Source organism: Bradyrhizobium sp. USDA 336 (assembly GCF_044908355.1).
Classification (GTDB): Bacteria; Pseudomonadota; Alphaproteobacteria; order Rhizobiales; family Xanthobacteraceae; genus Bradyrhizobium; species Bradyrhizobium yuanmingense.
Genome location: NZ_JBIYDC010000002.1, coordinates 7,480,539 through 7,538,209, shown reverse-complemented (window position 1 = coordinate 7,538,209; position 57,671 = coordinate 7,480,539). Strand labels below are relative to the sequence as shown.

General features: G+C 59.6%; 42 protein-coding genes and 15 pseudogenes (2 of these 57 cut by a window edge). 32 read left to right on the top strand and 25 right to left on the bottom strand.

Annotated features, from left to right (window positions below; translation table 11 throughout):
• On the top strand, positions 1-514 hold the 3' portion of the coding sequence (gene rfbF, locus ABIA45_RS36165; protein WP_404655215.1) for a glucose-1-phosphate cytidylyltransferase. The gene continues 266 nt to the left of window position 1, outside the view; 514 of the gene's 780 nt are visible here — the last part of the coding sequence; its start codon lies off the left edge, out of view; its stop codon occupies positions 512-514.
• Positions 515-2,638: 2,124 nt separating this feature from the next.
• Here the strand turns inward: rfbF and ABIA45_RS36160 are convergent.
• From ABIA45_RS36160 to ABIA45_RS36145, 4 genes are all read right to left on the bottom strand, one after another.
• Complete coding sequence (locus ABIA45_RS36160; RefSeq protein ID WP_404655214.1) at positions 2,639-2,842, bottom strand: hypothetical protein; 204 nt, start codon at positions 2,840-2,842, stop codon at positions 2,639-2,641.
• An 832-nt stretch (positions 2,843-3,674) separates the two neighbouring features.
• Positions 3,675-4,517, bottom strand: a complete 843-nt coding sequence (locus ABIA45_RS36155) for a phosphogluconate dehydrogenase C-terminal domain-containing protein (protein WP_404655212.1) — start codon at positions 4,515-4,517, stop codon at positions 3,675-3,677.
• Positions 4,518-4,532: 15 nt separating this feature from the next.
• A complete protein-coding gene (locus ABIA45_RS36150; RefSeq protein ID WP_404655211.1) occupies positions 4,533-5,924 on the bottom strand; it encodes a four-carbon acid sugar kinase family protein in 1,392 nt (463 codons plus the stop codon).
• Positions 5,921-7,228, bottom strand: coding sequence for a ribulose-bisphosphate carboxylase large subunit family protein (locus ABIA45_RS36145; RefSeq protein WP_404655832.1), 1,308 nt, complete (start codon positions 7,226-7,228; stop codon positions 5,921-5,923). The genes ABIA45_RS36150 and ABIA45_RS36145 overlap by 4 nt, the downstream gene beginning before the upstream one ends.
• A gap of 722 nt (positions 7,229-7,950) precedes the next feature.
• Between ABIA45_RS36145 and ABIA45_RS36140 the strand changes: the two genes are divergently transcribed.
• Positions 7,951-8,781 carry a transcriptional regulator NanR gene (locus ABIA45_RS36140; RefSeq protein WP_404655210.1) on the top strand — a complete coding sequence of 277 codons (831 nt, stop codon included), beginning with the start codon at positions 7,951-7,953 and terminating at the stop codon, positions 8,779-8,781.
• A gap of 20 nt (positions 8,782-8,801) precedes the next feature.
• Here ABIA45_RS36140 and ABIA45_RS36135 read toward each other — a convergent pair whose 3' ends face one another.
• The 4 genes and pseudogenes from ABIA45_RS36135 to ABIA45_RS36120 form a co-directional block, all read right to left on the bottom strand.
• Positions 8,802-10,733 (bottom strand): hypothetical protein, encoded by a 1,932-nt coding sequence (locus ABIA45_RS36135; protein ID WP_404655209.1) that lies wholly within the window; start codon positions 10,731-10,733, stop codon positions 8,802-8,804.
• A gap of 7 nt (positions 10,734-10,740) precedes the next feature.
• Positions 10,741-11,769 (bottom strand): Gfo/Idh/MocA family protein, encoded by a 1,029-nt coding sequence (locus tag ABIA45_RS36130; protein WP_404655830.1) that lies wholly within the window; start codon positions 11,767-11,769, stop codon positions 10,741-10,743.
• Positions 11,769-11,891 (bottom strand): annotated as a pseudogene (locus ABIA45_RS36125) (ABC transporter permease); the annotation flags it as partial. The gene ABIA45_RS36130 and the pseudogene ABIA45_RS36125, both read right to left, overlap by 1 nt.
• A gap of 278 nt (positions 11,892-12,169) precedes the next feature.
• Entirely contained in the window at positions 12,170-12,676 is a 507-nt protein-coding gene (locus ABIA45_RS36120; RefSeq protein ID WP_404655208.1) for an ADP-ribosylglycohydrolase family protein, read from the bottom strand.
• Positions 12,677-13,105: 429 nt separating this feature from the next.
• Between ABIA45_RS36120 and ABIA45_RS36115 the strand changes: the two genes are divergently transcribed.
• The 7 genes from ABIA45_RS36115 (at position 13,106) to ABIA45_RS36085 (ending at position 16,139) form a co-directional block, all read left to right on the top strand.
• Positions 13,106-13,780, top strand: coding sequence for a GntR family transcriptional regulator (locus ABIA45_RS36115; protein ID WP_404655207.1), 675 nt, complete (start codon positions 13,106-13,108; stop codon positions 13,778-13,780).
• A gap of 30 nt (positions 13,781-13,810) precedes the next feature.
• Entirely contained in the window at positions 13,811-14,074 is a 264-nt protein-coding gene (locus ABIA45_RS36110) for an isocitrate/isopropylmalate family dehydrogenase (protein WP_404655205.1), read from the top strand.
• 174 nt (positions 14,075-14,248) lie between these two features.
• A complete protein-coding gene (locus ABIA45_RS36105) occupies positions 14,249-14,476 on the top strand; it encodes a putative quinol monooxygenase (RefSeq protein WP_404655204.1) in 228 nt (75 codons plus the stop codon).
• Complete coding sequence (locus tag ABIA45_RS36100; protein ID WP_404655202.1) at positions 14,473-14,997, top strand: Gfo/Idh/MocA family protein; 525 nt, start codon at positions 14,473-14,475, stop codon at positions 14,995-14,997. The genes ABIA45_RS36105 and ABIA45_RS36100 overlap by 4 nt, the downstream gene beginning before the upstream one ends.
• Positions 14,982-15,275, top strand: coding sequence for a Gfo/Idh/MocA family oxidoreductase (locus ABIA45_RS36095; protein ID WP_404655201.1), 294 nt, complete (start codon positions 14,982-14,984; stop codon positions 15,273-15,275). The genes ABIA45_RS36100 and ABIA45_RS36095 overlap by 16 nt, the downstream gene beginning before the upstream one ends.
• A gap of 219 nt (positions 15,276-15,494) precedes the next feature.
• Positions 15,495-15,740 carry a hypothetical protein gene (locus ABIA45_RS36090; protein WP_404655199.1) on the top strand — a complete coding sequence of 82 codons (246 nt, stop codon included), beginning with the start codon at positions 15,495-15,497 and terminating at the stop codon, positions 15,738-15,740.
• Positions 15,741-15,764: 24 nt separating this feature from the next.
• On the top strand, positions 15,765-16,139 hold the full coding sequence (locus ABIA45_RS36085; RefSeq protein WP_404655829.1) for an MBL fold metallo-hydrolase: 375 nt from the start codon (positions 15,765-15,767) through the stop codon (positions 16,137-16,139).
• Positions 16,140-16,373: 234 nt separating this feature from the next.
• Here the strand turns inward: ABIA45_RS36085 and ABIA45_RS36080 are convergent.
• Positions 16,374-16,593, bottom strand: a pseudogene (locus tag ABIA45_RS36080) (GTP-binding protein); the annotation flags it as partial.
• On the opposite strand from ABIA45_RS36080, the pseudogene ABIA45_RS36075 reads away from it, so the two are divergent.
• Positions 16,592-16,915: pseudogene (locus tag ABIA45_RS36075) on the top strand (IS3 family transposase); the annotation flags it as partial. The pseudogenes ABIA45_RS36080 and ABIA45_RS36075 overlap by 2 nt on opposite strands.
• Before the next feature lie 423 nt (positions 16,916-17,338).
• On the opposite strand, the gene ABIA45_RS36070 reads toward ABIA45_RS36075, so the two are convergent.
• On the bottom strand, positions 17,339-19,204 hold the full coding sequence (locus ABIA45_RS36070; protein ID WP_404655198.1) for a glycoside hydrolase family 36 protein: 1,866 nt from the start codon (positions 19,202-19,204) through the stop codon (positions 17,339-17,341).
• A 1,239-nt stretch (positions 19,205-20,443) separates the two neighbouring features.
• Here ABIA45_RS36070 and ABIA45_RS36065 point away from each other — a divergent pair.
• The 3 genes from ABIA45_RS36065 to ABIA45_RS36055 all read left to right on the top strand — a co-directional run bounded on the left by ABIA45_RS36065 (position 20,444) and on the right by ABIA45_RS36055 (position 22,738).
• Positions 20,444-20,683, top strand: a complete 240-nt coding sequence (locus ABIA45_RS36065) for a hypothetical protein (RefSeq protein WP_404655197.1) — start codon at positions 20,444-20,446, stop codon at positions 20,681-20,683.
• Positions 20,684-20,894: 211 nt separating this feature from the next.
• On the top strand, positions 20,895-21,335 hold the full coding sequence (locus ABIA45_RS36060; RefSeq protein ID WP_404655195.1) for a recombinase family protein: 441 nt from the start codon (positions 20,895-20,897) through the stop codon (positions 21,333-21,335).
• Positions 21,254-22,738, top strand: coding sequence for a recombinase family protein (locus tag ABIA45_RS36055; RefSeq protein WP_404655194.1), 1,485 nt, complete (start codon positions 21,254-21,256; stop codon positions 22,736-22,738). Before ABIA45_RS36060 ends, ABIA45_RS36055 begins: the two co-directional genes overlap by 82 nt.
• Positions 22,739-23,618: 880 nt before the next feature.
• Here the strand turns inward: ABIA45_RS36055 and ABIA45_RS36050 are convergent.
• From ABIA45_RS36050 to ABIA45_RS36035, 4 genes are all read right to left on the bottom strand, one after another.
• On the bottom strand, positions 23,619-24,854 hold the full coding sequence (locus ABIA45_RS36050) for an NAD(P)/FAD-dependent oxidoreductase (RefSeq protein ID WP_404655193.1): 1,236 nt from the start codon (positions 24,852-24,854) through the stop codon (positions 23,619-23,621).
• Positions 24,851-25,672, bottom strand: a complete 822-nt coding sequence (locus ABIA45_RS36045) for a sugar phosphate isomerase/epimerase family protein (protein WP_404655827.1) — start codon at positions 25,670-25,672, stop codon at positions 24,851-24,853. The genes ABIA45_RS36050 and ABIA45_RS36045 overlap by 4 nt, the downstream gene beginning before the upstream one ends.
• A gap of 65 nt (positions 25,673-25,737) precedes the next feature.
• Positions 25,738-26,073 carry a Rieske 2Fe-2S domain-containing protein gene (locus tag ABIA45_RS36040; protein WP_404655191.1) on the bottom strand — a complete coding sequence of 112 codons (336 nt, stop codon included), beginning with the start codon at positions 26,071-26,073 and terminating at the stop codon, positions 25,738-25,740.
• A 146-nt stretch (positions 26,074-26,219) separates the two neighbouring features.
• Positions 26,220-27,212, bottom strand: coding sequence for a sterol desaturase family protein (locus ABIA45_RS36035; RefSeq protein ID WP_404655190.1), 993 nt, complete (start codon positions 27,210-27,212; stop codon positions 26,220-26,222).
• A 1,518-nt stretch (positions 27,213-28,730) separates the two neighbouring features.
• Here ABIA45_RS36035 and ABIA45_RS36030 point away from each other — a divergent pair.
• The 9 genes and pseudogenes from ABIA45_RS36030 (at position 28,731) to ABIA45_RS35990 (ending at position 36,126) form a co-directional block, all read left to right on the top strand.
• The gene (locus tag ABIA45_RS36030) at positions 28,731-29,882 is read left to right on the top strand and encodes an ABC transporter substrate-binding protein (protein ID WP_404655189.1); all 1,152 of its coding nucleotides are present in this window, start codon (positions 28,731-28,733) and stop codon (positions 29,880-29,882) included.
• Positions 29,867-30,061 (top strand): hypothetical protein, encoded by a 195-nt coding sequence (locus ABIA45_RS36025; RefSeq protein WP_404655188.1) that lies wholly within the window; start codon positions 29,867-29,869, stop codon positions 30,059-30,061. The genes ABIA45_RS36030 and ABIA45_RS36025 overlap by 16 nt, the downstream gene beginning before the upstream one ends.
• A 90-nt stretch (positions 30,062-30,151) precedes the next feature.
• Positions 30,152-31,627, top strand: a pseudogene (locus ABIA45_RS36020) (DUF4038 domain-containing protein); the annotation flags it as partial.
• Positions 31,628-31,718: 91 nt separating this feature from the next.
• Positions 31,719-32,790: pseudogene (gene ribB, locus ABIA45_RS36015) on the top strand (3,4-dihydroxy-2-butanone-4-phosphate synthase).
• Between the two features lie 103 nt (positions 32,791-32,893).
• Positions 32,894-33,271, top strand: a complete 378-nt coding sequence (locus tag ABIA45_RS36010) for a hypothetical protein (protein ID WP_404655186.1) — start codon at positions 32,894-32,896, stop codon at positions 33,269-33,271.
• Between the two features lie 130 nt (positions 33,272-33,401).
• A complete protein-coding gene (tnpA, locus tag ABIA45_RS36005; protein WP_404655184.1) occupies positions 33,402-33,827 on the top strand; it encodes an IS66-like element accessory protein TnpA in 426 nt (141 codons plus the stop codon).
• Positions 33,828-33,921: 94 nt separating this feature from the next.
• Positions 33,922-34,170, top strand: a complete 249-nt coding sequence (tnpB, locus tag ABIA45_RS36000) for an IS66 family insertion sequence element accessory protein TnpB (protein WP_404655182.1) — start codon at positions 33,922-33,924, stop codon at positions 34,168-34,170.
• Positions 34,171-34,239: 69 nt separating this feature from the next.
• Positions 34,240-35,878, top strand: a pseudogene (gene tnpC / locus ABIA45_RS35995) (IS66 family transposase).
• Positions 35,875-36,126, top strand: a complete 252-nt coding sequence (locus tag ABIA45_RS35990) for a hypothetical protein (protein WP_404655181.1) — start codon at positions 35,875-35,877, stop codon at positions 36,124-36,126. The pseudogene tnpC and the gene ABIA45_RS35990 overlap by 4 nt, the downstream one beginning before the upstream one ends.
• A gap of 340 nt (positions 36,127-36,466) precedes the next feature.
• On the opposite strand, the gene ABIA45_RS35985 is transcribed toward ABIA45_RS35990, so the two are convergent.
• Positions 36,467-36,985, bottom strand: coding sequence for a transposase (locus tag ABIA45_RS35985; protein WP_404655826.1), 519 nt, complete (start codon positions 36,983-36,985; stop codon positions 36,467-36,469).
• A 478-nt stretch (positions 36,986-37,463) separates the two neighbouring features.
• Between ABIA45_RS35985 and ABIA45_RS35980 the strand changes: the two genes are divergently transcribed.
• The 4 genes and pseudogenes from ABIA45_RS35980 to ABIA45_RS35965 form a co-directional block, all read left to right on the top strand.
• The gene (locus tag ABIA45_RS35980; protein ID WP_404655179.1) at positions 37,464-37,724 is read left to right on the top strand and encodes a hypothetical protein; all 261 of its coding nucleotides are present in this window, start codon (positions 37,464-37,466) and stop codon (positions 37,722-37,724) included.
• A gap of 14 nt (positions 37,725-37,738) precedes the next feature.
• Positions 37,739-38,231 (top strand): annotated as a pseudogene (locus ABIA45_RS35975) (tyrosine-type recombinase/integrase).
• A pseudogene (locus tag ABIA45_RS35970) lies at positions 38,231-39,295 on the top strand (IS91 family transposase); the annotation flags it as partial. The pseudogenes ABIA45_RS35975 and ABIA45_RS35970, both read left to right, overlap by 1 nt.
• A gap of 526 nt (positions 39,296-39,821) precedes the next feature.
• A pseudogene (locus ABIA45_RS35965) lies at positions 39,822-40,309 on the top strand (helix-turn-helix domain-containing protein); the annotation flags it as partial.
• An 18-nt stretch (positions 40,310-40,327) separates the two neighbouring features.
• Here ABIA45_RS35965 and ABIA45_RS35960 read toward each other — a convergent pair.
• Positions 40,328-41,514, bottom strand: a pseudogene (locus ABIA45_RS35960) (IS3 family transposase).
• Positions 41,515-41,578: 64 nt separating this feature from the next.
• Between ABIA45_RS35960 and ABIA45_RS35955 the strand changes: the two are divergent.
• Positions 41,579-41,788 (top strand): annotated as a pseudogene (locus ABIA45_RS35955) (transposase); the annotation flags it as partial.
• A 236-nt stretch (positions 41,789-42,024) separates the two neighbouring features.
• Here ABIA45_RS35955 and ABIA45_RS35950 read toward each other — a convergent pair.
• Positions 42,025-43,015, bottom strand: a pseudogene (locus tag ABIA45_RS35950) (IS110 family transposase); the annotation flags it as partial.
• Positions 43,016-43,078: 63 nt separating this feature from the next.
• Here ABIA45_RS35950 and ABIA45_RS35945 point away from each other — a divergent pair.
• The 5 genes and pseudogenes from ABIA45_RS35945 to ABIA45_RS35925 all read left to right on the top strand — a co-directional run.
• Positions 43,079-43,398, top strand: a pseudogene (locus ABIA45_RS35945) (IS630 family transposase); the annotation flags it as partial.
• 886 nt (positions 43,399-44,284) lie between these two features.
• Positions 44,285-45,252, top strand: a pseudogene (locus ABIA45_RS35940) (lysylphosphatidylglycerol synthase transmembrane domain-containing protein).
• Positions 45,253-45,484: 232 nt separating this feature from the next.
• A complete protein-coding gene (locus ABIA45_RS35935; RefSeq protein ID WP_404655177.1) occupies positions 45,485-45,661 on the top strand; it encodes a transposase DNA-binding-containing protein in 177 nt (58 codons plus the stop codon).
• A 287-nt stretch (positions 45,662-45,948) separates the two neighbouring features.
• Positions 45,949-46,599 (top strand): hypothetical protein, encoded by a 651-nt coding sequence (locus ABIA45_RS35930; RefSeq protein WP_404655176.1) that lies wholly within the window; start codon positions 45,949-45,951, stop codon positions 46,597-46,599.
• 12 nt (positions 46,600-46,611) lie between these two features.
• Positions 46,612-47,106 carry a transposase gene (locus ABIA45_RS35925; RefSeq protein WP_404655175.1) on the top strand — a complete coding sequence of 165 codons (495 nt, stop codon included), beginning with the start codon at positions 46,612-46,614 and terminating at the stop codon, positions 47,104-47,106.
• Positions 47,107-47,606: 500 nt separating this feature from the next.
• Here the strand turns inward: ABIA45_RS35925 and ABIA45_RS35920 are convergent.
• The 8 genes and pseudogenes from ABIA45_RS35920 to ABIA45_RS35885 all read right to left on the bottom strand — a co-directional run.
• Positions 47,607-48,597: pseudogene (locus ABIA45_RS35920) on the bottom strand (IS5 family transposase); the annotation flags it as partial.
• Between the two features lie 533 nt (positions 48,598-49,130).
• A complete protein-coding gene (locus ABIA45_RS35915) occupies positions 49,131-49,706 on the bottom strand; it encodes a hypothetical protein (protein WP_404655174.1) in 576 nt (191 codons plus the stop codon).
• 64 nt (positions 49,707-49,770) lie between these two features.
• On the bottom strand, positions 49,771-50,091 hold the full coding sequence (locus tag ABIA45_RS35910; RefSeq protein WP_404655173.1) for a hypothetical protein: 321 nt from the start codon (positions 50,089-50,091) through the stop codon (positions 49,771-49,773).
• Positions 50,088-50,498: an NAD-dependent epimerase/dehydratase family protein gene (locus ABIA45_RS35905; RefSeq protein WP_404655172.1), complete on the bottom strand. Its 411-nt coding sequence runs from the start codon at positions 50,496-50,498 to the stop codon at positions 50,088-50,090. Before ABIA45_RS35905 ends, ABIA45_RS35910 begins: the two co-directional genes overlap by 4 nt.
• A gap of 1,580 nt (positions 50,499-52,078) precedes the next feature.
• Positions 52,079-53,293, bottom strand: a complete 1,215-nt coding sequence (locus ABIA45_RS35900; RefSeq protein ID WP_404655170.1) for an alpha-hydroxy acid oxidase — start codon at positions 53,291-53,293, stop codon at positions 52,079-52,081.
• Between the two features lie 513 nt (positions 53,294-53,806).
• Positions 53,807-54,664, bottom strand: coding sequence for a MaoC/PaaZ C-terminal domain-containing protein (locus ABIA45_RS35895; protein WP_404655168.1), 858 nt, complete (start codon positions 54,662-54,664; stop codon positions 53,807-53,809).
• Between the two features lie 214 nt (positions 54,665-54,878).
• Positions 54,879-57,089 carry an acetate--CoA ligase family protein gene (locus ABIA45_RS35890; RefSeq protein ID WP_404655166.1) on the bottom strand — a complete coding sequence of 737 codons (2,211 nt, stop codon included), beginning with the start codon at positions 57,087-57,089 and terminating at the stop codon, positions 54,879-54,881.
• Between the two features lie 62 nt (positions 57,090-57,151).
• Positions 57,152-57,671, bottom strand: partial view of an acyl-CoA dehydrogenase family protein gene (locus ABIA45_RS35885; RefSeq protein ID WP_404655164.1) — the final stretch only. The gene runs 647 nt beyond the window's last position; the window shows 520 of its 1,167 coding nt (coding positions 648-1,167); the start codon falls outside the window, past its right edge; it ends in the stop codon at positions 57,152-57,154.

Genomic DNA, 57,671 nt, shown 5'->3' with positions numbered 1-57,671 from the left:
TGCCGAACCTTGGAAGGTGACGCTGGTCGATACCGGCGAGAAGACCATGACCGGTGGTCGGCTCAAGCGAGTTGCTAATTACCTGGCCGATGACAAGGCCTTCTGTTTTACCTATGGCGATGGTGTGGGAGACATCGACATAAGCGCGTTGATTGCCTTCCACCATCGCCAAGGGACGCTCGCCACTCTGACTGCTACCTATCCGCCGGGACGTTATGGTGCCCTAGAAATTCGTGCTGATCACCGTGTCGCCACCTTCAAGGAAAAACCCCGGGGTGACGGCGGGATGATCAATGGTGGCTTCTTCGTACTCTCGCCCAAAGTAATTGACCTGCTGGTGGATGACACCACTGTTTGGGAGCGCGAGCCGCTCGAGGCCTTGGCTGAGCAGCAACAGCTTTCGGCCTACCAGCACCACGGCTTCTGGCAGCCCATGGATACCCTGCGCGACAAGACGTTCCTCGAAGCGCTCTGGGTTGAGGGCAACGCTCCTTGGAAGGTGTGGGACAAATGAGCGCCTCGTGGCAGGCAAGCGCTTGTTTCGGGGGAACACGGCTTTCACGGGCACCTAGCTCGCGGTCTGGCTACAACATCTCGGCGCCAAGGTGACCGCCTACGCGCTGCCCTGCCGCCACCAGCGCCCAAGTCGTTGAAGCCGCCCGCGTCAGGGCCGAGCCGATTCTGGACGACGTGAGAAACTATCATCCTTGTCGTACCGCCGCGCCAGACATCGCTCTCCACATGAATGCACTATCGTGGTGCGCTATTCCTTTCCCAATTCAGTTGGGACCTACCGTAGTAATTCGCCTCCATATCGAAAACGAAATGCTTGGGTCACTAGAAAACCGACTGCCATTGTTACTGGTGCAAGCCCTGGGATCGGACGAGCAACCGCGGCTATGCTCGCAAAGTAGGAGGCCAGGGTTGCTCTTGTGGGAAGTGGGCGGGATACTTTGAAGAGTTGGGCTCCGATAGTTTGGGGCGACAGCATATCCCTACGAGCTGACGATTGATCATCAGGTCGATAGTCCAGTTGACAAATCAAAGTCAGCGGTGACGCAAATCGACATTCTCGTCCACTCCTCGGGGATCATTAAAATGGGCCGACCTGCGAGCTCTCCTATCATGGACTGTGACGAGTAAATCGGCTCTAGTTAGTCTGATGAAAACCTCTCGTTTTCGCGATGATTTCGCAACTCAAGGATTTGTCGCGAATCTCGGGGATCGGATGCGGGGCAAGTTCGAGGGAATCAGGCGGTCTGTTTTCCTGCCGAGAGACCACCCACTTCGCAAAGATCCGCGAACTGGCGCATGATGTTCTTGGCGACCAGAACCGCACACTTGGCCGGCCTTATTCGAACGAAGGACGCCCGTCGATAACCCCTGAACAGTTGCTGACTTCCAGCATTTTGCCAAGAGTGTTTGATGCCATCCGAGCCGGTTAGTTCATCTAAATTGGCGAGCAACTCGAATAGCTGAAGATCCTTGGTGCTGTCGACACATAATCTTACTCCTCTACCATCCGGCGATGGACATAGGGGCTTACTGCGCGGGTCATGAAAATGCGTTCGAGTACGATGCCGGCCGGAGGGCTTTGCAGCTGTTCTGGGTGTCATGCCTCCGGCACCGCGAGACTCGGGGGTGGTCACGTGCCGCGCTGTGGCTTCGATGGGCGTCGGCGTCGGAGTGATCGCCGGTGCCGGGGAAGGCTGGAAGCGCCGCGTGCGATCGTCGCTGTCGTCGGTCACCCGGAGGTTATCGGCGACCGTTCTCTACTTTTCTTGCTCAAAGATCCTCTGCGCCTGAAGCATAGCGTTCTCATACAACCTTGCCCCCATCGTGGTAGTTCTTGACGCTCGGCGCGATCTCGATTGCCCAATTGATCGCCTCTGCCAGCAGATAGTCCTTCGGGATCTCCTGCAGGCCATGCGAACGGCCCCGACCGGATCATCGACGACGAAGGCGGCGGAAATGGCGGCGGCAAAGAACATCGAGCCATAGACGCCGTTCCGGCGGTGGTTGCCGAGGCATCCTTATAGGCGAGCTCCGCCGCCTTTTCGGGCCAGCCCAGCGAGCGTAGGCCCAGGCGTCGGCCCGAGTCCAGGCCGCAATCGACTGCACGTTCGGGTTGTCCTTGTAGCCGGCCTCGAGCGCCGGCACACCGGCGTCAAGATTCTGCAGGAACTTCCGTTCTCCTCAATAGGCGCCGAAGCTGCCGTTGCTCGGCGAGAAATTGTGCTTCCAGAGCTCCGCCTGCTGCTCTTTGGTGAAGCCTTCGCCATAGTTCTCCAGCACCAGCAGGCCGACCATGGTGTAGGCGATAATCGTCGTCGGCGGGCACGAAGGACAACTTGTCCCTCGTCACGTCATCGATCTTGCCTACGATGTAGCGGGGGCGGCCGGGCTCCTTGATCCGCTGCCAGTAGTCGACGGGCGGCCATACATCGCCGAAATATTCGGCCCACGCCTTCATCTGTGCGACAGACTGGAATTCCAGCCCCGCCCCGAGCGTGCAGCCGCCGCTGCGCCCGAGCAGCGAGCCGCGAAAAAGTGCTTGGCTTTATCCGCCGGCACGTTGTCGCTCAGCTTTCGCATCCCGTCGGGCGGAAGCCTGCGGATCTCTTCCAGGGTTTCGGGCTCATCCGGATCGGCCAACGGATTCTGGGCGAGCTAGTTCGAATGTCGTCCTCGCGATGGCGGCTTGGAAATCCTCCAGCACTTTTCGCGCCGGATCAGCATGCCCAAACTCGGCGGCTAGACGGGAAAGCCGCATCACATCGTCGGCGGCCTGCCGAATGTCGTTGATCGGGTTGGGGGTGTACGAAATATCGAAAACCTTCATGCGGGCTTCTCCTGAGTTTGCGTGAGTTGATCCAGCCGGCGAGCGGGCCGGACCGTCGAGTTGATGGCGAGCGGCGAGGCTGCAGCGGCTAGCGTGGTGACGGCATGGGGCTCGGCTTACGGGCTCATTTTTGAAGCCCTCCGTCGCACACGGTGTCTCAGTCCACTTTACATTTAAGGCCTTGAGTGCGTCGTGAGTCTCCGCTCCGCATTTGGTCTCGAGCAGTGCATTCATCAGGCGCATGACGTGCCAGTTCACACTGCCGCCAAGTGATCACTGGAATGCCAGCCTTCCTCAACTTGTCGGCTGCGGCGATGAGTTTTTTTAGCTATGTGGTAGCTCCTCAAATCCGGCGTTCTGCAAGTGCCTTGTTGTAGTAGAGCGCCTCGCCCTTGAGCTGGTACGGGACGCTATGCCGGTTCGGAGGGTAAAGCTTCGTTTAGGACTGGGCGAGCGGACGGAGCCTGTCCGACAATTCCTACTACTTGTAGTAGTTTTCAGAGCTGGCCCTGAGGCCGGCTTTGACATACTCGCCCCAGCCCACATATTGTAGAGATCCGGACCCGGGTTGGACGTAGCCTCGATGCGCAGAGCGGACTTATCCTCGTTGACCAGCCGGGCTCAAGCCGCACTCTGTTGCCCGGGTTTTGCCGCTTGGAACTCGGCGATGTTCTGTTTCAGCGCCTTGTCTTCGGCCGGCTGATTGGTCCGCATCCAAATGGCTCCTCGGCCGATGCCGGCAAGCTCGCCAAGGTGAGCGCGCCGGCCGCAGCTTCGAATGTATTCTTGATACGTTTCATCTCCCTCCCTCTGGTGCTACGGTTGCCGCCGCTTAGGCGGCATTGCAGATCTCTTTCACCGATTGCAGGACGGCCTTCTGAGCGAAGACGCGATCCATCCATCCTTCGCGGAAGATTTGCGGTTTGGCCTGCTCAATGGCGTGCAAGGCACCGTCCGAGAACCGCCCCTCCGGGAAGACCTCGAAGGCGATGGACAGCCCGATGCTGATGTGTCCTAGCATGAACTCGACCGCAGCCTGGCGGGGTACACCGCGCCGGATCACTTCTTCTGTGGCTTCGCGAAGGGCGATGCACATGGTGATGGCGACCGTTTCGGAAAGGGCAGGCTCAAGGATCGCCATCTGCTCGACCGTGCAGCGATGGGCCGCGATAACGGGCTTAAAGATCGTGCGGGCAATCTCCTCGCAGAGGGCGTAGTGCTCCTCCGGGCCCCGCATCAGGGCACAGACGATGTGCTGTTTGGCCTTGACGCCGCCAAAGAAGTCCTTTTTGGCCTCAGGATCAGTTTCGTCGTTGAAGATCGACGGATGGCACGGATGAGTGACAAAGTAGGTCACATCCGACCGATCAGGCATTTCGCCGGCGTGCGGTGCGGCGGCGTCGAGCACGATGAACGCTGTGCCCGGCCGAACCTTGTCAACGATGTCGTGCGCAATCTTGCCGATCAGCCGGTCGGGCACGGCCATGACGACGACGTCGGCTCCCGCGAGAGCCTGGTGTTGGTCGACGCAGTCGACACCGACAGCAGATTTGAGACGCTGACGTCCCTCCTCCGAAACCTCCACGTGGTCAACCGCGAAGCGCGATCCTATAAGATTGGTGGCAAGACGGACACCCATTTTGCCGCCGGCACCGAGCAATGCGATTTTGGTCATGTCTTCTCTCCTCTTTCAGAGTTGTGGGGAAGTTCCGCCGTGTTTTACGGCGCAGAAGAAGTCAGGCGCTCCGATCTGCCCACCCTTGAGCGCGATTTCAAGCTGGGCATGGGCAGGGTCGTTCAAGTGCGCCCGGCACAATGGTGAGCCGGGTGCCGTCGGCGCGACGGCCGTGAGCGCATAAATGCCGAGCTCCAAGGCGGCATGGCCGGACGTATCGCCGCCCGCGATGACGGCACGCCCAAGCCGGGCGTCCCGCAACACGCGATCCAGGATCCGCCCGAGGCCGGCTCCGATCCGATCATTGATCTCACCCGCAGGAAGCCCACTCGCGTCGACCGCGGACCGCATGCAGTCGACGGCAGGATCGTCTGGGCCGGCAGCCGTGAAGACGAGTGGATCCCGGCCCTGGCCGATGGCCGCGAGCGCCTGAGCCCTAGTCCGTTCCAGCTCCCGCTCCCATTCGGCCGTGTCAACGGCACGAGACGCATCGAGCCGGATCCCGGCAAAGCCGTTTCTCTTCGCGAAGGCGATCTGCCCGGCGGTGATCGGCGAGCAGGAGCCGGAGACGCAGACAATCCGCTCGGTCGGAGTTGTCCGGAACTCTTGGCGTGGCTTCTCGAGCAGGCCCGTGGCCTTCCAATGTGCAATCAGAGCATTCTCGAGGCCTTGCGAGCCAACGGCAAAGAGACGCTTCCCGCGGTTCTCCCAAACCAATCGACCGGCTGCGGCTAGCGTCTCGCCGTCGGCGACATCAATCGCTACGATCTCGCCCCCCCGGGCGCATTCTTCCTTCAGCCTTGTGACGGCATCGCCACGTTTGAGGGCGAGATAATCGATCAGGCCGATGCCTTTATCAGTCTGCCGCTGGAGGTGGCGGCGGACATCCGCTTCACTCATGGGAGTGACCGGGTGGCAGGACATGGTCGGATGCCGGTCCAGCCGGTGACCAACCCCGCCAGCGACGGCGAACAGGTTCCCAAAGAGCTGGTAACGCCCGATCGCAGGATCCGCGACGATGAGCGGGTGCCATTCGCCGCCGAGCACAGGCGTCGCAAGATCGATTGCCCGCCCAATCGATCCGACGTGCGGTGCCGAGTCGAAGGTCGAGCAGACTTTGTACTGTGCAATAGGAGCGTTTAGCGCTGCCATGGTGTCAAAGACCTGGGGCAGATGTGTCGCCATCCAGTCGGGTGACTGCGATCGGGCGATACCCGCAATCCCAATGCCTCGGTATCCTGCGAACCCGGCAAGCTGCTCCGCCGTTGGCATAACAAGAAAGAGAACCGCGGGGAGGCCGGCGAAGGTCAGCACCTCCATGACTGAGGTCGAGCCGGTGAAATCGTCACCATAGAAGCTGACAAGAGGACCGTCCGGCAGGACATTCGAGACAGCCATGTCGCTCATGCTGCGCGGGCCTCCAGGGCCTTTGCAAGGGCGGGATGCTCAAGGGCGTAGTCGCCGAGCGGGATGCTGGCCAGCGTCGCCTCCCAGGCCTCGCGCAGACCCGACACTCCAGCAGCGGGACCATCTGGATGAGCCATGATGCCCCCTCCGGCCGTGACGATCAGGTTCGCCGATTTGAGCCCCGCGTACGTGCCTGGTGCCTGCCTGGCCGATTGACCCGAGGAGAAGACCGGCATCGTGATGCAAGGCTTGTCCGCAAACATCGGCGTGAGGCAAGCCCGAGCCGAGGTGATCACGCTATCGTCTGGCTCCGAAAATTTGCTCTGCAGGCCGTTCACGTGCATGTGGTCGGCGCCCGCAAGCCGCCAGATCTTCTGCCAGGCGACGTAAGACCAACCCAACACGGGTGAGCGGGAGAGATAGCCCCAGCCGTTGCGGTGAGCATGAATGGGCAGTTGCGAGAAGCGGCCGAGTTCGACCATGCCGACGAGGCCCACGGAATTCAGGCTGGCCATGATGCAGGTCCCGCCGAGCTCAAGGACGAGGTCATGACGGTGGCGCATCTGATCGAGCTCGCCGGTGAGATTGAAGGCATACATCACCTTCTTGCCGGTGCGGTCCGCGTGATCGTTGATGACCCGCAGCACGGCAGGGACCCGCTCGTCGAAGGGACAATGCGGTCCGTCGGATTGCAGCTCGTCGTCTTTGATGAAGTCGACGCCGGCTTCGCACAGGATCTGGGTCAGCGCAGCGGTTTCCTCAGGCCCAAAACCAACGCTTGGCTTGATGATTGTCCCAATTAGCGGAAGATCCGCGACGCCAGCGAGGCGGCGCGTCCCTGTAATGCCGAACTTCGGGCCTGGATAAGCCTGCGCGAAGGCGGCGGGCAGACGCATGTCGAGAAGGCGCAGGCCTGAGAACTGGCGCAGCTCGAATAGGTTGCCTGCAACGGTGGCGACCAGATTGGGCAGCGACGGGCCGATGTTGTCGAGGGGCCAGGAGAGTGTCACCCGGGCCTGTCGCCGGATCGGATCGGTCATCCCCTTGGGCGCTGTCGATCCGGGAAGCGATGGTTGCGGCACCTCGGTGTCGAGAACTTCCAACGCTTCAATGCGAGCGGCTGATCTGGCCTTCAGCTCTGGGGTCTCGCCAGGAACCGGCACAAAGGTACCGCTCGACTGCTCGCCCGCCATGGCCTCGGCTGCCTCACGGGGCCCAAAGGCGGTCTCGATAAGATAATCGGCTTCAATGCGAACCGGATCTTTCACGGCGGGGCCCCCTGGGTGTTTATGTCTTTGCGTCATCAGGGGACCGGCCGCCGTTGTGGCGGCAGAACTCGGCCGGACATTCTCAGGGTTCGGGCGGATCGATCGCACTTCGAACGCTCTCGGGTCATGGAAGCCGCTGTTAGAAGCTTTGACTTGATCTGTTCCGGCATAGCGCTCCTCCATACTTTTTGGTTTTGGCACAAACGTTCCGACCTTGTGGGGCCCCTGGCGCAAGAGGACTTAGCCGTGCCGCATCTCGGGCTATTGGAGGCTTATCTCTTTGCGAAGATCGCTGGGAACCGCTGGAGGATGCTGATCATCATATGTCATACTCATTATACCAGTTTGGCAGGGGTATCAAGGGGAGGCAAGTCAATTGTGCGACAGACCAGCTCTCCTCCGAGGCCACGTGGGTTATCGGAGCAAGGATGACCAGATGGAAGGTGAGATGACGCTAAGCCGTAGCTTGGCTGCCGGATGCGAATTCGACTGTGCTCTCCGCAATCCATGTCTGCGCCAAATTGCGAAATGCCTTAGCGGGGCAGTGACAGCCTTCTGCGCTGACCTTCTGGGCTGACAGCGTCTGTGGGCGGAGTAGCCACACGACGTTCGTTAAGAGCGACCCCAAACTAGTTGAGATATAATCATTATACCAGTACTCTGACGTGAGGTGCGCGCTCAACTATGAGCCGAGCAAGCCCTGCATTCTTCAACTGATTAGCTTTATCGAAGCGGACTTACACCATGTTGGGCGACCAATGGATGTCAAAAAAAACAGAGGTGTTGTGACGACGCCGACCGACGCGATCGTGCGCCGGAAGCTGTCCGACGAGGTCTTCGACCGGTTGCGGTTGATAATAACATCCGGTGAGCTCACCCCGGGCGACATGATGCCGTCGGAGCGCGAGCTCATGGAACGGTTCCAAGTGGGACGCCCTGCCATTCGCGAAGCGATGCAGGCGCTCAGTAACATGGGGCTGATCACGATTACGCACGGCGAAAGGGCACGGGTTCGCCAGCTGACAGCGCGATCCCTCTTCGAGCAAGTCGACGTGACAGCCCAACTCCTGCTTTCTACATCTCCGACGTCTCTGGATCACTTGAAGAGCGCGCGACGGTTTTTCGAACGCGGCATGGTGAGGGAGGCTGCCCTTAAAGCGAGTAAGGAGGATGTGGCTCGTCTGCGGCAAACTTTGAAATGGCAACATCAAAACCTGGGCAATGCGGCTTGCTTCATCAATGAGGACATGAAGTTTCATACGCAAATTGCCGCGATTTCGAAGAACCCCATCTTCGAGGCTGTCAGCGAGGCAATGCTGAGTTGGTTGAAGGAGTATCATACCGAGCTGTTGATTTGGTCTGGCAAGGAGAGGTTCACGCTCTCAGAGCACGAGGAAATAATCGACCGGATTGATGCTCAAGACCCTGACGGTGCCGAGGCGGCAATGCTGAAGCATCTCGATCGGTCCGCTGTCATGTACGAACATCAGTCTAACGTCGGTGAGGACGTCAAGGCTGACTCCCAACCTAAACGGAAGCCGAGCCCCAGCAAAGCTCGCGTAGCAAGTGCTAGAGCCAAACGCAGCTGACGTTTGCCAGAGCCGAAGTATCAGCTGGCAGCCTCAAGACGAGCGATGGAGAATGGTCCCAACGTGACGACGGAGCCATCGATACGTACGCTATCCTCGAGCCGGCCACGAGCAGCGACTTCAACCGACCGCTCATCGAGTATGGAGCTCAACCATTGCTTCCGCTCCGCCACAATGCGAACGCACTGATTCTTGTCAGTAAGATTGGCGATCCAAACCGTCGGATGCCCGCGCTCATCGATTACGCCAGTCGCGATGACGTCTGCCGGGCGGCTTGAAGGGCATCCGACACGGTTCTTCCGCGCAAGCGACGCCAAGCCAGAAGCGGCATGAAAGGCAGGCCTTACTCTTCCCGCGGCGGGACCCTCAGAGAGGAGACCAAAAGGCCCCGTCAGAGCTCCGACTGTGAGAACCTCAAGGTTCGCATCCGCAGTGCGTGCCGCATATCCGATCGTCCACGCCGCCGCGAATAGACCATCCTGACGCGGATCCCACGACGCCATGGCAATCCGCTTGCTGCTGGGGTTCTCTATCGTACGGGAGCCGTACGGATTCTGGCGCATCCCAATCGTCGATGGTCCAATCCAATATGGCCTATCCCCGATAAAGGCACGAGCCGAGCGCGTGATGAACGGGAGTGCTTCGAGCGATTGCATCACGCTCAGGTCATCGGCCGCATGCACGATCGGGCAGGTACAATGGGTGACGAAGCCAAGTTTCTCGACCGGCACACGCTTGCGATTCAGTTCTGTGAAATAGCTGAACATGCCACCGCCGAGCCGGAGACTCGGAAAGGCTTTCTGCGCCGACGCATAGACGTCCTCGAGCGGGGGGCACTCGGGCCACGTGCTGCCAGGTGGCGTCGATTGCCGGTCCACAGAGGGAGACACTGCGATGGCCGAGAGCGACAATCCTGCCGCGCGCACCAATCCTGCAATCTCCGACAGTTCAACCTCATGGGGCTCCCAGCACGGGACTACACACTCAAGCACCATCTCAGCGGGACAGGCAGCCGCAATCGCTGCGAACCCCTTTATCGCCACAAGTCCATGCCCTGCAGTCGGGTCAAAATGACAAAGAAGGACCTGAGGACTCACCTCCCGCAGGCGCTCGATATTGGCAAGGGTCGCTCCGATCTCCTCCGGAGCGATCACAAGCCCGATCTTAGGTGCCACCCCACTGCGGGGCTCAAGGGAGATCGTAACGGGCTCTTGCCTGGGAGCGTTGCTGACTGCAGGCCGGTATTGCCTTTGATCCTCAATGCTGAGGGTAATCGTTTGCCGATCGGCAACGCCCTGCGGCATAGTATAAGGCCAAGGCAGAGCCAAGGGCCGCACGTACGTCTTGTAAGAGGCATCGGACCAGTTGCGCTGATCCTCCATCTCCCACACGCCGCCTTCCATCCGGCATGTCGCGATCAGTCCAGGGCCAACTTGGTGGGAAATCGCACACATGTCCTTGAACGGCTGCCACGATTCAATCAGGTCCGGGAGAGCTGACTGCTCCCTCTCACCGTTCGTGTGTTTGACGGTGACAGGCGTTCCTGCCAGATTCGCAATGGGATGGAGAATGCAAAAGCCACATCGGTTTGTGAGGAAATCCGTCTCAGGCTCGGCAACAACATCGAATGTGACCCCAGCCTCGGTGCCGTGGATTGCGGCACGGTAGGTCAAATTCTGATCGTCCGAACCCCGGCAGGACGCACGGTAGGTGACGGTGAACTCGTTGTCGCCTTCGCTCACGACCAACGCGTCAATGACGGGGGAATACGTTCCCCAATCTTTGTCACGGACGACATAGGAGATGGCGCGCAGCACCTCGAGACCATCGTAGGCGATGGTTCGCAAATCGCCTTCGACCAACTCTGCCGTCAGTCGCCCTGCCGTCAGCCGGCGCACCGCCACGGGACTTTGATCGGTGCCAAAGTATGTACGAAGTAAATTCCGGTCCATGACGAGCCTAGCCGTTGGTCAGATCAACGGTTTGGCCAGTTGCGGCGCTCCGATAGGCGGCCTCCACCAGCGCGAACGTCTTGAGATTGTCCCGTCCAGACGTTGCAGGCTCGTTGCGTTGCCGCAGGCACTCAACCCAGTGGTTTTGGATCGCGAGCACGCTCTCCTGGATGTTGTGCCACGGTCTGGTTGCCCATGGCAGAAGGGTCGGAGCGACATCTCTGGTTTCCACGCCCCCCGGGCTGGTCACGATCATCTGATAGCCTTGGCCGAGCCTGATGGAGCCGTCACTCCCGTCGACCTCGACGAGGGTTTCAGGAAACGGCTCCGTTCCAAGGCGGGTGGCATAGCTGCAGTCGACCACAGAGGTGGCGCCATTCGTATGGTCCAGCAGCATGGTCGCAACATCTTCGCCCCGGATCGCTGGATTAACCCGCTGTGTTCTCGCCGCGATCCGTGATGCGTCACCGAGCAGAAAGCGTGCAATGTCGAGAATGTGGATTCCCAAGTCTTCGATGATGAACCGTTCACCCTCGGCCAAGTAGGGTTGACCGGAGAAGACATCGTAGGCGGAGCGGAACGAGATTCGCGCAAAGAACGGTTGCCCGATCCGACCTGATGTGATCACGTCCGCGACCGTTTGGATGGGCGTCTGCCACCGGAAGTTCTCGTGGACCATCAGCGGAATGCCCGCCACTTCGCAGGCGCGAACCATGTCTCGCGCATCTTCGATGGAGGGGGCGAAAGGCTTTTGACAAATCGCTGGAACCCGGTGCTGTGCCGCCATCTCGACCAGCAGCCGGTGGGTTCCCACCGTCGTCGCAATGTCAACGAAGTCAAGCTCTTCGCGCACGAAGAGGTCGACCGAATCCATGTACCGGGACTGAATTCCGAATTTGTCGCCATAGTCGGCCAAGCGGGCCGGGTCACGGTCGCAGATCGCTACGATGGTGGCTCCGGGAATATCCTGCCAAGCATGAAGATGATTGGCGGCAAAAAAACCGCAGCCGATGAGAGCGCCACGCAATTCCATGATTACACCGTTCGAGCCAGTTGAAGGGAGGCAACGCGCTGCTGGAATCGATACTGGGCCTGGTCAACGACTACCGCCGCCACGATCACCAGACCTTTGATCACGGTCTGCCAGAAGGAGCTGACACGTGACGGGGCGATAGTTGCGTTCAGCATCAATCTCGGAACTTGCATTCGTTTCCTCCTGCTGGTTTCAAGGCGCCTTCCTTCGAGCGGAGGGCGTCCGTACGATCTTGCGTTTGATCTTCCCTTAAAAAAGTGGACAGGGTTAAGCTGCTTTTAGCTCCATCTCGATCGGAGCGATGTAGCCGATGGCGGAATCGAGTGTTGTTCTCTTGTAGAAATCCTCGATGAAGGCGAAGATATCGCGCCGTGCCTCGGCTCTGGTGTTGTATTGGCGATGATCAACGAGCTCGGTCTTCGGGGCGAGCGCTGTCAGCGTTGCGCTGAGCAGGTCCTGTTCCTCCGCGCTTCCAGATACGACTGAGGTTGGGAACCTCAGCCTCCGCGCCCGCAGGATTTCCGGCATTAAGGATGCCGACCGGTGTCCACCAACCATTCCCGCCGCCCTGCGTGAAGGTTCGTCCTGCGGTATCAGGGTCAGCTTCGCCTCGCGCAACGCGATGGACCTGCTCTGCGACAGGATGCCACCAGAAGGAGAAGTCTTCGTTCGCCTCCATCCAGTTGGTCAGGAGCCGCGGAGTTCGCGGCGCCTTGGTTGCAAGATAGAACCTTGCAAATGCAGAGCGGATGAACGTGTCATCAGTCACGGCGCCCGCATCGTCTGACTTCATGTACTCGCGCCGATGGGGAATGGGACAGTAGCTAGGATCGTACGTCTGTAGGCCCGTGATCTCACCAACCTTTTCCTGGATAAAACGGAAGTGTGCGAATTCTACCGGACCGCCCATCGCGTCTCCAATGGTCGCGCCCCACCACGCCCCCATCTGCCTACTATTTAACGTCATATTTCTATCTTCCTTGGAATTGTAGCTATCGCCTTAATTACTTGATCGCCCCGCTCGCGATGGTGCGCACGAAGTATGTCGCAGCCTGAGATAGAGCAGGATGACAGGAAGACTGCTTAGGAGGACAGGCCAGCCCGCGATCGGTTGCAGCACTCCTAAAAGAACATCAGCCCCAGAGTCACACACGTTGGACCCGTCACTACGAGCGCGCCGATGCGCGCATTAATGCATTCATTGCGACGCTGGGTCAAGTTGTGTTACCGGCCCTCGAAGGTGTTTTGATTACAAGAAAAAACGGTTTTACGTCACAAGCCAGCTCACCCCTTACTTATGCATTCAACATAATATACGTAAATGCATGGAGTGATTTGAATGAATCTGGTTGGTGAAGAGGTGACGCAGAAAACCCGGGTTCAGGACGCTTACGAGCGCCTGAAGCGGGATATCCTCGACAATAGGATGCCCATTAATTTCCAGGCTACCGAGTCGGAAATTGCTGAGCGTCTGGGCATGAGTCGGACACCGGTCCGCGAAGCCCTCATTCGGCTTGAAGCGGAGGGCCTGGTTTCCCTCACCTCGCGCCGCGGGGCACGCGTCTTGCCGATATCGGCCAGCGATATGCGGGACATCTATCAAATCTTGACCGCTCTCGAAGCTGAGGCCGTGGCGGCGATCGCTCGCAAGCGTCCGGAAAGGGAAACGCTGACGCCCATGATCGTTGCAGTCGCTGACATGCAGCGGGCGCTGGAGATCGGAAGCCTGGATGACTGGAGCGATGCGGATGATCGATTTCATCGGCACTTGCTGGAGATCAACGGCAACCAGCGCATGACTAACACGGTGAACGCGCTGGTTAATCAGTTCCATCGCGCACGGCGCATAACGCTGAAGATTCGCAAGCTGCCCTTGCGTTCCACCGAGGAGCATCGGCTCGTTGTCGAATTGATGCTGGCCGGTGATGCCGAAAAGGCACGTGAGGTAATGCGTGCACACCGTATCCGAGCGGCCGAAGAGTTGCTCCCGATCCTCGAAGACCTCGGCCTTTAAGTCCTTGGCATCGCGACACCGGAGGGTTTCTTGTCCGCGACACATCTCGTAGCCGTCATTCATGGAGACGGAATCGGCATCGATGTAACCGATGCTGCTGTGGCGATCGTGGAGGCCGCGCAGAAAGTGGTTGGCGGCTTCTCAATTGCGTACGACGACATCGATGCCGGCGCGATATATTATCGCGAGACGGGGCGTGATATAACGCCAGGCGGTGAGGAACGCGCCGGAGAGGCGGATGCGATCTTGCTTGGCGCCATCGGTCATCCGGCCATCCGGGGCCGATGGCACTGAGATTTCACCCCACCTGCGTCTGCGGGAGAGGTATCAGCTCTATGCCGGCGTAAGGCCAGTGAAGGTCTATCCCAATACCGGAAACCGGTTGTCCGATCCTCGCGGTCAGTTTATTGACTTCATCATCGTAAGGGAGAGCACCGACCCGAGCACAGGGAGAATTTCAGGAAGCGGGTGTCCGAGCAGGCACGAGCATCATTGGAGCGTGGACGGGGCTGTTCCGTCTTCGACATTTGCGTGGACTCCGCACGGGCTGATGTCTTCGTGCTTTATGGGGCTTACGACGACGCGAAGGCCTTCAAGGCACATCTCGCCTCAGACCACTACAAGAGCTTCGCCGCGGAAGCTGCCAGCTGGATGGCGGCAAAGAACGTGTCGGAACTCGAGCGAATGGCTCCATGACTCTAAAGATCGCCGTCATCGGGCTTGGCTACTTCAGCCAATTTCACCTTCGAGGTTGGCTAGGCATCGAGAACACGGAAATCGTCGGCGTCGTGGATCTGGTGCAGGAGCGCCGTCGCACTGCCGAGGAGCTTTACGGCGTCCGCGGCTTCCTGACTCGAAAACTTCTCGCGACTGTCGATCAGGACATCGTCGATATCGTGCCCCCTCCACCCACGCACGCCGCTCTGACCCGGGCGGCGTTCAGGCGTGGTCGATTAATCGTAGGCCAGAAGCCCTTCTGCGGAGACCTTGAGACGGCCTCGACCGTCGCCGCCGAGGCTGCTGCGACAGGCACAACCGTAGTTGGACACGAGAACTTTCGCTTTCAGCCGTGGCATCGCGAAATCAAGCGGCTGCTTGATCGGGGGGATATGGGGACGCCTTGGCAGTGTACCTTCCTTCTTCGTCCTGGCGATGGTCGGGGCGCCAAGCTTACCTGGCGCGCCAACCGACCTTTCGCAGCATGCCTCGCTTTTTGATATATGAGACGGCGGTTCACTTTCTTGATCTCTTTCGATTTTTGTTCGGAAAAATTTCAAGTGTGTACGCCGACGCCCGACGTCTCAACCCGACAATCGTCGGCGAAGTCGCCGCATTTGTTCTGCTCGAGCACGAGAGCGGAACGCGATCGGTTTTCGACGGCAACCGCTTGCTTGACCATGTGAGTGACAATCCCCGCCGTACGATGGGCGAGATGCTCACCGAGGGAGAAAAGGCCACCTTGCGGCTCGATGGCTACGGCAGACTCTTTATGTGACTGTTTGGGCAAACCGAGGAAGCGCGGGTCTTGAGCGAGAACAGATCCAGAATTCGGTGGCGGTTGTGTGGCACTACTGAACCGTCACATTGCTGACCATATCCGCCTTGGCCCTGAGATCGCGAACGAGTTGGGGGATTATCTTCCCGTGTTGCGGGCTAGTGAGGCAGCCTACGCGTCGGCGCAACAGAAGCGGCAGATCAGCTTGCGAGAGGCAGAATGACCCAGACCGATCAGTACGAAGTATATGCCATTCGGTATGCGGAGAGGACCGGACGCACGCGGCAGGACCCCTTCTTGCTGGATCCTCACCACTCGGCACCTCATCCGATGGACTATTTCGTTTGGCTTATCCGCAATGCCGAGCGCACCATACTGGTAGACACCGGATATGATCAGGCGGAGGCGAATGACCGCAACCGGGCCATCCTGATTGATCCCCGCAACGCCCTAGCGCAGATCTGAGTCGATCCAGATTTGCTCGACACCGTGATCATCACGCACCTGCACTACGATCATGCCGGCGGCCTGGCCATGTTCCGCAAGGCCCGCCTCCATATTCAAGAACGGGAGATGAGCTACGCCACTGGGCCTTGCATGTGTAGCGACTTTCTTCGTGCTCCGTACACGGCTCAACACGTCTGCGAGATAGTTCGAGAGTTTACAAGGGACAGGTACAGTTTCACAACGACGACGCGGAGATTGCGCCCGGGCTCACCGTCCATTGGGTGGGCGGTGATACTGGCGGACTGCAGTGCGTGCGCGTTCAAACAGCGAACGGACCCGTTGTGCTTGCGTCAGATGCGAGCCACTACTACGAAAACTATCTTGAGAAACGACCTTTCCCCCTGGTGGCCAGTGTGACGGAAAGGATCCGCGGGTTTGATCGACTGCGGATGCTCGCTGGCGAGTGCGGGCTGATTATTCCAGGTCACGATCCGCTGGTACGCGAGGGATTTCCAAGAGCCTTCGAGGGCTCTAGTGCTGATATCCGGCGTCTCGACGTCGGCCAAAAAGCTGGCATTTCCTGAAGTCTTCCAATCAGCCGAAGGTATGCGAGGTGTTCCATTCTCCGCGAAGATCCTGGCGGCTATTGAACAGCAGGTCGACCAATGCGCGTTCGTCGCCCGGTTCCCTGGTCTCGCCGCGGTCGCGGAGCAAGTCGTGCGAGGCATAATCCTTGAGGAGGTTGGCGGCGTCGACGACCGTGACCATCATCGAGACGCGTCAGGTCCGACAGGCTGTCGCCGTTCTCGTCGTGGAAATCGAGGGTGGTGGCGATCGGTAGCGGCTCAGCAATCCCTTCGATCAGCAGGTATCTGATCAACCACGAGAAACTTTCACGGCTCTACCGAAAAGAGAAGCTTGCGGTACGCCGCCACGGCGGGCGCGAGCGGCAACTGGGACCAGAGCACCGATGATGGTGCCGATGGCGCACAACGAGCGCTGGTCGCTCGACTTCGCTTAGGATCAGCTCAGGGATGGCCGCCGCTTCCGTATCCTAGCCGTGGTCGATGGCTACACCGGCGCCGGTGGCTGACAGCTCGCTCTCCGGCACTCGGGTGCCACCGGAATTGACCGGCAAGGGGAATATGGTGGTCAGCGACAACGGCAGCGAATTCACCATCAACAGGGTCCTTGGCAGTGCCGCCAGTCCTCCGCCGCCATCTCAAGGGGAACCGCGACGCCAGCATTGTTTATGAGCACATTGGGCGGGCCTTGCAGTGAGTCGGCCGCGCAACCGTAGCGTCAACGGCTTTGGAGTCCGCGACATCTACCCGCATGAAGCATACCTGCGCCCCCTTCGATGCCAGGGCACTCGTCGCCTCTCTGCCGCGCCGCTCATTAAAGTCCACGAGCGCGCTGCGCCCCCGTCCGTCTATGAACGCTGTTGCGATCGCCCGATGCCTTGCGCTGCGCCGGACACGATCGCGGTCTTATTCCTCAGCCGGTTCATTATAGTTTCATCCATGACCCGCCCGGCGGTCAGAAGACGCAGCAATGTCGCTCGAATTCCAGCGGATTGCTGCGCAGCCCGGAATTATGTCAAACTGTCGACAGCGTCAGTCGGTGACGATCGCTCTTGCGGTGCGGGGACCGCTAGCGCCGTTCACTTCGATGACCAGCTGTTGGCCGCCATCGGTCCAGGTGTGCATCTCGCGGGCTGTTGGATCTTCGGGATCGGCAATTTCGAACCGATAGTCACCCAGCAGCAGGTGGCGGAATCCCTTGTAGCTTTTGAGCGCTTCGGCGTAACCGCGCAGCTGCGCATCGGTCGCCTCCCAGAGGCGGCCGCTATACCCGAACGGGCCGCAGCTGTGCGAGAGGTAGTCGTAGGCGGTGAAGTCGTGTCGCGGCTGGCACAAGTTGGTGCTCGCATAGTTGCCGGGCAAGACCTGATTGAGCCGCGTCTGCAGTCGCCGCACCATGTCGGTGTCGACCGTGTGGTCGTTCATCCACAGGGTGTGGCCGCGCCGCACGGTGCCGAGGTCGATCCGGTTTCCGCCGCCGGCGCACTGATCGATCACCAGGTCGGGGAGGGTTTCGATCAGGTGATCCAAGACGGTGTACAGACCCTTGATGTGGTTGATCTGGGCCCAGCCCGGTTCGGGAGTCGAGGCCCAGTAGCTCATGGGCTTATGGTTGAAGTCCCAACGAATCCAGCGCACGCCCCAATCTGCATATGCCGCGCTGACCCGATCCACCCAGTATTGCTGCACCTCCGGGAGGCCGAAGTCGAGCATCCGGTAGTTGCCGGGCTCCCAAACCGGCGGCCACGTCCGCCCGCCCATCCAACTCTGGTACGTCAGCGGCCGCGTGAGCGATCCCAGGGGCAGGAACCACTCAGGGCGCCTGCGGTAAAGTGCACTCTCCACATGGGCGAACTCTGGCTCGAACCAAGTACCGTACCGCATGCCGTTGCTGCGCACGTACTTCGAGAATTCCGCAATACCGTCTGGGAAGCGCCGGGGGTCGGCTTCGTCCCAGTTGCCTATGCCCTCAGGGAAGCCGCCGGGGAACCAGCCGGCGTCGACGAGGAAATACTCCAGACCGATCCCGGCCGCCGCCTTAACTGCGGGTCGCAACAGCGCGTCGTTGAAGTCGTTCATGAAAGCGAAGTAATGGTTGAATGAGGTCAGCGGCACCGCCTCCTCGCCATTGAGGCGCGGCATCACATGCCGGCGGATGTGCCGCCGTAGTGCGTTCCCCCCGTCTGCCGAGTCCCCGATGTATGGAGCTAGCAGCACGGTCGGTAGCGGCAGAGTCTGCCCGGGGCGCAGGTCGAGCCTGATGCCCCATAGGCCGGCCTCCAGCCGCACTGGACAGCCACGCCCCTCGTCCGGCTGCAGGTCATAGCGCAAGTCGACGTACCAAGTTCCGGACCACTCGACGCCGATTGCGACGCCGCCGGCGACGCCGGCCAGAAGGGCGAAAGGGAGATCCTTTGACGAACTGCGCCCGTCGTCACCCCCATGGACGGAGAGCGCCGACCGGTCTAGGTGGTGCCCTCCCTGGTGCAATCGCCGACCGGTGCTTTCGAAGTCGACCGGAGGGAAAGCGGTGGCCATGGGGCCGCCGCGCCACGTCCGAAGCTGCGGCGCACCCGAGCCCGGGTCGGTGCGCAAGAACAGCCGCAGCGTTGCGCATCCGAGGACGCTGGCGACGGTCTCCGAGCCAGCGTTGCGGATCGAGCCGGAGACTTCGACCGCACGTGAGTGGCCGAAAGTCCGGGCGCGCAGCTCGGCTCGCAACCCGCTGGCGTGCGCGAATTCGGCTGAGAATCCGTCGCTTTGCTCGGTCAGGCTGGTCTCCGTCCATTTGAGGTCGCTGTTGTCGGACAGCAGCAGCGCGAACGGGGCGCGGCCGGTGGAGTTGTCGGCGATCTCGGTTAGGCCGAGGTAGCCGACGAGCCGATGGGCGAATGTCATGGAAGCCTCAGGGGGTGTGGCGGGATGAAGATGATGCGCTGAGGCCGGGGACGCTCCATGCCCAGACCGGGATTCTGATATAGATATTAGCGATCTCCGGAGGAGAAGTTCTCTGATTTTAAACGCCGACAGTCCGAAATTGTGCGCCGAACGGCAGATTGCGCACCTTTTTCACGTAAGCGAGCGATCTTTAGTTCAGGATGCGAGCGGGCAAAGCGCTAGCAAAAAGCTCGCGCCGGCGTGCCTGCGGATCTGCAGCGCGCGATTTTTAGCGTATTCATCAGACGCGAAGACGCCAGCAAGTCTCGAAGCCCGTTGAGGTCACAACGAAACTAGGGCTTTGGCCTCGCTCATTCCCCGCGATACCGAACGCAGAATTGATTCTGGGATACTCTTCGATCACCAGCTTGACGTCGGGCTCCGGCGACGCGCAGCCGCCTCGATCAGAAAGGTCCGTTCCATGTTCGGGACGGACATCGTGCGCCGTCTCGTCGATATCCATCCAGGTCGAGGTGACAAGCAGACGTGACAGATCTTCCCTACGAACGCCGAGCAACTCGCCTGCTGGGCCGGAACCCGCAGAGCACGAAGATGCACCCGTGTGGACTATGGGCGTCAATGCAGCCGCCACCTCAGCCTGTGCAGCTCGTGATCGTGCCGAATGATACCGATCTCCTCGCACATTTGTCCCATCGGCAGCTCGGAATGTGAACTCGCTCGGAGCGTAAGCCAACGATTCGATACCGCCGTCATGTGTCGCTATCCACATTTTCTCCGCGGCCAACCATACATGCATTTATGAGCTGTTGCTGGTTCTCCCTTCTGCTCGAACTCAGCTGGACTGAGGTATCCGATCGCCGAATGACGCCCGGTTGCCTTGTACAACAAGGCTCAACAATGCCCACAGGATCGTTCTTCGCGAGGTTCTTTATCGACATCATCCCTCCTTTGGTCGCCGAGTTTGCGTTCATGGAAGGGTCGAGAAGGCTGATGATGTCGCTTTCCGCTGCTCTCTTGATGGATCGAAAATAGATCGTTGCTTGGAAGTTCCAGCGTGGATGTTCGACCGGACGGCATGCCCTGACGCGGAGCCTTTGACAGCTCAGCCGCTTGTCAGCATTGACGCACTTGCTGCGCTTTCTACGCTTCTCGATCTGGCGTTGAAGGATCGAACGCCATCAGCTGCCCTGCTTTCTGGCGCATCCAGAGCCTCTCACGACCAGAATCAGGGAGAGACTCATGTCACGGCAGACGGCAGTGCCAGCGAGCGGATACCGACACAATCTACAACCGCGGCCGCACCAGCAGATGGATCTGTTCGGGAGTGGCCTGTCGAACGGCGCCATCGGCGCACCCACATGGCTGGATCTGTCCGCAGAAGCGCGGGCAGCGCTCACGAGTCTGATGATGCAGTTGATCCTCGACCATGCAGCGATGGCAGCGACGGCGCCCGCGAAGGAGGTCGATCATGATCTCTGACAAGGTCAGGCCTCATCATCTGGAGCGAAAGGCGATTCCTTTACGTGCGTCAGTCTTCGGCCCCATCAGGTGTTGCACAATCGCGAGAGCAGCGCGCTGCAATACGCCATGCGAGACCGGCTGACGGCACTCGGGTGGTCAGAGATTGAAGTGATCGGATGATCTCGGTCGTTCAGCTGCCGGCGGCATACAACGCGCCGGATTCGAGCGAATGGTGGCGGAGGTCTGCCTCGGCAAGGTTGGTGCGGTTTGCGCGCGCGAGGTCTCGCGCTTCGCCCGCAACAGCCGGGATTGGCAGCAACTCATCGAGATGTGCCGCGTGGTCGATACCGTTCTGGTCGATCAAGAGACCATCTATGCGCCAAGGCACGGCAACGACCGCCTGCTGCTCGGACTCAAGGGCAGCCTCAACGAGTACGAATTGGATCTGTTGCGCCAGCGCTCGCTCTCGGCCCGCTACGAGAAGGCGCGCCGGGACGAGTTGGTTGTGACAGCGCCGGTCGGCTTCGTGAAGGCCGGCGACCGTTATGAGAAAGACCGGATCGGCGCATCCAGGAAGCGATCAAGCTGGTGTTCGACAAGGTCGAGGAACTGGGCAGCGCGCGACAGGCGCTCTGCTGGCTCCACGAGTACAATCTCGATCTGCCGGTGAAGCAGACCAACGGCGACACGGCCTGGCGGCGACCTAACTACTCTGTCATCCACCGGATCATTGAGAACCCGGTCTACGGCGGCGCCTATTCCTATGGTAAGGCAGCTGTGGCGGCGGGATACAGCACGACGGGCGTGAGCGTGAAGATCCGCCGCAAGGCGCGGAACGAATGGCTGACGCTGAAGCCCAACACTCACGAAGGGTATGTGAGCTGGGAGAAGTTCGAGGCGATTCGCACCATGATCAGCAGCAATGTTCCCGCCAGTCGGCATCACGGCGCGCCCAAGCATGGTGACGCGCTGCTGGCCCGTCTGATCCGCTGCAAGCGCTGCGGTCGCAAGCTCACACTTCGGTACTCCGGCATGGAAAACCATATCCCGCGCTACTGCTGCAGCAGCGCCTGGATGGACAATGGTGGGGCCCACTGCATCGCCTTCGGCGGACTGCGCGTCGATGACGCCATCGAGGAAGCACTGCTTGGAGTCGTCGGCCCGGGCGCTGTCGTTGCCGCAAGCGCCGCCCAGGGAGCCAGGGAACCGCGCGATCAGGTACGCTATGCCCTCAGTCGCGACCTCGAAGCGGCGCGCTATGCCGCCGACAGGGCTTTCCGGCAATACGATGCCGCTGATCCCGCGAACCGGCTGGTGGCCAGTGAGCTGGAAGCCCGCTGGAACAGAGCGCTCGCTCACGCGGCGGAGGTTGAGGCCAAGATCACCATGCATGATGCGGCGATGCCCGCACCCCTTGCTGATACAGCCTCGCTCGACGTTCTGGCCTCGAACCTCAAAACGGTCTGGGATGCGCCGACGACGGATGCTCGCCTCAAGAAGCGCATTGTGCGCACCCTCATCCATGAGGTCGTGGCCGATATCGACGACGCGGCCTCGGAGATCGTTCTCGTGGTCCATTGGGTGGGGGGCGCCCACAGCGAGTTGCGCTTGCCGAAACGCCGGCGCGGACAGCGCAACAACACCTCTGCCGATATCGTCCAGGCCGTGCGTCAACTGGTGCTGATCGCCAGCGACGATCTGATTACCGGCCTCCTCAATCGCAACGGCCTCAAGACCGGTAACGGCAATCGCTGGACCCGCGAGCGCGTCACATCAATGCGCTCGAACTACCACATCCCGGTGTTCAAGCCCGCCGAGGACGGGATCGAGCCATGGCTCAACCTTAGCAACGCCGCAAAGCTCCTGAAGATCGCGCCCAAGACGCTCCGACTGGCCGCTGAAGCCGGCGAGATCGAATCCATCCATCCTCTGCCGGATGGTCCTTGGATCCTCGCCCGCACCTGGCTGATAACAACTGCTGCTCAATCTATCGCCGAACGAGCGCGACAGAACCCAAAATACCCCGCGGAATCGCATCCCGCTCAACAAAATCTTTTCTCTTCAATCACATAGCCAGATGGGTGTTCTGATGCGCAGTAGTAGAAGCGCCTCAACGTCGACATCCGTATCGACAATGACGTGCCGCCCGCCAGCCAGCTCGATCTCAATCCGATATCCAGTCGAATGTGCTGTCGCGCTCTCCGATGAGGCTGCTACCGACGCCACGGCCCCCCCTCGGCCACAACTGCTCTGACAAAGCCAGCCTGGGATTTGGTCCGGTTCGCCGCGAAGGCTCTTCGCCAAGTCACCAATAGAGAACGTGACAAGCCGTATCGCCGCGCTGTCGCCGCTCCAGGCGAGACTCGAATAGGCTCTCCAAAACAATCCGCGTTTCTCCTCCTCAGACCAACGCCGCCGTCGGCCTGTATCGACGACTTCAAGTCGATTCAGCATACTGATCGTATGGCTGTCCATACGTACAGTTCTCAACCATCAGGCCAGCGCGCCGCAAGGCGTCTCCCCTCGGAGGCTTACGGCATTTCTCAACTTCGCGACATCGATTGCGACAAAATGCTTCCCTGCATTCTGCCACCGCTCGTCCTCCTGTGATGTGGATCGGCTCGGCGCGCCCGAGTAACGCTGGGACGCGCAGTGTAGTGGCGAGTCGCCTCACCGGCAGAGCCGGACATACGGTCTCACGATACAAGCCGAACGATTTCGGTTGATGATCGCCAAGTCGCCAAGCTCAGGTTTATTCTTTCAAGGGAATGGCTGGCGAGGCTTGTTGTCACTCTCGTTCCAGTATCAATGGCGCGGCAGCAGCTCGTTCAATCCGTCTCGATTCAAAATCAGTGAGGTTTTTGCTTAGCGCCGCAGATTAGGTCGGCAGCGAGCCTTGAATCCGCGGAAGCGTTAGTTCAAGCCACTCGGAGCAGTTTCTCGTCGACCCTAGCTAGACCAGTAAAGTTTTGATGTTCACCGACGGGTTTGCGAGCATCTCAGCCTTGGGAGCAAGCCGCCTGCCGATCATCACCTCGGCTAAACGTATTTCCTTAGTGATCGCGCCCAAGCTGCCGAAGCCGCATGCGGAGACTAGCCGTCCATCGGGGGCCAGATAGAAGAGAAACTGGCCCTTGGCGCCGAGATTCTTGGCTATCGGGATGTCTTTTTCACGATAAAGCCCAGCCATTTGAAACGTCTCGTCGTACTGATCCGACCAGAACCACGGCACGTCGTCGTACGGCCTCTTCGCACCTAGGAGGTTGGCCGCGGCAGCCACGCCCTGCTGCCGCGCATTGCGCCATGCCTCCAGCCTAATCCGCTCGCCGTAGAGGCGGTGCGGGAACACACAGCAATCGCCGGCTGCGAAGATATGTGGATCCGAGGTGGCCAGCATCTCGTCCACGACAATGCCGTTTTGGACTGCCAATCCCGCTTCCTCCGCGAGTTCCACGTTCGGCACAACGCCGACCCCGACAACCACCAGATCGGCGAGATATTTTCGTCCGTCCGCCAGGACGACCATAGAGCGTCCTTCGGTCGCATCAATGTGCTCGACCATAGCGTTGGTCTCTACGCGCACACCCGAACGTACGTGCTTGGCGCTGATGAGGTCGGCCATGGGTCCCGGGACCCCCCGCATCAGGAGCCGCGGCCCGGCCTCGACGACAGTGACCGAAGCGCCTCTCGACACTGCACTCGCTGCAGCTTCCAGGCCGATGAAGCCACCGCCGATGACGACCACATCGCACACTCGGCTAATGACTCGGCGGATAGCGGATGCGTCCGCATACGTACGTAGCGTCGCCACTCTGCTTTCTGCGGCAACCGGAACACTCAATGTTCGAGGGCGGGCGCCGGTGGTCAGCACCAGTCCTTCGTAAGCTAGCTGCGCTCCGTCCGAGAGTGTGATCGTGCGCGCCCCACGATCTATCGAATTCACATTACGACCTTCGCGATAGTCGATCTGCAACTCCGCCAACCGCTCGGGCGTGACGAGCAACTTCGGCCCAGGGTCCGTCGTCTCCGTCAGGGCCGCCTTCGATAGCGGCGGCCGTTCATATGGCAGTATCGATTCGTTGCCGATTAGGACGATCAGGCCACGCCAGCCGCCCTCGCGCAGCGCGACGGCGGCGGCCGTGCCCGCCTCGCCCGCTCCCACCACTGCTAGTGCGCGTTCGTCGTTCACGCGACCGAACCAAGCTGTGCATCGACTGCCGAACGCTCGAACAGGTCGCGCACAAGCGACTTCATCAACAGAGCTTCCTGCCAGCGGTCGGTGGTGTCGTTGCCTTCGCGATCCGTGATCGCATAGGGCCGCGGGCCAAGTTCACATACGAAAGAAAGAACTGCACCCGCCCCTGCGCGCTTTCGCCAGCTTCTGAAGCCGTAATCCCACCAACGTAGGAACAACTCGAGCCAGACCTTGTGCTGCGGGAACGTGATCTCAACCTGTACCTGCTCGCGCGAAGCGACGCGGCCATGAAATGCCCATGTCCGGTCGAGCACCTGGCGTACCAAGGCTTCGTCCTCGTCAGTGATCGGATACCAGAATTCGCGGCCCACCAGGACATGCGAGAGGTCCGCCAGCATGCACATCCCAGGAACCTGATCGATGAGATCGAGTGTGAACAGCAGGTCTGTCGTCATCCTGTTACGATGCGTCTCGAAATAGATTGGCATACGTGCCTCTTGGGCCACCCTTATCCAAGCTTCCAGGAGCGGGATGCAGTCCGCGACGCGGCGCGGGCGGACGTCAGGCTGGACGTTGAGATGCAACGCGCCGAGTTGCTGGCCCAGATTGATCGCGGCTTTGAGGTCGTCAATCGTCCGTGGGAAACACATGCCCTCGACTGCGAGCCCGGTGCCTGCCAGGGCGCGCGCGATCTGGGCGACACGCGCGGGATCGATGCAGGACGTGCTGACGCCGTCGAATCCCGCTTGTTTAATCATCGTCAGGTTCTGCTCGATGGAGCCCTCAATCCCGTCGGAATGGCGCCGTTCCATCGCCCAAAGTGACTGCATTAAAACCAGGCTCTGTTTCGACACTAGCGCCCCCCCCGCTGGCTCACTCAGATTTTCACGAACACGGTGTCGCTCTCGACCTTGACCTCGTAGCTGCGCAAGTCGATGCATGCGGGCAGCGCGCGTGCCTCGCCGGTCCGGTAATCGAAGGTTCCGAAGTGCTTAGGGCATTCGATGATGTAGCCATCGACAATGCCATCCGCGAGGTGGACCTTCTCGTGGGAGCAGTGGCCTTCCATCGCGAAATAACCGCCCTCTGGCGAGCGAACAATCACCAACGAGTGCCCTCCGTGGTCGAAGCGGAGCACCTCTTCCGCCCCCAACGCATTGTCGGCGCAGGCTGCCACCCACTCTCCTTCGTTAGTCAATCTGGCCTCCTCCATTTCGGGTGTCGAAAGCCGGCACCATAAGGGCGACGGACAGCCTGCGGCTACTGCAGGCGACGTCACGGCATAAAGCCGCATAGCTGCACACGGCCCCGCGAAGGGGATGGGAACGCACACACTGCCCGCCAACGGACCAATGTATGCTATGCGCGGCGCGCGTACTTCTTAGCCTTCAGTCGGCTGTACATCGCCTCGTCGGCTTCAGGCGAACCGTCATGCGCCGTGCCAAACCACTCGTCTAGCGGGATCAGCTGCGTGCCATAGTTCACCTCAAAGTACTTGTGATGCAGATAATGAAAGTAGGTGCAGTTGTTGATGTACTTCCCATCGTCTATCGCGATCCGGTCGAAGCCGGCATGCCCCCTCGCCGGCGAAAGCGCCGCCTCCATAAGCGCAAACATTGCGTGCAGCGGATTCGAAGGCACAACAAAATAGATCAGCACGCTGGAAAAATAGACGATGTGCTCGAACGTGTGCATCGATAGGCCAGACCAAGGCCCCGGATTAACGTTGTTGTGATGGACTTTGTGGATAATATGATACAATGGCCCCACATGAATCAGGCGGTGGATCACATAGAAGTGCAGAACATACCACATCGGCACCAGCAACATCAGCATGATCAAGTAGGACGGCTGCGTTCGAAAATCGGTATAACGGATGTAGCCGTTGGCGAACATCCACCAAGTGAGCACCTCATACGCCGTCCAGACTGGCACACCGCTGCACATCGTCCAGAACACATTCTCGGCGGTCTGGCTTCCGAACAGGAATGTCGGATTATCCGTGTCGGGCCACTTGGCGTTGTATTTGAACTCAGTCTGCTGGCGCCGCTGGATGTAGAGCACGGTATGTAAGCCGCCATAGACCAGGAGCGCCAGCGCAGCATTGCGCACGAGAATGAGCGAAACCCAGCCGACGCTGAACTCCCGCATCGTTTCCAGCGGAGGAGTCAGATAGACCCACGCGACGAGTGCGACCGCGGCAGAGAGCGAGTGATACTTCAAATAGCCAAGCAGCCAGAGCAAAAACGCCCTCGGCTGAACCGGCCAGACGAAGACCGGAGCGCGCTTCGGCAGCTTGTTTGGTTTCCAGTTCCCCCGTTTGTCGCGAGTGCCATACAGTGTGTCGTCCATGTCGCTTTCCAGTTGCCATCTTGCGCTGTTTGGCGGGGCGCATGGATATTAGTTGACTGCGATACAGTATTTCATCTGATTTTTAAGGAAAATGCAGCTTTCTGGCGCGATTGCGTCACGGCTCGCCGCAATCCAACGAGGAAAAAGAGCGGGGCCGAGCTAGAGAAATCTGAGCATCGGCGTTGGGAGGCCTAACAGCTAGGTCTGATTGAGAGCCGTTGTTTGCGCGTCGGTTCGCCGAGCAGCTGAAGACAACTTGGTTTTCGGAAGAATGAGACAGCGAGCTTACGACGTTGACATGGCTGGCTGCGCCGCTTTAAGCCTGCCCAACAAACTGTCTAATTCGTGCGTCAGCCACGAACTTTCCTCATAGCAATTCGGGAGACATCAGCACTTGGATCGAATCCGTCGATTGTTTCGCGAGTTTATCCACCACTTGCTGCATCGCTCGATTCCATCGCCCACGCTACCGCCCCCGAGGAAGAGGAAAATTTCCGAAATTTAGCCAAGGCAGCCAAAATCCTGAAAAATGCACGCCACCACCGCAGGAATGCCTCGCCTGAACCAGTCCATTGCGCAGCCTTGATAGATTGGCTCTGAAGTTAACCATGCCGCGGCGAGAAATGCTCCCGCCAGTAGTCGTCGAGATAAGGTGCGGCGCGTATGTCTGGCACGGCCAAGTGGACGTCGCGGTCTATTAGCCGAACTGGCAAAGAAAACACTGTTAGCGCCCTGGTCGAGCGGCAGCCAGAATTACAAACGCAAAGCTTACCTCTACTGCAGCCGTCCTGTGCTCGTACGCGTTGAAGATAAATGCTGGCTGACGCGCTTCGCCGTCCGCTCCGCGTCAGGTCACGGCTGCCAGGTTAATGACATCACCCACGCGCGCGCACTGCTCGATAGCCAGAGCGGCGATGCCGTGGTCGCCGACAGATCATCGCGGAGATCGGCGCCGCGGCGGTGATCCCGCCAAACCGCACCCGCAGGATCATCATTCCGCATGACGCTAACGCCTACAAACAGCGAAACCGCATCGGGCGCTGTTTCTGCAGCTCGAACACTTCCGATGCTTGGCAACCCATTATGATTGGCGATCCGCCAAACTTTACCGCCTCATCCATCTCGCAGCCGCAATGATCTAAATGATCTAGATGCATGAATGTCAGTTACTCCTGGGCGATCAGCCAATCAACATTTCATCAACACACGGGACCAACGGCACTCCGAGAACCAATGCGCCAACGGCAGTTATGTTGTCCAGGAGCGCCGAGGCCGGGGACAGAAAGCGCAAATCAGCAAATCGCATGCTATGCCGCCGAACCTGAGGACGTTCCCAGCGCGCAAAGGGTGTGGCGAAATTGGTGCAGAAGGGTTGTTGGGCGAGGAATTTCGTCGAGCTACCGCCAACAATTGGAGAATTTCGGCTCATCGGCCCGGTACGATCTCGTTTAACTCCAGGGGTAAGTGCACTCCCCTTCACATTCAAGAACATGCGCTGGCTTCCAAAAGGGGTAATTCATGACTGAGCAGGATTCTCGGAAATATCCGTACGCTACCGTGAGCCGACGTTCGCTCCTTCAATCAACGACTGCCTTGTTGAGCGTACCGTTGGTTGCCAAGGCCACTGCTGCCTTCGGGCAAGAAAAACTCGCCGGGAGTGGCGAAGTGGTAGTTCACAGTTATGGTGGCTCGTTTACGGAAACCTTGCGCAAGAATGTCTTTGACCCGTTCAGCCAGGCGACGGGCATCAGAGTTGTCGATGTGACAGCCGACCTTGCTGAGCCCCAGATCAAGGCTATGAACCAATCCAAACGCGTTGATTGGGACGTTGCTTTTATCTCAGCTGGCAACTACCCAGAGCTGCAGGAGGCTGGCACGTTTATGCCGATCGACTACAGCCTTTGGAACGACGAAGCGCTCAAAGGTGTGCCGGATTCTGCTCGCCTCACTCATGCTGTCCTTGCATTCCAAAGCACGACTTTGCTGGTTTATGATAAGCGCGCGTTCCCAAAAGGTGGCCCGAAGAGCTGGGCCGATTTCTGGAATGTCAAGGAGTTCCCAGGACCGAGGGGCATCGATGGTATCACTGGTTATCGTCCCATGAGCTTTGCGCTGAGCGCCGATGGTGTCGCCTATAAGGACATCTGGCCGCTGACCGAGGACAAGATTGACCAGGCGCTGAAAAAGCTCGACGAGATCAAGCCGCACATCACCAAGTGGTGGATGGCAGGCGGCGAGCCTATACAATTGCTTATGAATGGCGAGTACGTGATGACGAGTGCTCCTGACGGCCGTGCCATCACGGCAATTAAGCAGGGTGCGCCTATACAGATGGTATGGGACGGCGCTGCTATAGGCGGAGTCTACTGGTCGGTTCTTAAGGGCGGTCCGAACAGCGCAAATGCGCAGAAATTCATGGCGTACGTGAATCGGGCCGAAATTGCGGCCGGCTTCACGCAGACGGGCTTTCCCAGCCCGAACATAAATCAACTGAAATACCTGGCAGCTTACCTGCCTCCACTACTTAGCATAAACCCCGAGAACGTGAGCCCCGAGAACGTGGCGAAGGCATTCAAGTTCGACACTCCCTGGTATGCGGCGAAACGCCCGGACGGCAAAACCAATGGGGAACACATACAAGAGCGTTGGCTGGCATGGCGGGCTCGATAACCTCCACCGCTATGGATGGCCTGCCGACGTCCATCGCCATGGCCCTCGTAATCCTTCTCAACAAAACCAAGTGGACGTTGCCGCTCGCCCTTATGGGCTTTCAAGGCGAATTTGGCAGCGACTACGGACCGCTCAATGCGGCCATTGTCACGACGGTTGTACCGGCCGTCGTCGTATAACCTCATCTTCCAGCGCTATTTCGTCGGCGGGTTGGCCGCCGGCGCAGACAAGGAGTGAATACCGTGAAGCAGCAAGTCGCGCTATAGGACGTTTTCGAGCTCGAGCTGGAGGGGAAGCACCTACCGAACCCCTTCATCGACGCATCAGTGAGCGCGGAATTCTCGTTCGGCAACAGGAAAGTGATGGCACCTGGCTTCTACGATGGAGACAACCGGTGGCGCGTCCGGTTCATGCCCGATACCGAGGGAGAGTGGCGATTCGCAGTCCGGTCAAACCGGCCAGAGTTGAACGGTCGCGAAGGGATCTTCATGTGCGGCCCCGCGAGAGCCGGCTTGCACGGTCCGGTCCGCGTGAGAAACCAGTTTCACTTCGCCTATGCCGACGGCACGCCATATTTTCCGTTCGGCACGACTTGCTATGCTTGGACGCATCAGCCGCTCCCTATGCAGGAGCAGACGCTCGAAACCCTCGGTCGTGCGCGATTCAACAAGATCCGCATGTGCGTCTTTCCAAAACATTATATCTACAATGACAACGAACCGCTGATGCGCATGTTCGAGATCGGAGCGGATGGCAAAGAGGATCTTGATCGTCCGAACGTCGCGGCCTTCCAGCATCTCGACAGGCAGGTCATGCGACTACGGGAGATGGGAATCGAAGCGGACATCATCCTATTCCATCCATACGATCGTTGGGGCTATTGCGCGATGGGCGAGGAGCGGGACACACGCTATCTTCGCTATGTGGTTTCGCGCCTCTCCGTCTACTCGAACGTCTGGTGGTCGTTGGCAAATGAGTACGACTACCTGCTCGACGTAAAGCCCGTCGAGTACTGGGATCGTCTGTTCCACGTCATCGAAGAATGCGATCCCAATCGACACATCAAGTCGATACACAACGGAAATCCGAACATGAACTTCGACCACCGCAAACCTTGGGTCGATCATGTTTGCATTCAAAATTGGGACGTGAAGCGTACGTATGCCTGGCGTGACACTTGGGGCAAGCCCGTTATCAACGACGAGCCGGAATACGAAGGGAACATTTCGCAATCGTGGGGAAACATAACTGCGCAGGAACTCGTGAACCGCTTCTGGATCACCATAATGCGCGGCGGCTATGCAGGGCACGGCGAGACGTACATACACCCCGAAGACTTGCTGTGGTGGGCAAAGGGTGGCGAACTCCGTGGCGAAAGCTGGAAGCGAATTGGCTTCTTGCGCGATCTGATCGAGCAGGACGTCAAGCGTGGTCTGACGCCCTACTCACACGGGAGTGAGTTCAACCGCATCTCCGGAGCACAGGACGGAGACGTCAGATATCTCTATTTTGCCGAGCATCAGCCTCTCGAATGGGCGGTGGGGCTACCCATGGAGGATGGTGACTACGACATCGATCTGATCGACGCGTGGGAAATGACCGTTACTCCCTTGCAGAAGGCGCCGCTTCCTCATTCGCCGGCCGTTCGCGGTCCCCTTGGCGTCGTGCACAGCACAAAAGCAGCGTTCGGCGTCCGCCTGCCAGGCAAGCCATGGCAGGCGGTCCGTGTCCGAAACCGCAAGTGAAATCCCTGAATTTGGGCGCGCAGTCCATGCATTCCTCCACATTCTGGTCCATACCGCTTTTCTCAATCTAAATCCGAAGGCGGTATGAACAATGGCGCATTCCATCCCCGAAGTAATCCAGGCTTTTGCCGCTGGCGAGATCGTGGTCGTCACCGACGATGATAACCGCGAAGGTGAAGGTGATTTGATCGTTGCAGCCTCACTCTGCACGGCCGAAAGGATGGCCTTCATCGTTCGCCATACTTCGGGGATCGTTTGCGCACCTGTCACCTCCGAGGACGCGCGTCGATTGCGACTAGACCCAATGGTGGCACACAACGACTCCAACTACGCCACCGCCTTCACGGTTTCTATCGATTATAAGCCCGGCATGACGACAGGCATCTCGGCTGAGGAGCGAACCGCTTCTTGCCGCGCGCTCGTCAATCCGAACGTCGGTGGATGATTTTGCCCGGCCAGGCCACATCTTTCCGCTCATCGCCCGGGATGGCGGCGTCCTCTTGCGTTCCGACCACACCGAGGCAGCCATCGATCTCTGCCGACTGTCGGGCCTGCCGCTTGTCGGCGTGCTAAGCGAACTGATGAACGACGACGGTACCGTGATGAAAGGCGCTCAAGTCACGGCCTTCGCGGAAAAACACAATCTCACGCATGTCACCATTGCGGATGATGGCCTATCGTCAGGCAAGAGAGACACTTATTAAGCGGGTGTCGTCGTTCGCCGTCGATAGCTCGATCGGACAGCTCCAAGGTCACGCCTATCGTTCGCCCTTCGACTCGATCTATCACGTCGCAGTTGTGTACGGAAACATCGGCGACGGGAAGAACGTGCTCACCCGATTCCACAAACCGAACCCCGTGATGGACCTATTCAAAGGCCCGCGGCGCGTGCTGAAAGCCTTGGACCATTTCAAGAATCGTAAATCAGGCGTGTTGGTCTATTTGAGGGACGGCGCCGCCGGCGTTCCCGTGGAGCCCTTATCCCACGAAAATTCGGCAGATGCCGACCGGAATCGCCAATGGCGCGAAGTTGGCGTCGGCGCGCAAATATTGCGCGTTTGAGCGTTTCATCGATCTGTAATCTCACATCCTCCGTTCATGACTTCAAGGGTCTCTCGGGCTTCGGAATCGAGATCGTCGGGAGCGAACCGTTTGAAGGGTGAACCCGTGAGGTATCGACGACGTACGTGGTAGATAGCCTGCCCAGTGGGCGGGTCTTGCGATCCAAGCTTCTGCGGACGCCCAACGTCTTCGGACGTCGCGCCTATGACTGCGGTTCTGGCACGCCCGGCGGAATGCCCCTCAGCCGCCTCGCTTGGCGACCTCGGCGCCGTGGCGCGCCCTCGCGTCCTCCACGGCCTGAGCCTGTGCCGCCGCAAGAATCTCACGCACATCCTTGGCACGGCGCGCGGCATCGAGGGTGGCTTGGGCGCGGCCCTGGAATTGCGGCATCACCTCGCGGGCGATCAGCTCGTACGAGCGCTCCGTCGCCGCCCGATTGGCCCAGTTGTGCGCGAGCAGGAGATACGCGCCGAATCCGCCATTCGACTGCTGCCACAGCTGCTCGATCTGCGCGGCGCAGGTGTCCGCCGTGCCGATGGCATCGAGACCGGAGCCGTTGATGAAACTCGATCATCTCGCTGACTGACTTGCCGACCACAGCCATTTGCGGAAACGCTGCGACCTGCTGGAAGTAGCGGAACCGGTGCTCGATGCGTATCGCTCCGGCGAGGACCGCCTTGCGCGGCTTGATGGAGGATGAAGACATAGGCGTATGACTGACCATATGCCTATGCCGAAGGTTTCCCGGCTTGAAGTCGTCTCGACGGGCGCTCGACGCCGTTGGACATTGGAAGAAAAACAGCAGATCGTCACCGAGAGCTATGGCGGGCCACGTCTGGTGTCGGTGACGGCACGACGCAACGGGCTATCGACAAGCCAATTGTTCACATGGCGTCGGTTGGCGCGCGAAGGCAAGCTGAGCGGGGATGGCGCGCCGGCGCTCGTTCCGGTTGAGATCACGGCAGTGGCGGCACCGGTATCGATCAGCGCACCGCAACGGACGTCTTCGGCCTCTGCGCAGCGCGCAAGGGTCGGAATCATCGAGATCGAACTTGGAGGCGGGTGTCGCGTTCGGGTTGACCGTGACGTCGACGGCGAAGCGCTGCAGCGAGTTCTTGAGCTCTTGCGACGACGATGATTCCGATTCCGAGCGGCGTCAGAGTCTGGATCGCGACCGGCCACACCGATATGCGCCGCGGCATGAGAAGCCTGGCGCTTAAGTTCAGGAGAGCGTGAAGCGCGATCCCCATGCCGGCGATCTCTACATCTTCCGAGGCGGCAGCGGCGATCTGGTCAAGATTCTCTGGCATGATGGGTTGGGCATGTCGCTCTATGCCAAGCGCCTGGACCGAGGCAAGTTCATCTGGCCTTCGGCGTCGGACGGCGCGGTATCGATCTCGGCGGCGCAGATGGCTTATATGCTCGAGGGCATCGACTGGCGGAATCCGCAGCTGAGCTGGCGGCCGCAGAGCGCGGGCTGAGCGCAGAATCTGTAGCTTCTTGCATTTTGGGGAGTCCCACCGCGTCCAATCTGTGATTCACTGCGTCGCATGAATGCTGATCGGGACGCTGTTCCGGATGACGTTGCCGCCCTGAAAGAGGCGCTGGCAGCCGAGCGCGCGAAGGGTTTGGAGATAGCAGCCGAGCTCGCGCTCGCCCGCGCGAAAGCGTCGGAAGACGAAGCGCTGATCGCACAGCGGAAGCTGCAGATCGCCAGGCTGAAGCATCAGATCTATGGGCAACGGTCGGAGCGTTCTTCGCGGCTGATCGAACAGTTGGCGCTGACGTTCGAAAAGCTTGAAGCCGACGCTACCGAGGACGAGCTTGCGGCGGAACGGGCCGTGGCGAAGACGACGACGGTGGGCGGATTTGCCCGCAAGCCGCCGAGCGCCAGACCTTCCCTGAGCACCTTCCCCGAGAGCGGGTAGTGATCGATGGGCCTACGGCATGCGAGTGCTGCGGCAGCAATCGCCTGCGCAAGCTCGGCGAGGATGTGACCCGCACGCTGGAAGTGGTGCCGCGCCAGTGGAAGGTGATCGAGACCGTCCGGGAGAAGTTCTCCTGCCGCGACTGCGAGAAGATCACTCAGGCGCCGGCGCCGTTCCATGCCGTCGCACGGGGATGGGCCGGCCCGAGTCTGTTGGCCATGATCATGTTCGAGAAGTTCGGCCAGCATCAGCCCTTGAACCGCCAGGCCGAGCGCTACACCCTTGAAGGCGTGCCGATCGCGCTGTCGACCATGGCCGATGCCGTGGGATCGGTCTGTACGGCGCTTCAGCCCCTGCTGAGTCTGATGGAAGCCCATGTCATGGCGGCCGAGCGGCTTCATGCCGATGATACGACGGTGCCCGTGCTGGCCAAGGGAAAGACCGACACGGGCCGGCGCTGGATCTACGTCCGGGACGACCGACCCTTTGGTGGTGCAGGCCCGCCGGCTGCAATGTTCTACTACTCACGCGACCGCAAGGGCGAACATCCTCAGGCGCATTTGGGCCGCTATGCCGGTATCCTGCAGGCCGACGCCTATGATGGATACAACCAGCTCTATCTGGCGGGACGCCAACCAGGGCCAATCCGGGAGGCTGCCTGCTGGTCGCATGGACGGCGCCCGTTCTTCGCCATGGCCGACATCGAAGAGAATGCGCGGCGCAGGGCCGCCGGCAAAAAGGAAATCCCGCTATCGCCGATCGCGATCGAGGTCGTGCGGCGGATCGATGGGCTGTTCGAGATCGAACGGTCTATCAATGGCAAAAGTGCCGAGGAGCGTCTTCAGGTGCGGCAGACACTGAGCCGGCCCGTGGCCGAGGACCTTCAGATCTATATGCGGGAGCAGCTTGCCAAGCTGTCTGGGGGGCACGACCTGGCCAAGGCGTTCAATTGCGCTGGGCGAGCTTCACTCTCTTCCTGGAGGACGGCCGCGTCTGTCTCTCGAACAATGCCGCCGAAAGAGGCTCGCGAGGCATCGCCCTTGGACGGAAGTCCTGGCTGTTCTGCGGCTCTGATCGCGGCGGGCGGCGCGCCGCTGCCATGTACAGCCTGATCGTCTCGGCCAAGATGAACGGCGTCGATCCGCAGGCGTGGTTGACTGATATCCTTGCCCGCATCGCCGCCCACCCAGCTCATCGGCTGGACGAGCTTCTGCCTTGGAATTGGACGCCGGCATCAGCGTTGTCTACTCGAGCGGCATGACCTCGCACGTCAACAAGGTTCATCACGTCACCACCATCACCCAGGTCGCAAAGGACCCCTGTGAAGACGAAGACTGGCTGCGCGACATTGCCATCGAAATGGAGATCGAGGACGGGCTGATCTGGGTCTATGGCGTCGGCGAAGATGGTGTTCAGGCGTTCACCGACTTTGGTATCGAAAACCCTATCGAGCTCGTCAGATTCTACAAAGAAAACCCCAAGCTGCTCACGCGCTGGCAACGGGAATGACCAACCAGCCTGCGGCCTACGCCGGATGCGTACCTCGATGCATTATTCGACGTCGCGATACGCCTGCTCCTTGGTTTCCGCGATATGGCACAAACCGACGAGCCGCCACCTGCTTCGGTCCGCGGTCTTGCCGTGCGCCTTCTTCTGTCATCAGCACGTCCCAGTGCAGCGCCAGCGCGTCGAAGCCGGCGGCGGTGCTGGCCGCGACCGAGAGCATGCCGTCAGCCATGAAGCTATTGATTCGGCGGCGGGCCTCACGGGGGCGGCGAAGGCCGTGCCGTTGATCTCTTCGCTCTTCAGCGTCTTCATGAAGCTCTCGTCCTTGGCGTTGTCGAAGGAATTACCTGATCTGCTCATGCCTATGGTGATGTCGCGATCGGCTAGTCGCTGGCGATAGGCGATGGAGGCGTACTGGGCGATCGGAGTGATGGATCAGGCTGCCGGGTTTTGGCTGTCGGGCATCGATGGCTGCATCCAGCGCGACAATGGCAAGCGAAGCATCGAGTGTGTCCTCAAAAGCCCAGCCCACGGCCTTGCGCGAGAAGGCGTCGAGAACGACGGCGAGATAGGCAAAGGCCTTGGCGAGATGCACATAGGTGATGTAGGCGACCCAGATTTGATCCGGTGCCGACGGCACTAGGCCGCGCATTGATTTTGGCACGATGAGAAAGGCCGAGGGCCCGTCGGCCGGCGGTTTCAGGAACGCGCCTTGCGCTGGGCCAGCAGATGGTCCTCGCGACATAAGTCGCTGGACCTTGTTGGCATTTACCACCATGCCCTGCCGCGTGAGGGTCGCTGTCACCCGCCTGTAACCATAGAAGCGGTGCTTGAGGCAAATGCGCTGGACCAAATCGCGCAGTTCGCAATCAACCGCCTCATCGCCGCGTCCGGCAAGGTGCCGCTAATGGATCGCGCGTGGCAGGTCTGCGAGCCTGCACAGGCGCTGTACGTCGGCGTGCGAACCGATTGACTTCCATCGTTATCGCTTCGATGATTTCGACGACGCGGATGCGGGTTTGCCTTGCACTGCCGCCGCTCCAAGGCACGCAAGGCTCTTTGAAAAAATCGATGTCCAGTGCTGGCGACCCACTAGAGCAAAATCCGAGCGATTTGAATCGGGAGGGATTGAACGAAGCCGCTGGCGCGGCATGTAGGGAGTCATAGCAAGGATTGCCTCCTGTCTGAGAGGATTGCGGGTTTTCGAAGCCCAACCCTTTAGACAGGAGGTATTCCGATGGCTGAGATCAGCCCACTTCGCCGCCGCATGATCGAGGACATGACGGTCCGCAATCTGTCACCGGCGACGCAGCAATTCCAAGCTCAACCGCGTAGCGAAGTTGAGCCGATATTTCGGTCGTTTCCCGGACCGCCTTGACCTGGAGGATATCCGTGCCTTCCAGGTTCATCAGGTTGCGACGGGGATGTCCTGGCCGGCGCTGAACCAGATCGTCTGCGCGCTGCGGTTCTTCTACGGTGCGACGCTTGGTCATGACGCCGTTCCGGAGCGCATCGCCTATGCGCGTAAGCCGCGCAAACTGCCGGTCGTGCTGAGCGCCGACGAGAGGTCGTTCGCTTCCTGGAAGCAATCCCAAGCCTGAAGAGCCGTACCGCGGTGACCATCGTCTATGCCGCAGGCTTGCGCGTATCGGAAGTGGTCCTCTTGAAGGTTGTCGACATTGATAGCCAACGGATGTTGATCCGGGTCGAGCACGCAAGGGCGGCAAGGACCGTTACGTTATGCTCTCGCCGCAGCTTTTGAGGATTCTGCGGACGTATGGCGGCTCACTCGGCCAAAGCGATGGCTGTTTCCCGGTCGCGACGCCGAGCGTCCGCTCGTCCCGAACGTGCTGCATGCCGCGTGCCGTTCAGCCTATGCGGCGGCCGGCTTGAGCAAGTCGGTGACAGTGCATACGCTGGGGCACACCTTCGCGACCCATCTTCTGGAGAACGGGGCCGACGTGCGTTCATCCAGGTGCTGCTCGGCCATGCCAGTCTGGCCAGCACGGCGCGCTACACCCAAGTCGCCACTAAGACCATCAGCAGTACGCCAAGTCCGCTTGACCGGCTTCGCCTGGAGGTCGTGCCGCCCGGCTGAGCGGACCTGATGGCTCCGGTTCTGGAAGTGGCGGATATCTTCCGCCGCCACGGCGAAGCGTCTCGGCAAACCCGTGCCGGGCATCTGGGCCGCGTCGAGCGGCGCGTCATGGGCGCGATCACGGCATGCCGGACGGCTGTGCTCGGTGGCCACGTCGAGCAATGCGACGACTGCGGTGCCACTCGCATCGCCTACAACTCCTGTCGCAATCGGCATTGCCCGAAGTGCCAGGGCTCGGCGTGCGCGCAATGGCTTGCCGAGCGACAAGCCGAACTCCTTCCCGTGCCGTACTTCCACGTCGTTTTTACGTTGCCGGCGCCGGCCAGAGAGATTGCTTTCCAGAACAAGGCGGTGGTCTATGCCATTCTGTTCCGCTGCGCGGCCGAGACGCTCACCACCATCGCAGCCGATCCCAAGCATCTCGGCGCTCAGCTCGGTGTGACCGCTGTTCTCCATACCTGGGGCCAGACCCTGCAAACACCATCCGCATCTCCACTGCGTCGTGCCCGGCGGTGGACCCTCGCTCGATGGCACGCGCTGGGTCGCTTGCCGGCCCGGCTTCGTCCTGCCGGTGCGCGTCCTCTCCCGGCTGTTCCGCCGCCTGTTCCTGCAAGAGCTGCAAGCTACCTTCGCGGCCGGCGAGTTGGGCTTCTTTGGCGATCTCGCCCAGCTCGCCAATCCCGCCGCGTTCGCCCGGCGCCTCGATCAATTGCGACGGACCGACTGGGTGGTCTATGCCAAGCCGCCATTCGGCGGGCCCGAACAGGTGCTGGCTTATCTCGGCCGCTATACGCATCGCGTCGCCATCGCCAACAGTCGGCTGATCTCGCTTGCCGACGACAAGGTGAGCTTTTCCTGGAAGGACTATCGGCAGTTCGTAAAGCCAAAGTGATGACGCTTGATGCCGATGAGTTCATGCGGCGCTTTCTACTGCACACCCTGCCGGACGGCTTTCATCGCATCCGCCACTATGGCTTCCTCGCCAATGGCGGACGCAACGATAGAATCGCCCTCTGCCGTCAGCTCCTTGACGTTCGCAACGCTCCGACTGATCAAGAAGCCGGCGATGATCCCCTCACCAATGCGAGACCCCCGTCTGCCCACGTTGCGGCGGCACCATGCGGCGCATCGACGTCATCCCGCGAGCCTGCGCCCGCGACCATCCATTTCGTTGTGACACGTCATGACCAGCGCCTGCACCATTCACCCGTTCCGGGATCACCTTCTCGGTGGCAACGTTCGATGTCGCCGTGGCCGCCCTCGTCACCGCTCACCCTGTCAGTCATTCGGCCGCGCATCACAGCACAGCGAATCGCTCGCGGCATCGCGCTCTCGGCCCAAGCAATGGCGCCGCTCACGTCCGATCAATATCGCGCCGACGCGCGGCGACCACAGGCGCGCCTTCTCCGCAGTTGGACCAGCTGCACTATCGCCATAGCGCCCACAACTCCGCAGCTTCGTTCAATCCGGCTTCTATGAGGTCGCACGCGCCACCGCGCGCGCGACTGGCCTTTGCCCCGCGACCTCACAGAACCCTCAAGATTCCCAAATCAGTGTGTTTCTGATTCACCATGCTGGCTGGGCTGGAGGCCAGCATCCGGTGGTCCGACCAATTTCCAATGATCTGCGTAAGCGGGCGGTTGCGGCAGTTGCGAAGGGCGAGAGCTGCCGCTCGGTGGCATTGCGGTTTGGGGTTGCGGTGTCGTCAGTTGTGAAGTGGTCGCAGCGTTATCGAGCGACCGGCTCGGTAGCGCCCGGCAAGATGGGCGGCCATCGCAAGCCCGTACTTGAGCCGCATCGCGCCTTCATCATGGAACGGATCGGTCAGACGCCGCATTTGACGCTTCACGCCCTCAAGGACGAACTCGCCGCGCGCGGGATCAAGGTCTCCCACAATGCGGTTTGGCTCTTTCTACGGCGTGAAGGGCTGCGGTTCAAAAAACGCTGCTCGCCCTCGAGCGAGCTCGCTCCGACATCGCGCGTAGACGCCAGCGCTGGCGTTCATGGCAGGCCAACCTCGATTCCCGACGCTTGGTCTTTATCGACGAGACCTGGATCAAAACCAACATGGCCCCACTGCGCGGATGGTGACCTGCCACCGAACTTTCATCCGGCCGCGGTTAGAGCCTGGGGGTTTTGTACGCCAAGTGGCGCGGTTGGAGCAACGGACGATCGGCGGAGCTGGTCGGGGTTGCGTAGCCGATCGTCCGTTGCGGTGAGGTGGGCGGCATAAGCCGCGGGGGTCATGTATTTCAGCGACGAGTGAGGCCGCTGAAGATTGTAGTCGGCAACCCAATTGGTGATCTTGGCGCGGGCGTCGTCGAGATCGAAGAACAGAGTCTCGTTGAGCAGCTCGTCACGCATCCGGCCGTTGAAACTCTCGACGAAGCCGTTCTGCATCGGCTTTCCCGGTGCAATGAAGTGCCAGTCGATGGCTGCGTCCCTGCACCAGGCGAGCATGGCATTGCAGGTGAACTCTGTGCCGTGGTCGGACACGATCATTCCTGGCTTGCCGCGTCGTTCGACGACGGCCGTCAGTTCGCGAGCGACGCGTCGTCCTGAGATCGACGTATCCGGAATGGCGCCCAGATATTACTTGGTGACGTCGTCGACGATGTTGAGGATGCGGAAGCGCCGACCGTTGGCGAATTGGTCGTGGACGAAATCCAGCGACCAGCGCGCGTTGGGCATCGCCTCGACTAGGATCGGGGCACGGGTCCCCACGGCCTTGCGGCGAGCCCGCCGCTTGCGGACGGTGAGCCCTTCTTCTCGATAAAGCCGGTAGATCCGGTTGATCCCCAATGGCTCACCCTCCCGCCGCAGCAGCACGAACAGCCGGCGGTAGCCGCACCGCCGCCGCTCGTTGGCAAGGTCACGCAGCCGGCCACGGAGAGTCGCGTCCGGAGGACGGCTGGAGCGATAGCGGATCATCTTCCGGACCGCTCCGACAATCGAACAGGCCCGCCGCTCCGACAGGCTCATGACGGCCTGCAGATGCGCGACCGCAGCGCGCTTGGCGGCGGGCCCTACCGTTTTTTTGAAAGGAGCTCGCGAAGTGCGGCCGCATCGAGCATCTGCTCGGCTAGAAGCTTCTTCAGCTTAGCGTTCTCGTCCTCCAGCGCCCTCAGCCGCTTCGCCTCTGAAACGTCCATGCCGCCGAATTTAGCCTTCCAATTGTAAATCGTTGCTTCCGAGACCCCGTGCTTGCGAGCCAGGTCGGCCGTCTTTGCTCCAGCCTCATGCTCCTTCAATGCCGCGATAATCTGCTCTTCCGTGAACCTTGCTCGCTTCATCTGTCCGTCCTTCTTCGGGCCGGACCCTAACTCGATCTGGAGGAAATACGCAGGGGCAGGTCAATGGGGGCCAAAAGGCGGGCGCGTGCGCAGCTTCACGCCACATGGTCATTGGCGGACGCTGACATTCCTTGGCGCCTTGCGCTGTGACCGCCTCGCGGCGCCTTGCCTGTTCGACGGCCCGATCAACGGCGAATGCTTCCGCGCCTACGTTCAGCAGATTTTCGTTCCGCAGCTCCAGCCGGGCGACATCGTCATCATGGACATGTGTGGACGCCCCGTCGATGTAAGAAGAATCTTTTCAAAGAGCGCAGAGCGTGGTCGGGTGCTGACAAGTGTCCGGCCTCTGATGCGGCTGTCACATGCGGCCGGCCCGTATGGGAGTTCGCGGAACGGGTCCAACTCAACCTCGCGTGCTCGAAGCACGTATCCATGATCTGGTTTTCCCGATCCCGTCTCTTTGACCGTAGCGCCATACTCTCCGTTCGACCTTCTCACACTTGGGTAGTCCGCTCGAGGAGGCGCCCGGTAAATGCCGCCTCTGGCCATCAACGCCCATACGATGCGCGCCGTCTTGTTGGCCAAGGCGACGATCACCAGCATGGGCGGCTTGTGCTTCAGCATCCGCGAGAGCCAAGCATCCGTCATCGATCCCTTTCGCATGGCCCAGCGCACGGTGGCGCTGGCTCCGATGATCAGCAGGCGACACAAGGTTCGTTCGCCCATCCGGGATGTCTCCCCGAGCTTCTGCTTGCCGCCCGAGGAGCGTTGCAGCGGCGTGAGGCCGAGCCATGCCGCAAAATCGCGACCTCTCTTGAAGATCTGAGCAGATGGGGCCAACGCTGCCAGTGCTGTAGCGGTGATCGGTCCTATACCGGGAATGGTCATCAAGCGCCGGGCTTCGGCATCCTCTCTGGCGCGCCGGGCAATCTCGCGTCCAGCGACCGTAGCTGCTCAACGAGAGAAACAGGATCGGGCGGGCAGCTTCGGGGATGGTGGAATCCTTCTCAATCACCGCAAGCTTCGTCACATGGACGAGCCCCTGCGCGGCCATCAGTCCGAGTTCAGCAAGATGCCGACGTATCGCATTGATGGTCTGGGTCCGCTGGCGCACCACAAGGTCACGAACGCGAAACACCATGGCCGCAGCTTGTTGCTCTTCGCTCTTCACGGCCACGAACCGCATGGTCGGCCGCTGGGCTGCTTCGCAGATCGCTTCGGCGTCAGCGGCATCGTTCTTTTGCCGCTTCACGAAAGGCTTGACGTAACCTGGAGCAATCAGCCGGACAGCATGTCCCAGCTTCGCAATCTCCCGCGCCCAGTAATGGCCGCCGGCACATGCCTCCATGGCGACCGTGCAGGTCGGTTGCGTGGCAAGGAACCCAAGCACCTGATCGCGGCGCAGCTTTTTCCTGAACAGCACACTTCCCGACGGATCCCCGCCATGCACCTGGAACACATTCTTCGCCAGATCCAACCCGATTGTGTTAACTTCCGACATGGACGCCTTCGTTCAAGTGATGATCACCGACACCACTTTGGCACAGCGATGCCGTCAGGGGGCGTCCACCATAACTACGCCACCCACAAGACACCTAAGATCAAAGCGTGGCTCGCTCGCCGGCCGCACTATCATGTCCACTTCACGCCGACTTCCGCGTCCTGGATCAACCAGGTTGAGCGCTGGTTTGCCGAACTCACCAGAAAGCAGATCCAGCGAGGCGTTCATACCTCCGTCAGGCAGCTCGAGGCCGACATCCGCACCTTCATCGAACTCCACAACAAAAACCCGAAGCCATTCAAATGGAGCAAGTCCGCCGACCAGATTTTGGCGTCCGTCAAACGCTTCTGTCACAAAGAAAGACTTTATGTGGCGAACTTTAGATTCACGTGACTAGCGTCTTCAATAATAAGGTCGGCACATATAAAGCATGAAAGAGGTAACTGTTCGATCGAAAGACGGGACCTTAGCGCAATTTGCGAAATTCAGTAAAATCGTAGCGTAGAAAATGGCCGTAACGCTCATCAAAGTTTCGACCACAACTCCTGCCGCGCTGGCAGTGCGATCATTAGCTAACGCAGGGCCGGAAGGGGCACGAAAAATTGCTTCGACGAATGTGACAGGCTGCTCGATGTGCTTGAGCACGTCCAAGAGCAAAACCGTGGTGACGCGGTCGCGCAGCTTCTTATCAACGTCGGCGAAATCAGTTTTCTTAAAGACGAATGGTCTCGCCTCCTGGTAGACCCAAGGATCGCCCAGATCGCAGACGACGCGTCGAACCCGGCTTTGCGCAAGACCCTAACGTAATGGCCACGGGCAGTGCCGATTTCGAGAGCGTGTCGCTCAGGCCGCAAAGCGCGTGGACATAGCTCTTCACAATGACACTCGGAGCGCGGCGCCAATAGTGTCGCGAATAACCGGGAGGAAAGAGTTCATCGAACTGGTTGTCCGAAAACTCGCTGCCGATTTGGCGGTGATCGGAAACGCCAGCTTCAATCATTTGGAGACCTGCATAGCGCACTGTTTGCCATAGCGCACTGTTTGCCATAGCGCACTGTTTGCGCAACAAAAGTATAGATCCGGATTAGTAAAACGTAAAGGCAGGCGCTCCCTACCACAACTGAGGGCATGAAGTCTAAAACCCGATGAGTTAAACGCGGGCGCTCTCTCGGCTCTCGAAGTCCCTTATGGTAGCGTCTCGGATTTGCGACCTGGCGTTATCAATCGACGTGACTTGCTACAGCCAGGTCTTGCCGCCCCGCGAGCTGGTTGGTCACGCGCGGATTTCTCATCTTCATAACCCTGGTGGCGTTGTCAGTCGGGCTGCTTTACCTCGCTCTGAGCGGGATTGATTTCGCTGCGATCCGCTTGCGGCTGAGCCATATCAAGCCGCTCTGGATCGCGCTTGCCATTGCGGTCACCATCTTCCAGATCTTCCTCGGCGCGCAGCGCTGGCGCGAGATTTCCGGTCTGTGCCATGCGCCTTTAAGCAACCTTAAGGGCATTCCGCTTCAACATGATCGGTAGCTTCTTCAACCAGACTCTGCCCTCATCCATAGGGGGCGACGCGGTTCGGCTTTGGCTCGTCAGCCGCACTGGCGCCGGCTGGCGCGCGGCGACCTATTCGATCCTGATCGATCGCGCTGTCGGCCTGATTGCGCTGGCGTTCATTATCGTTGCAAGCCTGCCCTGGAGCTACGCGACGATCGGCGACGCCAATGGCCGGCTCGCGCTGGTCTTTGTCGGTTTCGTACCACTCACCGGAGGGGTGGGCTTTCTGCTGCTCGGCCATCTGGAACAGGCGTGGCTGAAGAGCCGGTGGCCGACCAAACACTTCCAGGCCTGCTCGGCGATTGCCAACCAGGTGATCTTCAGCAAGAAAAGCGGACCGAAAATTGCTATGCTGTCGTTCACTACTCATCTGCTGGCGGTCGTAATCGCCTGGTGCTGTGTGCGCGCGATCCAGGTGCCCGCTGATCTCGAGCAGCTGCTCATGCTGACCCCGCCGATTATGCTAATTACCACGATGCCGATTTCGATCGCCGGCTGGGGCGTGCGCGAGGCGACGATGATGATCGCCTTCGGCTATGCCGGACTTGCGCAAACGGATGGAACCGTCGTCTCGATCCGTTCGGCGCTGTCTACTTCATCGTGGGCGCCTCGGCGGGCTGGTCGGGATCATCGGCTCTGAGAAGCAGACTGGCCATATCGAAATGAATCACGCCGTGGAGGATTGATCGCGCTCAGCATGCTACGCAGGTTGGTCGGGACCGCGCCTGAAGTTCAAATGTAAGTCTCTGGTGGTGCTTTCAATTACCCCTAACTCTGACCACTCGGGCAGATCCGCTGATCGACGAAATCTTAACTCGAAAGGATCAACTTATGACTCGTTGCTGAGCGCCTGATTAGCGAGGGGGGCTCTATGGACTGACATTAAGGGATGGATCGCCAAAAGCTGTGTGCAGTGCTATGCAATGTGAATCTTGGATTGATCGAGAGAGTGGCGGATGCGACTTTAGGAACGCGCGGCTCGGCGACAGATTCGACAAACTGCTCACGGATTGGAAGTGCTTCGGACAAAGCATTCCGCTCGTCTGCCAGATCGGGCGTATACCAGGGGGCAGCCTACCGCTTCTTCTCTTATGACCCCGTCAGCGCAGCGGACATTCTGACCGGGCTATTTCCAATCGAGATGTGCTGGTGCCGTACCGCGGAAGGTCCGCTTGTTGTGCTGCACGGTCCAACTGAGTTCAGCTAGTCGTCCGTTAAGAAACCGATTTGAGCGGTGAGCAGTCGCTGGCAGCCGCGATGAGGGTGGTCAGGATCAGGCACCAAAGAGCCCTCAGCCAGGCGAGGATACGGCGGAAGATACTATGGGGCGACCGGCAAAGGCGTGAGAGTATTAAGGCTGGTCATGAGCAATGGAGCACCCCATGCAAAAGGCAAACGATCTCGGCCGGTCTTCCACGGTCCTGGAACAAGATAGCACGCTGATCGTAGTCATTGAGATGAGCCTCTCAAGCTGGCTCGTCGCTGGAATCGTTCCCGGGTTGGATCGTCATCCGTTGAAGAAGCTTGGCGCCGACGAAGACGCGCTGATCCAGTTGCTACACCGCTGGCGCGAGGAGGCGACAGAGTGTGGGCACGCGATCACACGCATAGCGGTCGCCTTTGAGGCGGGGCGCGATGGTTTTTGGCTAGCTCGCTGGCTGCGGGCTCGTGGCGTCGAGGCGTTCGTTATCCACTCAACAAGCGTCGCCGTCCCCCGCGAACACCGGCGGGCTAAAACCGATCGGCTCGACACCGAGCATTTGAAGCGCGCTCTGCTCGGTTGGCTACGCGGCGAGCCGAACCATTGCCAAATGACAGAAATCCCTAGTCTCGATGAAGAGGACGCCCGGCGTCCGAACCGCGAGCGTGAGAACCATGTCAGCCAACAAACCAGCATTGTCAATCGATTGAAGGCGTGCCTCATTCGCCTGGGTATTCGCAATTTCAAGCCGACGTTGCGTTATGCGTCAGAGCGACTTGACACGCTGCGCACGCCGGAAGGGGTGCCTCTGCCGCCCAACACTGTCGCCTAGATGCGCCGGGACATGGCACGCCTTCGCCTCGTCAGGGAGCAGATCAGGGAGATCGAGGCGGCTCGATTACAACGTTTGCAGGTTTCCGAGAGCGGAGCGCACGCGATGGTCAAATTGCTGGCGCGCATCATTGGCGTTGGAATCGAAACAGCGGACATGCTCGTGCATGAGATCCTCTCCCGGCAATTGAGAGATCGCAGAGCAGTCGCGCGTTATGCGGGCCTCACGGGCGCTCCTGATGAAAGCGGCAAGCGACGACGGGAGAAAGGCCTTGCACGCGCCGGCAATGCTCGGGTACGGCGTGGGATGATCCAACTGGCCTGGCGCTTTCTCCTTTTCCAAAAGGACAGTGCATTAGCCCAATGGTTCCGCACTCGCGCGGCCGACGCGCGCGGCGCGCGCAAGACCATGATCGTGGCGCTGGCGCGTAAATTGCTCATTGCATTCTGGCGCCTGACGACGACAGGCGAAATACCTGTAGGGATCAAGTTACCCCCGGTAGCATGAACGCGAGACAAGACACCTCGATTGGGCCTTTGGGGGAAGCACCCCCTAAACCCTGATACTCCGAGGTGGCGGTGACCCGAGCCACAACTTGGTCCATATGACCTCGCGGAAGAATGGGCCCGCTGCCCGAGCTTCGCTTGGGATGCGCATTGCTGCATCATGGTCGAAGATTGCGTTCGACCGCATACAAGTACGCGGCGCGATGGCCCGCCGGATATTGCAAGCTCCCTCGGAATGTCTCTCAATCGCCATGCCATGGAGAGTTTGTGGTTACGCCCTGCCGCCCGACCATGCTCAGGCCCACCAAGGGGATGGGCCCCCCCTCTCCGCCGCCGTCGCTCGCCAGCGCTGCGCTTTGGGGCAAGCGAGCGACGGCGGCTCCGAGGGGATGGCTTCGTCGGGACCCCAACGATCAATTTGCTGAACTTGACGTCACACGACTGCCCTACCCAAAGGAAAAGAATTGCCTAAGAGCTCTTGACAGGAAACACCCCATACAAGTTGTGACCGACGGCGGAGAGGATGACGTTAGCCGCATCGCCGAGGCGGCCTTTGAGGTAGCATCGGCCGAGGTGACCATCGGCCTTCAGGTGTCCGATGATGGGCTCGATGGCGGAGCGGCGGCGCAGCTCGCGCTTGATGACACGTAGGGCGCGGCGGCCTTGCCCTTGCCGATGCACTCGACCTCTGGAGCATGGAACGAATAAAGCTTCCAGCCGCGCTGGCGCTGCTGCTGCGAGCGGATCTGCGAGGCCCAGCCGAGCGGGAGGGCGAAGGCGTTCTCGAGCACGGCCTGACCTTCGATCTTGCGGCGGAGATCGCGGATCCGGCTTAGTCGGCTGCGCAAGATGCGCAACTGCCGCTGATGCCGCTTGAATTGCTTGGCGTGGGCGTAGCGCCCCGCCATCATTGTCGCGGTTTTGGCAATGCGAAGATAGGACTGCCGTAGCTTGACCCCATGTTTCCTCGCCAGACGGTTGAGCCCCTTGATCGCCGCGTGCAAGAGCTTGGCATCGGTCGGGAAGGTGATGGCCTTCGGCTGCACGGTGGTATCGACCGTCACCCGCTTGAGGTCCTGGCTGCGCAACGCGCCGGCCTCGTGTGCCACCCGCAAGCTCTCGGCCAGCAACAGCTCCAGCTTGTCGCCAAGCCGCTTGCGCCAGTGGCTCAGGTCCGAGCGCTCATGCGGGAACGCGTGCTGAAAGAACTCTTCGCCGGTGAAGTACTGGAAATACGGGTCGTGGACCCAGCGCTCGCACACCCCCTCATCGGACAAGCCGTAAATGTGCTTGAGCAGCAGCAGCCCGATCATGAAGCGGGTCGCGAGGCCCGGCCTGCCGTTCTCGCTAGAGCGGCGCGATCTCGCCGTCGATCCAGTCCCAGTCGACCTTGCCGGCAAGCTGAACCAGTTCGTGCTTCATGTTGATGATCTGGTCCAACCTGGCCCGGAACAGATCGCCCGATCGTCGCTTTGGGCTTCTTCGGTCGCATCGCCACCTCCGATGCGAGGACGGAATCATGACTGGCGATTCGATGGAATCCTCAAAACGAAATTGCAGGGTTCCGATGCCCGAACCATCAAAACCCTGCAATCCCCAAAAAGGCCACAACGAATAATCCGATCCCAGCTCAATTGCTTAGCTGCTCTTCACGGACGACCAGCTATCAGTGCGAAAAGTCAGAAGCGATCGGCATCACAAAGAGCGTAAACAGTGGACGGGATAAGCCCTGTCGCCTCAGACCGCACACGGTTTGCGGCGGGACCGTTGGGGTTGGCGGCCGTTAAGTTCTGAACCCGAGATGAAATTCCCCCGGCTGCTGGTTTCATTTCTTGACGCTTCATTGTTTTCGGCCGCAGCTGCGCCTGCAACCTGAAAACTCGCGACAAGAGCAACGGAGAACGCAAGTAGCTAGGGATCCCGCACGGATCGCAATCCTCCCGGGGAGGTAAAAGATGATAGGCGCTTCTTTCCCAACTACGTCAACGACGGCGTCGGTGGTTCCATTTCGTTGCTTCAAGATCGTCAACGACACTCGTATCCTTGCGGTCCGTGCTTGCTGTTCTTAAATGGATCTACCAGAGCGTCCGTGTAGACGCCCGCCAGAAGCCGGTGTTTGGCGAGCAGGTTCTTTCGCACGAAGCGACTGAAGCTCGCTATCCGCTGCCCTTTCTCTGTCAATCGAACGCAGCCGTTCACAATTTCAATCGTGCCCGATTGCAACTGCTCGGTCAGCCGCACGTCGATGAGCCGGAGTTCCGCCATGTATTCTTCAAGGGAGACCAGCGGGATAGCGTCTTCGCGAATTCCTCCGCCGCGCTGCTGAAGCTTTTCGAGAATGTAGAAGGAAAATAAGCGATCAAGTACGGTCGGACCGGAAATGGCAGCCGCATACCCGGTCACACACCAGATGATGAACATCAACCCGCGTTCAAACCCGGTAAGCGGTAGCCGGCGCCGTAGCAGAAGAGCCAGGAAACCGGCCAAAATCGCGGCGATTAGCGCATCGCCAATCGCCGAATAGAGAATCACATTAACCGAGAACCAATAGATATGCACGAAATACACGCCAGCATACAGGCCGGCGAAAATCAACGTCATCACAACCGATGCTATGCTCTTGCTACTCCAATTAGTTTTAGTCAGCATGGAAGCCTCGCTCTTTCTAAACCAGTTTCCTATTGCCATAGTACGAGACGACAGCCTGCATGACGACGCTGACAAGGAAATCCGACGTGGGGTTCAATCTCATGAGATCCGGCCAAGAAGATAGCGAAAGTACTTGGAAGACGTCGACGACGCCGCAAAACATGACACTGAGATCGCGAATTGTGACCGGCAGGTCCTGTCCGTCCGAACCTATCAGCACACATGTCGCTTCTGGCGGATTTTCGACAACATAGCCGAGGTCGACCGATAAAAACTTCCTGGCCATGCGCGGCGCACAGTTCACCAAACAGGCGACTGGAGGCGTCGCGATCTTCATAAACCGGTGTAACGATCGTAAGCTGCGACATCACACACGCAACAGCTTGCGGAAACAAGGCGGCGGTCTGATTGAGACCATCGTCCATAGAGGCGCGAGGCTTCCAGTCGAGAACTTGTTTCGATGTCCGGTTGACGCTGCTTCGGATCGTCCTGCGGCAGAGCCTTGAAATTAAGCGATGCCTTGCCGCTAACGATCTTGATTACCTTTTCCGCGAGCCCCAGCATTGCGAATTCGCTCGGGTTGGCGAGATTGACCGGCCCGGTGAATTCGGTCGGCGTGTCCATCAAGCGCAATATGCCGTCAATCATATCATCGACATAGCAGAAGCTGCGCGTCTGCGTGCCGTCACCAAAAATCGTGATCGGCTTGCCGCGAAGCGCCTGGACAATGAAATTACCGGCCACGCGCCCGCCGTTAGGATGCATGCGCGGCCGTAAGTATTGAAATGTGCACCACCTTGATTTCGAACGAGAGTTCCGGGTCGAAAAGAAAAGTCTCAGCGCACCGTCGTAATAGCTGCTCATACCGATCGGATTGACCCGGCCCCTAACAGCCTTCGACCGGCGGGTGAGTCTCTGGGTCGCGGTAAATCTCGGAAGTGTATTGATCGCGCCGTGGACACTGGTCTCAGTCGTCTGTATCGGGTCATGCCGGTAACGTATCGGCGGCGGCGGACACGCTAGATTAAAGATCCGATTGATCTCAATGTACAGCGGGAAACACACATCATGCCGCATTACCTCGAAAGTTCGGTTTTGCAACAAATGCTTAATGTTGGTCTTCGAGAGAACATCGTTACTATGCTCGATCAAGCGGTCACAAAGATGCGACCCAAGAAAGCCGCTCCTGTCGGTAACAAAAACTCGATGCATTCGCTATCTTCTCCGGACGAAATGAACATCTCGCAAGTCGATCCTGGGCCACCACTCCTGCCACGCGACCTATGCGTCGCCCGCTAGATGCGGTGTGTTTCAAGTGTGCCAGAAGCGACGACTGTCGTGGGTTTTGCTCGAAAAGACACAACGACGTGTTTGCCACTGCAGCGGCGGAATGGCTCAGCCGCGTTGTCGGTCAAGCATGCTTCGCTGTTGCGTTTTTTGTTCTCCATTCCATTTGCCAAACATACACCCCCGCCGCCTAGATGAGTCGGCGCGACAGGCGGCTTGATGGCATCGGGCCAAAGGGGCGGTTCTGGACAAGTCTTACGGGCAGCTTGGTGGCCTCCTTGGTTCAAACGAATTAAACCACTGGGTGCGTTGGTCGGGCAGCTACCAGATCAGATGGGAATCACCCCTGACAGATCGGAAGTTTGATCGGCTTGCTCCTGGTGGCCATCGACAGGCTCTCGTGGATGAGCGCCCGCAGCAGTGCCTCGCCCATGAGGTTGTCAGTGATGGACGATCGAACACCAGGCGATGCTGGAAGAACTCCTCGCCGCAGAAGTACTAACAAACTTCTTCGAACCCTTCAACGTCGGCTGAAATCCCGGCGCAGCGAGCAAGCGAATGCGCTGCTGTTCGCTCCTAGCGAGAAAATGCCGCCAGGGTATGAGGTCACAACACCCCAATAACGTGCGAGGTACCAGCGGTGGAGGCCGGGCGCTCCGAAACCCCGGCCATCTCCGCACCCGGCCTCCTCCTCAACTCAAGCCAGGAGCAAAATAAATGAGGCAACCGATCGCACCCGGGAGCATCTATACATGAGGCAATACGCGTTCTCATCCTGATTGTCGCCCCATACCAGATTTAACTTCCTTGGCTTCTTCTGCGCCAAGCCAGTAACGCCGACGATCAGCAAGCCACCTGATCTTCACCCAACCCTATCATATAGCTCGCCGACCCCGCGCGCCCGCGTCAATCCGGCGGCATTCGTCGTGGGCGTACTTTCGAACGAAGGCGCCATGATTACCATGCCAGGCGACGCCGCCGGGAACTCCCGGCAATCACGGACTTTTCGGAGCAGCATGCACCTCAACACAACCGTATCAGAGTTTGCGCAGGAGGTCCGGTGTGATTTCGGAGAGACTGCAAATACCGAGCAGCGCGAGGTCGCGATCAACTTCGGCCTGCAAAAGCGTGATCGCCCGCTCGACACCTGGCTGGTCGGCAGCAACCGCGGCATAGAGGAAAGGACGACCGATCCACACAAAGTTCGCTCCTAGCGCGAGCGCCTTGATCACGTCGGAACCGCGGCGGATGCCGCCATCCAGCATCACCGACATCCCCTTGGCACTCGCAGCTATCTCTGGCAAGGTCCGCAATCCAGAAACGGCGTAATCGAGCTGACGGCCGCCGTGGTTTGAGAGCACCACTCCGTCGACACCGCTCTCGCGCGCGATCCTCGCATCTTCTGGCGAGATCATCCCCTTCACGACGAGCTTACCCTTCCAGCGCCGGCGGATGAGCTCGACGTGCTTCCAAGCGAGCTGATCGCGGCGATCCTCATCGTGCACCGAGGTTTTCGCCATCACAGATGGACCGCGTGTCGCGTCCATATTCTCAAAGTGAGGCATGCCGTGCTTGACTACGGTGCGCACAAATGTGTTCAACAGCCATCGGGGATGGGTTATCGTGTCCCAGAATACGCGAGGCGTTATCGCGAGCGGTACCTGGAAGCCGTGCCGTCTGTACTGCTCGCGGTTTGGCGACACGGCCACATCCGCAGAGACGACGAAGGTGTCGTAACCGGCTGCTGCGGCTCGATCGACCACCGATGTGATACGCGCCTCATTGTTTTGGAGATAGGCTTGGTACCAGCTGGCGTCATTCTCGCGGCGCACCTCCTCCATCCTGATTAGCGACCACGCCGAGAGGATCATTGGTACGCCAGTGGCCCTCGCCGCGCGCGCCAGCGTGATGTCCCCGCGATAGGCACATAATGCCGATCCCCCCATGGGCGAAATGCCGAATGGCGAGGCGTAGGTTCTGCCAAACAGCGTGGCCGTTTGGTCGCGTCTTGAAACGTCCTTGAGCACCTGCGGCACAAAGCCGAATTGGCCGAAGGCTCTATGGTTGTCCCTCAGCGCGGCACTGGTCTCGGCACCAGCGGCAACATAGCTATAAAGGTACTTCGGCAGGATGCGCCGCGCCGCCGGCTCAAAATCGTCGAGACAGAGATAGCGAGCAAGGCGCTGTAGCTCATTGCTCTGGATCCTTGCGACGAAATCTAGAGGGGCACCGGTCTTGTCTAGCACTTCCACTCTCTTGTTCTTCGTAAGATGAATATGGTTCGATGAGGGTAGTTCTTTGAAAGGTCCCATGATGCGAGGGGCCCAGTGCAGGATCGCCTCCTTGTACGAATCAACCTATGGAGACTAGCGCTCGACGCAAGCGAGCTTTTGGAAACGGCTCAGGAACGCCGCGAGCATCGGCTCCGCGCGACCGGTTTCGTTTACAGCCGCTATTACAACAACCCAGCGTATCGATCTACTGGCGCCGAATTCCACCAATTATCAGCTCGATCCGTTGAAATTCCTCGTTGGTGCATCTTTTTTCGGTGGCGAAACCGGTAACACCACCGGTGTGAGTGGCTTCGAAGTCCATGCGTCCGGACCATTTAGCAGGATCTGTTTCTCGGCGCGAACTAAAGCACTCGTTCAACGCAGCATGGCAAAGCGACTGGCGACACAAAGCTCGCAAAGCTTTTGGGATCGGAAACCTTTCGCGGAATAACCGGGCAAATCTCTCCAATTCACTCCGCCGCACGAGCGATGTCAGCCAAGCACTGTCAGGCCGTTCTTAACAACCGTAACGCCGCGCTCCTTCACGCTCGCTTCAAACGAGATGAAGTTTCCATCCTTCCACATCTCCAGAGTCACAGTTTCCCCGGGGTAGACGGGCGATGAAAACCGCGCAGCGTGCCGCCTAATGGCACTTGGATCGTAATCGGCATAGGTCTGGAGAATACCGCGGCAGGTAATTCCGTAGCTGCACATGCCGTGAAGGATTGGCTTTTCAAATCCAAGTTTCTTAGCGGATTCCGGATCTGAATGCAGCGGGTGGCGGTCGCCGCAAAGCCTGTAAATCAGCCCTTGATCAGGACGAGTTGGAACGTCGACCACCCGGTCGGGAGTTCGGCTCGGCATTTGATGTGGCTGGGGCTGGCCATGGGAGGAGCCGCCGAAGCCGCCGTCCCAGCGCGCAAAGTACGATGTCACCAGAGTCGCTAATGGTTCGCCCGGGCTGGCCTTCAGCAAGGTATGGAAGCGGATGACTGCCCCCTTGTCCTTGCCTTTGTCGTAGACGGCAACCACGCAAGAATCGGCCGTGATATGCGCAGCTGGCGGAAGTGTACTGTGAAACGTGATATCCCGCTCGCCGTCCAACGCAATGGAGTTCAGATTGAACTCGCCGGGTTCGGCGAAGCCGGCTGCGACTGAGGCAAACGTCGGTACGACCTTCAATGGCCGCGCCGTCATCGTCGCCTCGTTCACGAAAGCGAGCTCCTTCTCGTCCAAGGGATCGGATCCCATGCCGATGCCAATAGCATAGAGCATCACATCGCGATCGCTATAGCTGTGCTTTTGTTCAAGTTTCTTCATGGCCATCAGCTGATCATAGTTGATTGCCATCGTGATCTTTCTCCTCAGGCACGGCCTGGCCGAAACTACAGCGGTTTCGACCGCTTAAGTTGTTGCAGAGGAGGAGCAAGCAACGGTCATTGCTTGGCTTAGATCTCTCTCCTAGCCGAAGAAATCATCCCCGCCGACCTCTCGCTCGAGCGGGCGGTAGTAGCCGTATTCATCAAACGTCTCGCGAGTCGAACTACGCGCTGCGATGTCGGCATCAATCAAACTTCTCCAGCGTCTTTTTGGCGACAAGGCAGTCAACGGCGCTTAGACCGGCACCACTGGCAGAAAGGATGACGGGATTGATATCGATCTCGCTGATCTCCTCAGCAAGGTCCGTGCAGAGCGTGCCGAAGTTCACAATGCAATTGGCCAATCCGTCCAAGTCCGTTTTTCCACCCCCTCGCGCGCCATGCAGAACGCTCGCACCGCGCAGCCGCCCAATAGCAGCTTGCACATCCGCCGCATCGAAGGGAGGCAGCAGCACCTGCACATCCTTGAGTGCCTCAACCCAGATTCCGCCCAATCCGAAGGCGACGACCGGCCCGAATTGCGGATCGAAAGTCGCGCCAAGCATGATCTCGGGCCCTGATTTAGCCATTTCTTGCACGACAACTCCGGCGATCTTCGCTTCGGGGCGGTGGGACCGGACTGAAGACATGATTTGCTCGAACTCTTCCGCCGCTTTCTCCGCAGAAGGAATATTCAAGACGACGCCGCCAACGTCCGTCTTGTGCACGATCTCCGCTGACTCGACTTTCATCACTACGGGGAAATTGAGACGCCTTGCAATTCGCGCCGCCTCATCCGCCCGCGTTGCCAGCGCTTCTCGCGTGACCGGAATTCCATAGAGCGCGAGAAGGCGTTTGCCCTCACGTTCCGTCAGGACGTTGTCCTTCGCCTCGTGCAGGATGCGCAATGCCTCGGAATAGTTAGCGCTGCGCCGGCCGCGCTGGACTGACAGACGATCGCCAGGTTTGCGGTCGCGTTGAAACTCAGCATAGTCGATGAGAGACGAAAGCGCCTTTAGCCCTGGAGCCAGTCCTTGCAGAAACGACATGCCGTCGAAATCGGGCTTCGGCTCGACCATCGTATCCTTTGGATCGAGAGAGGTGTAGAAATGACCCCCGGCAAGGCTCAATATTGGGAATACGACCTCTGGCGCCGATGTCGCAGCCCGCTTCAAAGCTTGTCCAAGGGCCGAGCTCATATCGAGGCACGAAGGAAAGCCCCGCCCCCAGATCACCATGTCATACGCGCCACAGGTCGCAAGTGTGCTCAGCGACTCATCGATGATATGCGTATCATAACCGCCCTGCGCGGTGAGATCGAGCGGGTTGCCAACATTGCCGAACTCGGGGAAGACCGCTTCCAGCCGAGCTTTTGCAGGTTCAGGCAGCGCCGGGAATTCTATGCCGTAAGTGTCCGCGACGTCAGACAGAATGCTTGCGGCAGTCCCGGAGAAAGATGCGAACGCTACGCGGCGCCCCCGCGGCCGCTTGGTCGAAGACAACGCAACCGCAGTCTCAATCAGGTCATCAACCGTATCAACCCGGATGACACCCAGTCTCTTCAGGACGGCATCGATCGCCACGTCTGAACCTACGAGCGAGCCTGTATGAGCCAGGGCCGCTTGGCGCGCTTTTTCAGAGCGGCCAATCTTGATCATCACAATGGGCTTGCCCTTATCGGCCGCGTGCTCGCAGGCCTTGATGAATTCAACAGGACGCCTGATCTGCTCGCAGTAAGAGGTGATGACGCGCGTATCTTCGTCATCGGCAAAATAGTCTATAAAATCTGCAACATCGAGACATGCCTCATTGCCAACCGTGACCACACGGCCGATGCCGATTCCTCGTGCCAGCAGTGGTACGATGAGACTATAGACGAGAGTACCGCTCTGCAGGATGGAACTAATTCCGCCTGCCTTCATGGTGTGAAAGTCGAGCGGGACCGCCATCAGCCGATTGGCCGCATTCATCAAGCCGAAGCAGTTTGGACCAACCACCGGGATGCCCGTTCGTGCGGCCCAGTCCATGAGCAAGCGCTGCTTACTTGCCCCATCGCCAGCCTGCTCGGCGAACCCGCTCGAGATAATCTGAATCGCTCGCACGCGAGCGGCTTCGCAATCCTCAAGGACCTCGGGAATGGCCTTGCTTGGAATAGCGACGATGGCGAGACCAACCGGATGAGGTATGGCTTTCAAGCTCGGATAACATTGCACGCCCGCGATTTGCGTGTAACGAGGGTTCACTGCAACGACCTCTCCCAAAAAGCCCCACTTCTTGATATTCGTGAGGATTTCCGTTGCGAAACCGCCCTTCTGGGAGGCTCCGACAATCGCGACGGATTCCGGCTGAAAGAGCTGGTTGATCCTTGCCGTTCCCTGCTGGAGGCGGCCTTGTTGCAGGACACGATCAACTTGCATGTTTATCCCGTCGGTATTTGCTTTGCGTAACGCTGGCCTCTCGTTTGGACCAGGTCCAGATCCTACTGCTGAATCGCCTGCTCGCCGAACAGGCCTCCGAGGGATGCGAGCCGCTGAAGATGGTGGTCGGCATCGCCGAACAAGGTGTCGATCATCGTCACATGCTTGAAATAGTGGCCGATGCTGTATTCCATGGTCATACCGATGCCGCCATGGAGCTGGACGGCCTGCCGTCCGAGCGCTTTCGATGATTGACCGATCTGCGCTTTGGCCGCCGAAATGGCTCGCTCGCGCTCCGTTACATCACGTTCTCGTCCGGCCATCATGGTGGCGTAGAGCGCCATGGAGCGTGACTGCTCGAGTTCAACGAACATATCGACCGCCCGGTGCTGAAGCACCTGGAAGGAGCCGATTGTCGTGCCGAACTGCTTGCGCGTCTTCAAGTAGTTGACAGTTGTGGCATGCATTTCAGCGAAGCAGCCAACGGCCTCAGCGCAAAGGGCCGCAGCTGCTTCGTCTGCAACTCGTGAGATAATCGGGAAAGCACCTGCCGGATCGCCGATAACGTCAGCGGCCGCGACT

Excerpts from the sequence above, each read along its gene's own strand:
- ABIA45_RS36160 (WP_404655214.1), bottom strand. The coding sequence starts at position 2,842 with ATGAAGGTTTTCGATATTTCGTACACCCCCAACCCGATCAACGACATT.
- ABIA45_RS36155 (WP_404655212.1), bottom strand. The coding sequence starts at position 4,517 with ATGACCAAAATCGCATTGCTCGGTGCCGGCGGCAAAATGGGTGTCCGT.
- ABIA45_RS36150 (WP_404655211.1), bottom strand. The coding sequence starts at position 5,924 with ATGAGCGACATGGCTGTCTCGAATGTCCTGCCGGACGGTCCTCTTGTC.
- ABIA45_RS36145 (WP_404655832.1), bottom strand. The coding sequence starts at position 7,228 with ATGACGCAAAGACATAAACACCCAGGGGGCCCCGCCGTGAAAGATCCG.
- ABIA45_RS36140 (WP_404655210.1), top strand. The coding sequence starts at position 7,951 with ATGGATGTCAAAAAAAACAGAGGTGTTGTGACGACGCCGACCGACGCG.
- ABIA45_RS36135 (WP_404655209.1), bottom strand. The coding sequence starts at position 10,733 with ATGGACCGGAATTTACTTCGTACATACTTTGGCACCGATCAAAGTCCC.
- ABIA45_RS36120 (WP_404655208.1), bottom strand. The coding sequence starts at position 12,676 with ATGGGCGGTCCGGTAGAATTCGCACACTTCCGTTTTATCCAGGAAAAG.
- ABIA45_RS36115 (WP_404655207.1), top strand. The coding sequence starts at position 13,106 with ATGAATCTGGTTGGTGAAGAGGTGACGCAGAAAACCCGGGTTCAGGAC.
- ABIA45_RS36100 (WP_404655202.1), top strand. The coding sequence starts at position 14,473 with ATGACTCTAAAGATCGCCGTCATCGGGCTTGGCTACTTCAGCCAATTT.
- ABIA45_RS36095 (WP_404655201.1), top strand. The coding sequence starts at position 14,982 with ATGCCTCGCTTTTTGATATATGAGACGGCGGTTCACTTTCTTGATCTC.
- ABIA45_RS36090 (WP_404655199.1), top strand. The coding sequence starts at position 15,495 with ATGACCCAGACCGATCAGTACGAAGTATATGCCATTCGGTATGCGGAG.
- ABIA45_RS36070 (WP_404655198.1), bottom strand. The coding sequence starts at position 19,204 with ATGACATTCGCCCATCGGCTCGTCGGCTACCTCGGCCTAACCGAGATC.
- ABIA45_RS36065 (WP_404655197.1), top strand. The coding sequence starts at position 20,444 with ATGTCACGGCAGACGGCAGTGCCAGCGAGCGGATACCGACACAATCTA.
- ABIA45_RS36060 (WP_404655195.1), top strand. The coding sequence starts at position 20,895 with ATGGTGGCGGAGGTCTGCCTCGGCAAGGTTGGTGCGGTTTGCGCGCGC.
- ABIA45_RS36045 (WP_404655827.1), bottom strand. The coding sequence starts at position 25,672 with ATGGAACGGCGCCATTCCGACGGGATTGAGGGCTCCATCGAGCAGAAC.
- ABIA45_RS36040 (WP_404655191.1), bottom strand. The coding sequence starts at position 26,073 with ATGGAGGAGGCCAGATTGACTAACGAAGGAGAGTGGGTGGCAGCCTGC.
- ABIA45_RS36035 (WP_404655190.1), bottom strand. The coding sequence starts at position 27,212 with ATGGACGACACACTGTATGGCACTCGCGACAAACGGGGGAACTGGAAA.
- ABIA45_RS36030 (WP_404655189.1), top strand. The coding sequence starts at position 28,731 with ATGACTGAGCAGGATTCTCGGAAATATCCGTACGCTACCGTGAGCCGA.
- ABIA45_RS36025 (WP_404655188.1), top strand. The coding sequence starts at position 29,867 with ATGGCGGGCTCGATAACCTCCACCGCTATGGATGGCCTGCCGACGTCC.
- ABIA45_RS36010 (WP_404655186.1), top strand. The coding sequence starts at position 32,894 with ATGACTGCGGTTCTGGCACGCCCGGCGGAATGCCCCTCAGCCGCCTCG.
- tnpA (WP_404655184.1), top strand. The coding sequence starts at position 33,402 with ATGACTGACCATATGCCTATGCCGAAGGTTTCCCGGCTTGAAGTCGTC.
- ABIA45_RS35990 (WP_404655181.1), top strand. The coding sequence starts at position 35,875 with ATGACCTCGCACGTCAACAAGGTTCATCACGTCACCACCATCACCCAG.
- ABIA45_RS35935 (WP_404655177.1), top strand. The coding sequence starts at position 45,485 with ATGCAATGTGAATCTTGGATTGATCGAGAGAGTGGCGGATGCGACTTT.
- ABIA45_RS35930 (WP_404655176.1), top strand. The coding sequence starts at position 45,949 with ATGCAAAAGGCAAACGATCTCGGCCGGTCTTCCACGGTCCTGGAACAA.
- ABIA45_RS35925 (WP_404655175.1), top strand. The coding sequence starts at position 46,612 with ATGGCACGCCTTCGCCTCGTCAGGGAGCAGATCAGGGAGATCGAGGCG.
- ABIA45_RS35915 (WP_404655174.1), bottom strand. The coding sequence starts at position 49,706 with ATGACGTTGATTTTCGCCGGCCTGTATGCTGGCGTGTATTTCGTGCAT.
- ABIA45_RS35910 (WP_404655173.1), bottom strand. The coding sequence starts at position 50,091 with ATGAAGATCGCGACGCCTCCAGTCGCCTGTTTGGTGAACTGTGCGCCG.
- ABIA45_RS35895 (WP_404655168.1), bottom strand. The coding sequence starts at position 54,664 with ATGGCAATCAACTATGATCAGCTGATGGCCATGAAGAAACTTGAACAA.
- ABIA45_RS35890 (WP_404655166.1), bottom strand. The coding sequence starts at position 57,089 with ATGCAAGTTGATCGTGTCCTGCAACAAGGCCGCCTCCAGCAGGGAACG.